56 protein-coding genes, 1 pseudogene and 2 riboswitches (2 of these 59 only partly in view) are annotated in these 55,976 nt (G+C 70.0%); of the genes and pseudogenes, 39 read left to right on the top strand and 18 right to left on the bottom strand.

Translation table 11 applies throughout. The features are described 5' to 3' along the window. Positions 1-796, top strand: partial view of an aminoglycoside phosphotransferase family protein gene (locus tag AB0K18_RS41505; RefSeq protein WP_364926237.1) — the 3' portion only. Its footprint begins 161 nt before the window's first position; only the last 796 of its 957 coding nucleotides appear in the window; the start codon falls outside the window, past its left edge; its stop codon occupies positions 794-796. Here AB0K18_RS41505 and AB0K18_RS41500 read toward each other — a convergent pair. After that, positions 778-1,359 (bottom strand): dihydrofolate reductase family protein, encoded by a 582-nt coding sequence (locus AB0K18_RS41500; protein ID WP_364926235.1) that lies wholly within the window; start codon positions 1,357-1,359, stop codon positions 778-780. The genes AB0K18_RS41505 and AB0K18_RS41500 overlap by 19 nt on opposite strands. A gap of 110 nt (positions 1,360-1,469) precedes the next feature. After that, on the bottom strand, positions 1,470-1,769 hold the full coding sequence (locus AB0K18_RS41495) for a hypothetical protein (protein WP_364926233.1): 300 nt from the start codon (positions 1,767-1,769) through the stop codon (positions 1,470-1,472). Positions 1,770-1,986: 217 nt separating this feature from the next. On the opposite strand from AB0K18_RS41495, the gene AB0K18_RS41490 reads away from it, so the two are divergent. The 11 genes from AB0K18_RS41490 (at position 1,987) to AB0K18_RS41440 (ending at position 14,091) form a co-directional block, all read left to right on the top strand. Beyond that, on the top strand, positions 1,987-2,697 hold the full coding sequence (locus AB0K18_RS41490) for a transglutaminase domain-containing protein (protein ID WP_364926231.1): 711 nt from the start codon (positions 1,987-1,989) through the stop codon (positions 2,695-2,697). A 40-nt stretch (positions 2,698-2,737) separates the two neighbouring features. Beyond that, positions 2,738-3,217, top strand: a complete 480-nt coding sequence (locus AB0K18_RS41485; RefSeq protein WP_364926229.1) for a GNAT family N-acetyltransferase — start codon at positions 2,738-2,740, stop codon at positions 3,215-3,217. After that, on the top strand, positions 3,214-4,206 hold the full coding sequence (locus AB0K18_RS41480; RefSeq protein WP_364926227.1) for a phosphotransferase: 993 nt from the start codon (positions 3,214-3,216) through the stop codon (positions 4,204-4,206). Before AB0K18_RS41485 ends, AB0K18_RS41480 begins: the two co-directional genes overlap by 4 nt. Positions 4,207-4,225: 19 nt before the next feature. Next, positions 4,226-4,750 (top strand): DUF305 domain-containing protein, encoded by a 525-nt coding sequence (locus tag AB0K18_RS41475; RefSeq protein ID WP_364926225.1) that lies wholly within the window; start codon positions 4,226-4,228, stop codon positions 4,748-4,750. A gap of 92 nt (positions 4,751-4,842) precedes the next feature. Continuing rightward, the gene (locus tag AB0K18_RS41470; RefSeq protein WP_364926223.1) at positions 4,843-5,541 is read left to right on the top strand and encodes an FCD domain-containing protein; all 699 of its coding nucleotides are present in this window, start codon (positions 4,843-4,845) and stop codon (positions 5,539-5,541) included. Between the two features lie 19 nt (positions 5,542-5,560). Then, positions 5,561-6,811, top strand: coding sequence for an ABC transporter substrate-binding protein (locus AB0K18_RS41465; RefSeq protein ID WP_364926221.1), 1,251 nt, complete (start codon positions 5,561-5,563; stop codon positions 6,809-6,811). Between the two features lie 5 nt (positions 6,812-6,816). After that, positions 6,817-7,680: a sugar ABC transporter permease gene (locus AB0K18_RS41460; RefSeq protein WP_364926219.1), complete on the top strand. Its 864-nt coding sequence runs from the start codon at positions 6,817-6,819 to the stop codon at positions 7,678-7,680. Then, positions 7,677-8,489 carry a carbohydrate ABC transporter permease gene (locus AB0K18_RS41455; RefSeq protein ID WP_364926217.1) on the top strand — a complete coding sequence of 271 codons (813 nt, stop codon included), beginning with the start codon at positions 7,677-7,679 and terminating at the stop codon, positions 8,487-8,489. Before AB0K18_RS41460 ends, AB0K18_RS41455 begins: the two co-directional genes overlap by 4 nt. After that, positions 8,486-11,422 (top strand): glycoside hydrolase family 38 C-terminal domain-containing protein, encoded by a 2,937-nt coding sequence (locus tag AB0K18_RS41450; RefSeq protein WP_364926215.1) that lies wholly within the window; start codon positions 8,486-8,488, stop codon positions 11,420-11,422. The genes AB0K18_RS41455 and AB0K18_RS41450 overlap by 4 nt, the downstream gene beginning before the upstream one ends. Next, positions 11,419-12,645, top strand: coding sequence for an enolase C-terminal domain-like protein (locus AB0K18_RS41445; protein WP_364926213.1), 1,227 nt, complete (start codon positions 11,419-11,421; stop codon positions 12,643-12,645). Before AB0K18_RS41450 ends, AB0K18_RS41445 begins: the two co-directional genes overlap by 4 nt. 9 nt (positions 12,646-12,654) lie before the next feature. After that, positions 12,655-14,091 (top strand): peptidase S10, encoded by a 1,437-nt coding sequence (locus tag AB0K18_RS41440; protein WP_364926211.1) that lies wholly within the window; start codon positions 12,655-12,657, stop codon positions 14,089-14,091. On the opposite strand, the gene AB0K18_RS41435 is transcribed toward AB0K18_RS41440, so the two are convergent. The 5 genes from AB0K18_RS41435 to AB0K18_RS41415 all read right to left on the bottom strand — a co-directional run bounded on the left by AB0K18_RS41435 (position 14,050) and on the right by AB0K18_RS41415 (position 18,514). After that, positions 14,050-14,889, bottom strand: coding sequence for a hypothetical protein (locus AB0K18_RS41435; protein WP_364926209.1), 840 nt, complete (start codon positions 14,887-14,889; stop codon positions 14,050-14,052). The two genes, AB0K18_RS41440 and AB0K18_RS41435, sit on opposite strands and share 42 nt — an antisense overlap. Positions 14,890-14,963: 74 nt before the next feature. After that, the gene (locus AB0K18_RS41430; RefSeq protein WP_364367689.1) at positions 14,964-15,383 is read right to left on the bottom strand and encodes a peptidase inhibitor family I36 protein; all 420 of its coding nucleotides are present in this window, start codon (positions 15,381-15,383) and stop codon (positions 14,964-14,966) included. Between the two features lie 235 nt (positions 15,384-15,618). Next, positions 15,619-16,389 (bottom strand): SDR family oxidoreductase, encoded by a 771-nt coding sequence (locus tag AB0K18_RS41425; protein ID WP_364926206.1) that lies wholly within the window; start codon positions 16,387-16,389, stop codon positions 15,619-15,621. Then, positions 16,386-17,396, bottom strand: coding sequence for a DUF4432 family protein (locus AB0K18_RS41420; RefSeq protein ID WP_364926204.1), 1,011 nt, complete (start codon positions 17,394-17,396; stop codon positions 16,386-16,388). The genes AB0K18_RS41425 and AB0K18_RS41420 overlap by 4 nt, the downstream gene beginning before the upstream one ends. Further along, positions 17,393-18,514, bottom strand: coding sequence for a DUF4185 domain-containing protein (locus AB0K18_RS41415; RefSeq protein ID WP_364926202.1), 1,122 nt, complete (start codon positions 18,512-18,514; stop codon positions 17,393-17,395). Before AB0K18_RS41415 ends, AB0K18_RS41420 begins: the two co-directional genes overlap by 4 nt. A 125-nt stretch (positions 18,515-18,639) precedes the next feature. Between AB0K18_RS41415 and AB0K18_RS41410 the strand changes: the two genes are divergently transcribed. From AB0K18_RS41410 to AB0K18_RS41395, 4 genes are all read left to right on the top strand, one after another. Beyond that, complete coding sequence (locus AB0K18_RS41410) at positions 18,640-20,250, top strand: ATP-binding cassette domain-containing protein (RefSeq protein ID WP_364926200.1); 1,611 nt, start codon at positions 18,640-18,642, stop codon at positions 20,248-20,250. Between the two features lie 77 nt (positions 20,251-20,327). Continuing rightward, positions 20,328-21,131, top strand: a complete 804-nt coding sequence (locus tag AB0K18_RS41405) for a hypothetical protein (protein WP_364926198.1) — start codon at positions 20,328-20,330, stop codon at positions 21,129-21,131. 135 nt (positions 21,132-21,266) lie between these two features. Further along, a complete protein-coding gene (locus AB0K18_RS41400) occupies positions 21,267-22,784 on the top strand; it encodes a sigma-70 family RNA polymerase sigma factor (RefSeq protein ID WP_364926196.1) in 1,518 nt (505 codons plus the stop codon). Between the two features lie 115 nt (positions 22,785-22,899). After that, the gene (locus tag AB0K18_RS41395; protein ID WP_364926194.1) at positions 22,900-24,003 is read left to right on the top strand and encodes a C40 family peptidase; all 1,104 of its coding nucleotides are present in this window, start codon (positions 22,900-22,902) and stop codon (positions 24,001-24,003) included. A 7-nt stretch (positions 24,004-24,010) separates the two neighbouring features. Here the strand turns inward: AB0K18_RS41395 and AB0K18_RS41390 are convergent, their stop codons facing one another. Then, on the bottom strand, positions 24,011-24,502 hold the full coding sequence (locus tag AB0K18_RS41390) for an inorganic diphosphatase (RefSeq protein WP_355412661.1): 492 nt from the start codon (positions 24,500-24,502) through the stop codon (positions 24,011-24,013). A gap of 84 nt (positions 24,503-24,586) precedes the next feature. Here AB0K18_RS41390 and dacB point away from each other — a divergent pair, with 84 nt between their 5' ends. From dacB to AB0K18_RS41335, 11 genes are all read left to right on the top strand, one after another. After that, on the top strand, positions 24,587-26,011 hold the full coding sequence (gene dacB, locus AB0K18_RS41385) for a D-alanyl-D-alanine carboxypeptidase/D-alanyl-D-alanine-endopeptidase (protein WP_364926192.1): 1,425 nt from the start codon (positions 24,587-24,589) through the stop codon (positions 26,009-26,011). Positions 26,012-26,125: 114 nt separating this feature from the next. Next, positions 26,126-27,202 carry a zinc-dependent metalloprotease gene (locus AB0K18_RS41380; protein WP_364926190.1) on the top strand — a complete coding sequence of 359 codons (1,077 nt, stop codon included), beginning with the start codon at positions 26,126-26,128 and terminating at the stop codon, positions 27,200-27,202. Between the two features lie 181 nt (positions 27,203-27,383). Further along, the gene (tilS, locus tag AB0K18_RS41375; protein ID WP_364926188.1) at positions 27,384-28,376 is read left to right on the top strand and encodes a tRNA lysidine(34) synthetase TilS; all 993 of its coding nucleotides are present in this window, start codon (positions 27,384-27,386) and stop codon (positions 28,374-28,376) included. A 10-nt stretch (positions 28,377-28,386) separates the two neighbouring features. Continuing rightward, complete coding sequence (hpt, locus tag AB0K18_RS41370; protein ID WP_364926185.1) at positions 28,387-28,938, top strand: hypoxanthine phosphoribosyltransferase; 552 nt, start codon at positions 28,387-28,389, stop codon at positions 28,936-28,938. 251 nt (positions 28,939-29,189) lie between these two features. After that, complete coding sequence (gene ftsH / locus AB0K18_RS41365; RefSeq protein WP_364926183.1) at positions 29,190-31,184, top strand: ATP-dependent zinc metalloprotease FtsH; 1,995 nt, start codon at positions 29,190-29,192, stop codon at positions 31,182-31,184. Further along, positions 31,181-31,759 (top strand): GTP cyclohydrolase I FolE, encoded by a 579-nt coding sequence (gene folE / locus AB0K18_RS41360; RefSeq protein ID WP_345392395.1) that lies wholly within the window; start codon positions 31,181-31,183, stop codon positions 31,757-31,759. The genes ftsH and folE overlap by 4 nt, the downstream gene beginning before the upstream one ends. A 120-nt stretch (positions 31,760-31,879) precedes the next feature. Further along, positions 31,880-32,686 (top strand): dihydropteroate synthase, encoded by an 807-nt coding sequence (gene folP, locus AB0K18_RS41355; RefSeq protein ID WP_364926248.1) that lies wholly within the window; start codon positions 31,880-31,882, stop codon positions 32,684-32,686. Beyond that, positions 32,683-33,129, top strand: a complete 447-nt coding sequence (locus AB0K18_RS41350) for a nuclear transport factor 2 family protein (protein ID WP_355412647.1) — start codon at positions 32,683-32,685, stop codon at positions 33,127-33,129. Before folP ends, AB0K18_RS41350 begins: the two co-directional genes overlap by 4 nt. Next, positions 33,119-33,484 carry a dihydroneopterin aldolase gene (gene folB, locus AB0K18_RS41345; RefSeq protein ID WP_345392389.1) on the top strand — a complete coding sequence of 122 codons (366 nt, stop codon included), beginning with the start codon at positions 33,119-33,121 and terminating at the stop codon, positions 33,482-33,484. Before AB0K18_RS41350 ends, folB begins: the two co-directional genes overlap by 11 nt. After that, positions 33,481-33,984, top strand: a complete 504-nt coding sequence (gene folK, locus AB0K18_RS41340) for a 2-amino-4-hydroxy-6-hydroxymethyldihydropteridine diphosphokinase (RefSeq protein ID WP_364926180.1) — start codon at positions 33,481-33,483, stop codon at positions 33,982-33,984. Before folB ends, folK begins: the two co-directional genes overlap by 4 nt. Then, a complete protein-coding gene (locus tag AB0K18_RS41335) occupies positions 33,981-34,439 on the top strand; it encodes a DUF3180 domain-containing protein (protein WP_364926178.1) in 459 nt (152 codons plus the stop codon). The genes folK and AB0K18_RS41335 overlap by 4 nt, the downstream gene beginning before the upstream one ends. Here the strand turns inward: AB0K18_RS41335 and AB0K18_RS41330 are convergent. From AB0K18_RS41330 to AB0K18_RS41320, 3 genes are read right to left on the bottom strand one after another with little or no spacing between them, the layout of a single operon-like run. Beyond that, complete coding sequence (locus AB0K18_RS41330; RefSeq protein WP_345392383.1) at positions 34,436-34,621, bottom strand: hypothetical protein; 186 nt, start codon at positions 34,619-34,621, stop codon at positions 34,436-34,438. The two genes, AB0K18_RS41335 and AB0K18_RS41330, sit on opposite strands and share 4 nt — an antisense overlap. Beyond that, a complete protein-coding gene (locus AB0K18_RS41325; protein WP_364926176.1) occupies positions 34,614-35,741 on the bottom strand; it encodes an acyltransferase in 1,128 nt (375 codons plus the stop codon). The genes AB0K18_RS41330 and AB0K18_RS41325 overlap by 8 nt, the downstream gene beginning before the upstream one ends. Continuing rightward, on the bottom strand, positions 35,738-36,883 hold the full coding sequence (locus tag AB0K18_RS41320; protein WP_364926174.1) for an NADH-quinone oxidoreductase subunit D: 1,146 nt from the start codon (positions 36,881-36,883) through the stop codon (positions 35,738-35,740). Before AB0K18_RS41320 ends, AB0K18_RS41325 begins: the two co-directional genes overlap by 4 nt. Before the next feature lie 122 nt (positions 36,884-37,005). Between AB0K18_RS41320 and AB0K18_RS41315 the strand changes: the two genes are divergently transcribed. After that, entirely contained in the window at positions 37,006-37,725 is a 720-nt protein-coding gene (locus AB0K18_RS41315) for a DoxX family protein (RefSeq protein WP_364926172.1), read from the top strand. A gap of 94 nt (positions 37,726-37,819) precedes the next feature. Here AB0K18_RS41315 and AB0K18_RS41310 read toward each other — a convergent pair whose 3' ends face one another. Next, positions 37,820-39,115 carry an aminotransferase class V-fold PLP-dependent enzyme gene (locus AB0K18_RS41310; RefSeq protein WP_364926170.1) on the bottom strand — a complete coding sequence of 432 codons (1,296 nt, stop codon included), beginning with the start codon at positions 39,113-39,115 and terminating at the stop codon, positions 37,820-37,822. A 44-nt stretch (positions 39,116-39,159) separates the two neighbouring features. Then, positions 39,160-39,275, bottom strand: a riboswitch (SAM riboswitch). Between the two features lie 113 nt (positions 39,276-39,388). Between AB0K18_RS41310 and AB0K18_RS41305 the strand changes: the two genes are divergently transcribed. Both AB0K18_RS41305 and AB0K18_RS41300 read left to right on the top strand, forming a co-directional pair. After that, the gene (locus AB0K18_RS41305) at positions 39,389-40,132 is read left to right on the top strand and encodes a TerC family protein (RefSeq protein WP_364926168.1); all 744 of its coding nucleotides are present in this window, start codon (positions 39,389-39,391) and stop codon (positions 40,130-40,132) included. Positions 40,133-40,161: 29 nt separating this feature from the next. Then, positions 40,162-41,328, top strand: coding sequence for a cytochrome P450 (locus AB0K18_RS41300; RefSeq protein ID WP_364926166.1), 1,167 nt, complete (start codon positions 40,162-40,164; stop codon positions 41,326-41,328). Between the two features lie 73 nt (positions 41,329-41,401). Here AB0K18_RS41300 and AB0K18_RS41295 read toward each other — a convergent pair whose 3' ends face one another. Next, on the bottom strand, positions 41,402-42,364 hold the full coding sequence (locus AB0K18_RS41295) for an SAM-dependent methyltransferase (protein WP_364926164.1): 963 nt from the start codon (positions 42,362-42,364) through the stop codon (positions 41,402-41,404). A gap of 190 nt (positions 42,365-42,554) precedes the next feature. Between AB0K18_RS41295 and AB0K18_RS41290 the strand changes: the two genes are divergently transcribed. Then, the gene (locus AB0K18_RS41290) at positions 42,555-42,782 is read left to right on the top strand and encodes a chaplin family protein (RefSeq protein WP_364926162.1); all 228 of its coding nucleotides are present in this window, start codon (positions 42,555-42,557) and stop codon (positions 42,780-42,782) included. Positions 42,783-43,099: 317 nt separating this feature from the next. Then, the gene (locus tag AB0K18_RS41285; RefSeq protein ID WP_355412625.1) at positions 43,100-43,990 is read left to right on the top strand and encodes a DUF2520 domain-containing protein; all 891 of its coding nucleotides are present in this window, start codon (positions 43,100-43,102) and stop codon (positions 43,988-43,990) included. Here the strand turns inward: AB0K18_RS41285 and AB0K18_RS41280 are convergent. From AB0K18_RS41280 to tnpA, 3 genes and pseudogenes are all read right to left on the bottom strand, one after another. Then, positions 43,932-44,231 carry a zinc ribbon domain-containing protein gene (locus AB0K18_RS41280; RefSeq protein WP_364926247.1) on the bottom strand — a complete coding sequence of 100 codons (300 nt, stop codon included), beginning with the start codon at positions 44,229-44,231 and terminating at the stop codon, positions 43,932-43,934. The genes AB0K18_RS41285 and AB0K18_RS41280 overlap by 59 nt on opposite strands. A gap of 47 nt (positions 44,232-44,278) precedes the next feature. Then, positions 44,279-44,728, bottom strand: coding sequence for a transposase (locus tag AB0K18_RS41275; protein ID WP_364926160.1), 450 nt, complete (start codon positions 44,726-44,728; stop codon positions 44,279-44,281). Positions 44,729-44,768: 40 nt separating this feature from the next. Further along, positions 44,769-45,106, bottom strand: a pseudogene (gene tnpA, locus AB0K18_RS41270) (IS200/IS605 family transposase); the annotation flags it as partial. Between the two features lie 166 nt (positions 45,107-45,272). On the opposite strand from tnpA, the gene panC reads away from it, so the two are divergent. The 3 genes from panC (at position 45,273) to AB0K18_RS41255 (ending at position 49,509) form a co-directional block, all read left to right on the top strand. Next, positions 45,273-46,121 carry a pantoate--beta-alanine ligase gene (panC, locus tag AB0K18_RS41265; RefSeq protein ID WP_364926158.1) on the top strand — a complete coding sequence of 283 codons (849 nt, stop codon included), beginning with the start codon at positions 45,273-45,275 and terminating at the stop codon, positions 46,119-46,121. 76 nt (positions 46,122-46,197) lie between these two features. After that, entirely contained in the window at positions 46,198-48,723 is a 2,526-nt protein-coding gene (locus AB0K18_RS41260; protein ID WP_364926157.1) for an L-aspartate oxidase, read from the top strand. Positions 48,724-48,726: 3 nt separating this feature from the next. Then, entirely contained in the window at positions 48,727-49,509 is a 783-nt protein-coding gene (locus tag AB0K18_RS41255; protein WP_364063997.1) for a type III pantothenate kinase, read from the top strand. A gap of 65 nt (positions 49,510-49,574) precedes the next feature. On the opposite strand, the gene AB0K18_RS41250 is transcribed toward AB0K18_RS41255, so the two are convergent. Then, positions 49,575-50,057, bottom strand: a complete 483-nt coding sequence (locus AB0K18_RS41250; protein ID WP_364926155.1) for a hypothetical protein — start codon at positions 50,055-50,057, stop codon at positions 49,575-49,577. Positions 50,058-50,201: 144 nt separating this feature from the next. Here AB0K18_RS41250 and lysX point away from each other — a divergent pair, with 144 nt between their 5' ends. Both lysX and AB0K18_RS41240 read left to right on the top strand, forming a co-directional pair. Then, entirely contained in the window at positions 50,202-51,683 is a 1,482-nt protein-coding gene (lysX, locus tag AB0K18_RS41245) for a bifunctional lysylphosphatidylglycerol synthetase/lysine--tRNA ligase LysX (RefSeq protein WP_364926153.1), read from the top strand. A gap of 625 nt (positions 51,684-52,308) precedes the next feature. After that, on the top strand, positions 52,309-52,521 hold the full coding sequence (locus AB0K18_RS41240; RefSeq protein WP_345392350.1) for a LuxR C-terminal-related transcriptional regulator: 213 nt from the start codon (positions 52,309-52,311) through the stop codon (positions 52,519-52,521). 198 nt (positions 52,522-52,719) lie between these two features. Here the strand turns inward: AB0K18_RS41240 and AB0K18_RS41235 are convergent, their stop codons facing one another. Continuing rightward, positions 52,720-53,649 carry a C40 family peptidase gene (locus tag AB0K18_RS41235; RefSeq protein WP_364926152.1) on the bottom strand — a complete coding sequence of 310 codons (930 nt, stop codon included), beginning with the start codon at positions 53,647-53,649 and terminating at the stop codon, positions 52,720-52,722. A 122-nt stretch (positions 53,650-53,771) separates the two neighbouring features. Next, a riboswitch (cyclic di-AMP (ydaO/yuaA leader) is annotated at positions 53,772-53,923 on the bottom strand. Positions 53,924-54,200: 277 nt separating this feature from the next. Between AB0K18_RS41235 and AB0K18_RS41230 the strand changes: the two genes are divergently transcribed. Together AB0K18_RS41230 and AB0K18_RS41225 are read left to right on the top strand one after the other, a co-directional pair. Beyond that, entirely contained in the window at positions 54,201-54,776 is a 576-nt protein-coding gene (locus AB0K18_RS41230; protein WP_364926150.1) for an amino-acid N-acetyltransferase, read from the top strand. A gap of 85 nt (positions 54,777-54,861) precedes the next feature. Continuing rightward, positions 54,862-55,976: the 5' portion of an RDD family protein gene (locus tag AB0K18_RS41225; protein ID WP_364926149.1), read on the top strand. The gene runs 271 nt beyond the window's last position; only the first 1,115 of its 1,386 coding nucleotides appear in the window; its start codon is at positions 54,862-54,864; its stop codon lies off the right edge, out of view.

Here is a 55,976-nt window from a genome sequence, read left to right as displayed (position 1 = left end):
GACCGAGGTCAGTCGGCGGGTTTTCGCCGATGTTGCGCAGTGTCCGTTGCCCTTTGCTACTCCGCTTATTCATGACGTGCACGAGCACGATGGCGTCGTGGTGACGTATGAGCGGGAGTTGCCCGGTGTTCCCATGAGGTCGGTGCATGAGCAGTACGGGCGGGAGTTGCCTGCGTCCCATAAGGAGGCGCTGATAATCGTGCTGCGGGGGCTTGCTTCGGTGCCGGGGACTGAGGTGATGCGGCGGTTGAGTGTTCAGGGGGATGATCGGCCCTTGTGGGAGGGGCATCGGCGCTTCAAGGATGCTCTGGCGGGTTTGGTCGACCGGGCGGTGAGCAGGAATGGTGCCGCTCTCGAGGGGCGGGTTCCGGACTTTGAGGCTGGGGTTGGGAGGGTGCTGAGTGGATTGCGGGCCGTGGCTGATGGGCCGGTCTCTGCGATCCATGGGGATCTTGTGCCGCCCAACGTTCATGTTGCCGGCGATGGGCGGCCTGTTGCCGTGCTTGATTTCGGGTTCTTCACGACGGCGGGGGATCCGGCGTTCGAGGCGGCGGTGACGGCGATCATCTGGGACATGTATGGGCCGTATGCCGGAGAGCACAGCGTGGAGCTGACCGAGCTCTTTGCGCGGGAGTTTTCGTATTCGGCTGATGTTCTGCGCGTGTACCAGGCCGTGTACGCGCTCACCACTTACGATCTGTTCGGCATGGGTGCGGAGGACGGGCACTTTCGGTGGTGTGCCGAGCAGTTGCGGCGGAACCCGGTGTTCAGTGGAGGTCAGTGGCGGACTCGGTAGCGGAGGTGGAGGACTCGGGTGCTTTGGATCACCACGTGAGGGTCTTCCAGTAGGTGGATCGCGTTCAGTGCGCCGAAGTAGCGTTTGCCGGTGCCGAGGACTACCGGGGCTACGTCCATGGCCACCTCGTCCACCAGGCCGGCGGCGAGCATTTGGCCGCCGACGTTCCCTGCGGCGACCTCTACCGTGCGGTCGCCGGCCAGCTCCTGGGCCTTGGCCATGGCGGCTTCTATGCCGTTCACGAAGTGGAAGGGTGCCTGCGGGTCCCAGTCGGCGGGCGGTGGGCGGTGGGTGACGACCACCACGTGGTCGATGTCAGCGGGTGGTTTGCCGTCCCAGCCGTTCGTCAGGTCGAAGACGTGGCGGCCGGCGATCGTGACGCCGATCTCGTCCCAGTACGGCCGGACGTAGTCGTACGAGGCCTGCGTCACCTTGATATGGCCGTTCTCCTCGAGCGGGATGTCGCCGCTGGACATCCAGTCGAACAGCGGGCCGACCTCGTCGTCGTCCTTTGCGATGAAACCGTCCACCGACACGGTGGCGTACATGATGACCTTGCCCATGAGGCCCATATTGGCGTGTCCCATGGGGCGGGGGCTTGTAAGAAATCAAACGGCGGGGAGTGGGCCGACGTCCAGGGCGTGGCCGGGGTGTTCGTGCAGGAAGCGGCGCCTTACCTCGACGTACCGGGTGGGTGTGAGTCCGGTGAATGTGCGGAACTCGTGGGTAGGTCGCCGATGGTGACCCTTCCCATGGCCGCCGCCATGACGCCGCTCGTGTGGCGGACCAGGCCGAACTCGACGGCGTGGGTGGGGGTGGTGAGCACGCAGCCGTCGCCGTAGTCGGCGGTCCCGATGCGGAACGGATCTCCGAGGTTGACGATGAGCACGGCGGACGGCATCGGAGGGAGCATCAGCTTGGGGTACGGGGGCGCGCCCGCGAGGTAGTAGAGGTCGTCGATCAGACTGTCCAACGGTGGTTCCGGCACTCTGGACACGTACTCCACGCGCCCCAGCATCGCCGATGCCCGGCGGGGTCGCCATATCCGGGCAAAGATCGGCATGATGGCGGGATCGGGGGTCGGTGCTGGAATGAAGGGGGTGCGTCCGTGTCAGGGGTCTTTTGGGGGTTGGCTTTCTGTTTGCGGCGTCTGATGCTGCTCATGAGGTGAATGGACCCAGGAGGGGATCGTGACTTCGCGGCTGCTCATGCCCCGGCGGCGGTTATCAGGGAACACTCCTCAACCGGCGGTCGTCGCGGGTGGGGTGGAGGCGACGCGGATCCTCGACTGGGGGCATCCTCGGGTGGCGCGCCTGGCGGACGAGGTCAGGGGCGTGGGGGGCCGGGAGTGGGTGCGCGAGGCGCATCGGCTGATCGGTGACCGCATTCGTCCCGTCTACGCGATGAACGACGAGCAGCCGGTGTCCGTGACCGTGCGGCGGGGGCGGGGGTCGTGCAGCCAGCGGATGGCGGTGCTCGAGGCGGTGGCTCGGGCTCGGGGGCTCGCCACGCGGGTCAGGGGGCGGGTGATCGACGGGGGCTTCTGGTACGGGCGGTTTCCCGGCATGCGGGTGCTGGTGCCTGACGAGGTGGTGCTGGCGTGGCCCGAGTTCCGGGTGGAGGGGTGCTGGGTCGCGGTGTCCGAGATCTACGACGGGTTGTGCGTGGACTCCGGGTTCGACAACGCCGGGGCTGAGACGCTGTTCGACGCCGTCGCCAGGACGGCCGTGGACTGGGACGGCGCCGTCGCGCCGGCCTGCGATCTGTCGGCGCGGGTGGTGGCTGATCTCGGACATTTCGGGACGCGGGATGAGTTGTTCCGGGAGTACGGGCAGACGTTGCGGCCCGGGGTGCGGTGGGCGGTCGATCTGGTGATGAGCCGGCGCGGTGTGGGCGGGTAAATCAGTGGCGGTCCTTGGCTGGGGTGGGGACCATTGCGCGGTGACGGAGATCGAAGTGCGGCGGGCCACTGAGGCGGATGCGGTGGTGCTCGCCCGGTTGAATGAGATCGTTCATGCCCTGCATGTCGAGGCGCGGCCGGATGTGTTCGTGCCGGCCGGGGACAAGGAGGAGGTGGCGCGGCTCTTCGTGCGGTTCCTGGGCAGGGAGGGGGCGCTGGCGTTCCTGGCCGAGGAAGCGGGGCGGGCGGTCGGGTACGTGACCGGGGTCGTGCACCGGCGCGAAGGCGATGTGATGATGCGGGCGCGGAGTTTCGTGTCCATCGAGCACATCGCGGTCGATCCCGAGGTGGCGAGGTCGGGGGTAGGGTCGGCTCTCGCCCGGGCGGTACGCGAGGCCGGCAGAGCGGCAGGCTGCACCTCCGTGCTCACCGATGTGTGGGACTTCAACGAGGCCGCGCTGGCCTTCTTCGCCGAGCTGGGGTTCCGGCCGATGCGGCACCACCTTGAGCAGGCCCTGTGAGCACGGAACGGCGGTTCGCTTCTGTGGAGGACCTTGGTCCCCTGGTACGCGAGGCGCTCGGTGAAAAGCTCGAACGGGTGGAGCGGCTGCGGGGTGGCACCAAGAAGGGGGTCTATCGGCTGATGTTCGAGCGCGGGCCGAGCGCTGTCCTCTACGTGTGGGCCGACGCGGAGAACTTCTGGGGAGCGGGCGCCGACAAGGGGCGTTCGGAGATGGGGCTGTTTCTGGCGGCGCATCAGGAGTTCAGCGAGCTGGGCGTCCGGGTGCCGGAGTTGCGGTTCGTGGACGGGAGCGGGCGGCTCTATCCGGCTGAGGTGGCGGTCGTCGAGGACGTTCGTGGCGGCACGCTCGAGCAGCGGCTCGGGAGCGACGACGGCAGCATGGAACGGCTGGCCGAGCATCTCCAGAGGATGGCGGGGCACCGGTCGGCGGGGCTCGGCGAGGTCGGGCCGGTCAAGGCGGGAGAGGGAAGGTCTGAGACGTGTCCTGAGGTGGTGTTGGGGTGGGCACTAAAGGATCTGGGAGAGGCGGCCGGACGGGTCGAGGCCATCAGTCAGAAGCGGACGGCGTTCGAGGAACTGCTGCACGGCATGGCGGGCGGCATCGAGCCGCGTACGGAACACGCTCTGATCCACGGCGAGCTGGGCCCTGACCACCTGCTCATGGACGACGGCGGCGAGCCCGTGCTCATCGACATCGAAGGCGCGCGGTTCTTCGACGTCGAGTGGGAGCACGTCTTCCTGCGCATCAGGTTCGGCGAGCGCTATCCGAAGCTGCGTGTCGAGGGCCTGGACGAGGCCAGGATGCGCTTCTACCGGCTGGCGCAGCACCTGTCGCTGGTGGCGGGCCCGTTGCGGCTGCTCGACGGGGACTTCCCTGATCGGGAGTTCATGATGGGCATCGTCCGGCAGCACATCGGGGAGGCGCTGAGCTTCGTCCAGGGCCCTTGCGTGGGTGGGGATCTTCGAATAGGAAGGTTTCCTGGCTGATAAGCGGGAGTTGAGGCGGTTGCGTACGGTCTTAGCGGTCCTCGGGCTCCTGCTCATCACGGCCTGCGGCGGCGGGCAGGGGGACGAGCCCCCGGTGAACGCCGAGGACGTGATGTTCGTCCAGATGATGGTGCAGCACCATCGGCAGGGCATCGAGATCGCCAAGGTCGGTACGTCCCAGGCCACCGACCCCGAGGTCAAGACCCTGGCCTCGGCCATCGAGACCACGCAGCAGGACGAGGTCGAGATGATGACGCGCTGGCTGCGCGACTGGGACCAGCCGCTCACGCCGCCGAGCAGCGCGCACGACCACCACGGCGGCATGCCGGAGACCGACGCCAAGCGCGTCCAGGAGCTCAAGGCGTCCAAGAACTTCGAGTACGACCTGCTCAACCTGCTCGTCGCGCACCAGGACGACGCCGTGCAGATGGCGTCGTCCGAGGTGGCGAAGGGGGCCAATCCCGAGGTGCAGAAGTGGGCGGCGCAGGTGCAGAGCTCCCGTAAGGGGCAGATCGACATGATGCTCAAGCTGCTCAAGCGCTGACAAAGCAGCGAGAGCCCGTCTCACTACGCGGTCTGTGACGAAACGGCATCCCTCATAGACGCCATCCCGGAAAAGTGATTAGATCACTTGATATGTCCGAGGTAACGCGGCCCTCGCTTTCCGACGCGCTCACCGAGCGCATGCTGGAGCTCATCCGTACGGGCGGGCACCGGCCCGGCGACAGGCTGCCCTCGACCAGGGAGCTCTCCCAGCGCTTCGCCGTCACCACCCCGACGTTGCGCGAGGCGCTGCGCAGGCTCGAGGCCACCGGGGCCATCGAGATGCGGCACGGTTCCGGCATCTATGTCGGGCCCGCGATAGAGCGGCTGGTGCTGCCCAATCCGAACATGCGCGAGATGCACGCCCCCCAGCTCCTGGAGCTGCTCGGCGCGCGGATCGTGATCGAGCCGCCGCTGGCCGCGATGGCCGCGGAGCACGCCGCCGGTGCGGAGCTGACGGCGCTGCGGCGGGTGCTCGACGAGGCGGGCAGGCACCTGCGCGGCGAGGACGCCGAGCTGCACGACGCGAACATGGCCTTCCACCGGGCGACCGCCCGGCTGGCGGGCAACAGCGTCCTGCACGAGGTGGTCGACTCGCTGCTGACCGTGCACGGCCCGGAGCAGCGCGAGATCCTGCAGATCTTCGACGACCGGCGCCGCGACTACGAGGAGCACCTGGCGATCCTGGGGGCCATCGAAGCACGCGACGCGGCGCAGGCCGAGGAGCGCATGCGGGCCCACCTGGTCGATGTGAAGACCGTTATCGAGCACAGGTTGCAATCCCCCCGATGAGATCCAAGGAGGCCGGCTCATGTTCCGGTCACGTGTGGCCACGCTCGGCGTGGCGGCGCTCGTCCTGGCCGCCTGCGGTGGCAACGGCGCCGGCGAGCAGCAGAAGAAGACGGAGCTGACGCTCTACAACGACAAGGGCGCGTGGTCGAAGTTCTTCGACGAGATGGGCGCGCTGTCGAAGCAGCGGATCGGCCTGGGCATGAAGCCGACGGGTTACACGGACTCGGCGCAGTACCAGGCGTTCATCAAGGCGTCGTTCCGCACGAACGTCAAGCCGGACCTGTTCACCTGGCAGACCGGGGGGATGCTGGAGGAGATCGTCAAGCAGAAGCAGGTGGCCGACACCTCGGCCATCTGGCAGGAGGCGATCAAGGCGGGCGACCTGTCGCAGGACCTGCTGCCCTATTACACGGTCGGCGGCAAGCAGTACTGCGTGCCGATGAACGTCGCCTACTGGGGGATGTTCTACAACAAGAAGATCTTCGACAAGTACGACCTGAAGCCGCCGCAGACCTGGGACGAGCTCGTCCAGACGGCGGAGACCCTGAAGAAGAACGGGGTCAAGGCGTTCTACCACACCAGCGTGCTGTTCTCCTTCGTCTGGTTCGAGCAGCTCCTGGCCGGCACCGACCCCGACCTGTACGACCGCCTCGCCACCGGCAAGGCGAAGTACACCGACCCGGGTGTGGTGCAGGTGATGGAGCGGTGGAAGCAGCTCATCGACGCCGGATATTTCATCAATCCCGGCGATAAAACGGACCCGGGCGACGTCCTCAAGAACGGCAAGGCCGCGATGGTGACGTTCGGCACCTGGTTCAACACCAGCATGACCAGCCGCGACATGAAGGCCGGCACCGACTACGACTTCTTCGTCATCCCCAACGTCGACCCGGCCCTGCCCAAGACGTCGATGATCTTCGAGAGCGGCCCGCTGTGCTCGCTCACCAAGGCCGCCGACCCCGACGCCAGCATGAAGTACCTCAAGTGGTGGACCACCTCGGAGGCGCAGGACAAGTGGGCCAAGAGCCGCGGTGACGTCAGCGCCAACCCGAAGGTGACGATCGACGACAAGGTCCTCGGCACGGTCACCAAGGACGCGGGCGGCGGGAAGTACCGCCTGGTCAACCGCTACTTCGAGGCGACGCCGCCGCCGATCCTGACGGCCGCGCTCGACGGGTTCAGCAAGTTCGTCACCGAGCCGGCGTCGTACAAGGAGGTCCTGGAGACCATTCAGAAGGCCGCCGACGAGTACTGGAGCACGCATCAGTGAGTGCGGTGCCCTCCCGGTCCGAAAGGGGCGCCCCGCTGCTCGGCCGGTTCCGGCACGGGTACGTGGCGCCCGCGGCGCTGCTGGTCGCGGTGCTGCTCTACGCGCCGTTCCTGTGGACCGCGTACCTCAGCCTGACCACGTACGACGGGCTTGAGCCGCCGGTCTGGAACGGCCTGGCGAACTTCGGCGAGCTCTTCGACGACGCGGCGCTGCTGACCTCGATCCGCAACACGCTGATCTGGGTGATCGGCACGATGGTGCTGCCGGTCGGGCTCGGGCTGCTGGTCGCGGTGCTGTCGTACGACATCAAGGGCGGCGCCTGGTTCCGGGTGCCGTTCATGCTCCCGTACGCGCTGAGCGGCGCGGGCCTCGCCATGGTGTGGAGCCCGATCCTGTCGCACGGGGGCATCGCGAACGTGCTGCTCGGCGTGGACACCGCGTTCCTCCAGGACGCGCCGGTGAACACGTTCGCCATGCTCGCGGTCTGGACCTGGCAGCAGCTCGGCGTGAACACGCTGCTGTTCGTCGTCGGCCTGCAGTCGATCCCCAAGGAGCCGATCGAGGCGGCGCGGCTGGACGGCGCGTCGGGGTGGCGGTTGTTCCGGCACGTGATCTGGCCGCTCATGCGGCCGCTGACGGCGGTCGTGGTGGGGCTCGCGCTGGTGGCCGGGCTGAAGACGTTCGACATCGTGTGGGTGCTGACGCAGGGCGGCCCTGGACGCAACTCCGAGACGCTCGCGGTGACCATGTACAAGGAGACGTTCGTGGCCAGCGACTACGGTTACGGCTCGGCGGTGGCGGTGCTGCTGACCGTGGTGACCGGGCTGGCCTCCTACCTCTATCTGCGCAGGCAGGTGACGGCCACGTGATCCGCCGTGCCGTGCTCGTCGTGCTCGGGCTGATCTGGCTCGGGCCGACGTACCTGCTGCTCGTCAACGCCTCCCGCCCGGCCGGTTCGTACGACCCGGCCGGCGCGTGGGTGCCCTCGGGCGACTTCGCCCTGTTCGACAACTTCGCCACCGCGCTGGACAGCGCGAACCTGACGCAGAGCCTGGCCAGCACCGCGCTCTACAGCATCGTCTCGCCGCTGCTCGGCGTGCTCGTCGGCGCGCTGGCCGGCTACGTGATCGTGGTGCTCAGACTGCGCCACGGGTTCTGGTGGTTCCTGCTGATCTTCGGCGGGACGATCTTCCCCTCGCAGATGCTGCTGGTGCCGCTCTTCGTCGGCTACAGCGACGCCGGCCTGTACGACAGCCGCCTCGGCATGATCCTCATCTACACGGCGATCAACGTGCCGCTGGCCGCGTTCGTGCTGCGCAACTTCTACAGCGGCGTCGCGTTCTCGGTCTTCGAGGCCGCCAGGATGGACGGCGCCTCGACGTGGCGCATCTTCTGGCGCATCTACCTGCCGATCTCGTTCACGGCGCTGACCGCCGTGTTCATCCTCGAGTTCACCTTCATCTGGAACGACCTCATCTTCGGCCTGACCCTGAGCCAGACCGAGGAGGTACGCCCGGTCATGACCGCCATCGCGGGCCTCATGACCGACGTGTACGCCGGCACCCCCGTCCCGGTCGGCCTGGCCGCCGGGCTCGTGGTCTCGCTGCCGACTGTGGTGTTGTTCCTGGCAACCCAGCGCCTCTTCGCCAGGGGCCTGTCTCTAGGGAGTGTTCAATGACCAGCCGGTTGCTCCAGCGCAGCCTGGGGAGTCCCGACTACGACGGGATCAGGCAGGCGCTGCGAGACGACACCTCGACGCCCGTGCTCAGCGTGCGCGGGCTGGAGGTCAGGGTCGCGGTGCTGCCGCTGTTCACCCACGACGGCCGCCAGGCGGTCCGGGTCTCCAGCACCGAGCCGCTGACCCACGTGCTGGTGGGCGTGGACAGCGCGTCGGGCCGCGACGTGACGCTGCTGGTGCCGGAGGTGGACGCGCCGCGCGAGTTCACGCTGGAGTGCCGCGACGACGCGGGCGTGGTGGGCAGCGCGCAGATCACGGTGACGCCGCAGCGCAAGTGGAGCGTGTTCGTGGTGCACCACTCGCACCTCGACATCGGCTACACCGACCCGCAGGGCACGGTGCTGCGCCACCACCTCGACTACCTCGACGCGGCCGTACGCCTCGGGCAGGAGACCGCGTCCTGGCCGGACGACGCCAGGTTCCGCTGGACGGTCGAGTCGTCGATGCCGGCGCTGCGCTGGCTGGAGCACCGGCCGAAGGAGATGGTGGACGCCTTCGCCGAGCTGGCCAGGGCGGGCCTGATCGAGGTGACGGCGCTGCCGTTCCAGCTGCACACCGAGGCGTGCTCGACCGAGGAGCTGCACCGGCAGCTGCGCTTCACCGCCCAGCTCGAACGCCGCTACGGCTTCGCCACGACGTCGGCCATGCACACCGACGTGCCGGGCGCGGTCGTGGGGCTGGTGGACGCGCTCAGCCAGCACGGCGTGCGCTATCTCGCGGCGGCGCACAACTGGGCCGGGCGGTCGGTGCCGTACCTGCACGGCGGTGACAAGCTGAGCAGGCCGTTCCGCTGGCGGGCGCCGAGCGGCAACGAGATCCTCGTGTGGTTCACCGACACGCCGCACGGGATGGCGTACATGGAGGGCAACACGGTCGGGCTGACCGACTCCTACGAGCTGGCCGATGACCTGCTGCCGCGTTACCTGTCGGCGCTGGCGACGCGCGGTTACCCGTACGGGCCGGGGACGTTCGGCTGGCAGGGGCCCGACGCGCCGAAGGAGCCGTACGAGCTGGACGTGCTGCACCTGCGGGTGCAGGGCGCGCACGCCGACAACGCGGGCCCGTCGATCGTGCCGGCCACGATCGCGCGGCGGTGGAACGAGCAGTGGGCCTACCCCCGGCTGCGCAGCGCGGTCAACAGCGACTTCTTCGAGCACGTCGAGGAGCGCTACCACGACAGTCTCGCGGTGCACGAGGGCGACTGGACCGACTGGTGGGCCGACGGGCTCGGCTCTGGCGCGCGCCCGCTGGGCTACGTGCGCCGGGCGCAGTCGGCGCTGCGGGTGGCCGAGACGCTGCACACGCTGGCCGGGGTGGACGCGACCGAGCGGATCGACGCGGCGTACGACAAGGTCGCGCTGTTCAACGAGCACACGTGGGGCGCGGCGAACCCGTGGGAGGACGCCGAGGAGGGCGGTGACTCGGGCGGCCTGCAGTGGACGCGCAAGTCGTCCGGCGCGTACGACGCCCAGGACGACGCCTCCGACCTGCTGCACGCGGCGGCCAGGAGATTCGGGGCCGCGCTGTCGGAGTCGGACGCCGCCGAGGGCGGCGCGCTGTCGTCGTTCGCCGTCTTCAACCCGGCGACGTGGACGCGTACCGACGTGGTGCGCGCCTTCCTGCCCCGGGACGTCGTCGATGTGGAGGTGCCGATCACGCTCGTGGACGCGCGGACCGGCGAGCGGCTGCCGCACCACGAGGAGCTGGTGGACCCGGCGGACTGGCCGACCAGGCCGATCGGGCGGCACGTGCACGCGGTCGTGCCCGACGTGCCCGGCTTCGGCTACGTCAGGCTCGACGTCGTGCCCGGCGAGACGCAGGCTCCCGAGCCGGTCGAGCTGGACGAGAGCGGGGTGATCGAGAACGAGTTCTACCGCGTGGCGTACGACGTGCGCGAGGGCTACATCGGCTCGATCTTCGACAAGCGGGCAGGACGTGAGCTGGTCAACGGCGACGCGGCGGCCGGTTTCGGCCAGTACGTCTACGACCGCTACGCCACCGCCCCGCACTTCAACCACCTGTCGGGCCACGTCGGCGCGCACGACCGCACGCTGCTCGGCGACAGGGCGATCGGCGAGCACGCGAGGATCACCGAGGCCAGGCGCACGGCCGTGGGCGAGAAGCTGGTCGTGGAGCTGCGCGGCAAGGGCGTGGACTGGATCCGCACCACGATCGAGCTGCACCACGGCGTGCCGAGGCTCGACCTGACCTACCAGCTCGCCAAGCAGGGCACTCCGGCGAAGGAGGCGGTCTTCCTGGCCTTCCCGTTCGCCGCGGGCCAGGCCACGGCCTGGGAGCTGACCGGCGGCGTCGGCGGGCCCGACGTGCCGAGGGTGCCGGGCTCGGCCGAGTACATGCTGCCGATCAGGCACTGGATCGCCTTCGAGGACCCCGAGCTGACCATCGCCTGGGCCACGCTGGAGGCGCCGCTGGTGCAGCTCGGCACCATCCACATGCCGTACGCGCCGTTCCCGCCGACCCTCGACCAGGAGGACGGCACGGTGTACTCGTGGGCGCTCAACAACATCTGGGACACCAACTTCCCGGCCCAGCAGCAGGGCGAGACGACGTTCCGGTACGCGGTGACGTCCGAGACGGGCGCGGGCGGGCGGCGGCTCGGCGCGGCGGCGGCCTCGGGGCTCTGCGAGCCGTTCGTGGGCGCGCTGATCACCGACAGTCCGGGGACGTCGGAGACGTACGTGTCGGTGGACCATCCCGACGTGCTGGTCACTTCGATCGGCTGGGACGGCGTGCGGCTGCAGTCGCTGGCCGCCGAGCCGGTGGAGACCACGGTGACGCTGCCGGGGCGGGAGCCGGTCGAGGTGCGGTTGCCCGCGTGCGGGGTGGCCGTGGTCAGGGGGACGCGCCAGTGAAGATCGTCGACATCCGCGCCACGACGGTGGCCGTGCCCCTGGAGGCGCCGCTGCGGCACAGCAACGGCGCGCACTGGGGGCGCTTCGTCCGGACGATCGTCGAGGTCGAGGCCGACAACGGGCTCATCGGGCTGGGCGAGATGGGCGGCGGCGGCGAGAGCGCGGAAGCGGCCTTCCGGGCGCTCATGCCGTACCTGAAGGGGCACGACCCGTTCCAGCTCGAAGCGCTGCGCTTCAAGATCGCGAACCCGACGGCCTCGCTCTACAACAACCGCACGCAGCTGCTGGCGGCGATCGAGTTCGCCTGCCTCGACCTGGTCGGGCAGCATCTCGGGGTGCCGGTCAGCGACCTGCTCGGCGGGCGCGTCAGGGACGCGGTGCCGTTCGCGTCGTACCTGTTCTTCCGGTACGCGTCCGACGCCCACGCCGAGATCCGCACTCCCGAGCAGCTCGTCGAGCACACGGCGCGGCTGAAGGAGGAGCACGGGTTCACCGTCCACAAGCTCAAGGGCGGCGTCTTCCCACCGGACCACGAGCTGGAGTGCTACCGCGCGCTGGCCGAGGCATTCCCCGGCGACCGGCTCAGGTACGACCCCAACGCGGTGCTGTCGGTGGCCGAGGGGCTGCGCTTCGGCAAGGCGATCGAGCACCTGAACAACGACTACCTGGAGGACCCGGTCTGGGGCCTCGAAGGGCTGCGGGCCGTGCGCGCGCAGGTCGGCGTGCCGCTGGCGACGAACACGGTCGTGGTGAACTTCGAGCAGCTCGCCTCCAACGTGCTGCGCAGGAGCGCCGACGTGATCCTGCTGGACACCACGTTCTGGGGCGGCATCAGGCCGTGCGTCAAGGCGGCGGGGGTGTGCGAGACGTTCCAGCTCGGGGTGGCCGTGCACTCGTCGGGGGAGCTGGGCATCCAGCTCGCGACGATGCTGCACCTCGGTGCGGTGCTGCCGAACCTCACCTACGCCGCCGACGCCCACTACCACCAGCTCAGGGACGACGTGATCGAGGGCGGGAAGATGGCGTACTCGGAGGGCGCCATCGCCGTCCCGACCGGTCCTGGGCTGGGCGTGCGGCTCGACCGGGAGCAGGTGGCCCGCTACGCCGAGCTCTACAAGGAGCTGGGCGGCTACGCGTACGACCGCGATCCGGGGCGTCCCGGCTGGTACGCGACGGTCCCTAACGAGAGGTTCGCGGATCCCACGGTGGAAATCGCACCATAATGGGACGATATGTCTGAAGAGTCAAAGCCTGCCGCCCCTGCCGACAACCTCGTCACCTCCTCCCACACCCTGCCGTCCGGCCAGGCGTACACCGCCACCGCCGGCACGATGGTGCTGCGCGAGGAGGTGACCACCGACGGCACGTTCGAGGGCCTGCGCCCCAAGGCCGAGGTGTTCATCACCGCCTACACCCTTGACGGCGCCGACCCCGGCAGCAGGCCGGTGACGTTCGCCTTCAACGGCGGCCCCGGCTCGTCCAGCGTGTGGCTGCACCTCGGCGTGCTCGGGCCCCGCCGGGTCGTCATGGGCGACGCCGGAGCGCTGCTGCCGCCCCCGTACGGGCTGGCGGACAACGAGGAGAGCCTGCTGCGGGTGAGCGACCTGGTCTTCATCGACCCGGTCTCCACCGGCTTCTCGCGGGCCGCCCAGGGGGAGAAGGCGGAGCCGTACCACGGCTTCACCGGCGATCTGGAGTCGGTCGGCGAGGTGATCAGGCTGTGGACCACCAGGAACGGCCGGTGGATGTCGCCGAAGTTCCTCGCCGGCGAGTCGTACGGCACCGTGCGCGCCGCCGGGCTGGCCGAGCACCTGCAGTCGCGCTACGGCATGTACCTCAACGGCGTCATGCTCATCTCCTCGGTGCTCGACTTCATCACCGGCGAGTTCAACGAGGGCAACGACCTGGCCTACGCGCTCTACCTGCCGACGTACGCGGCCATCGCCCACTACCACGGCCTGCACGGCGACCGGCCGCTGGCCGACGTGCTGCGCGAGGCCGAGGAGTACGCCGACCGCGACTACCTGTGGGCGCTGGCCAGGGGCAACCGGCTCACCGCCGAGGAGCGCGCGGCGGCCGTCGCCAAGGTCGCCGGGCTGACCGGGCTGAGCACCGACTACGTGGACCGGGTGGACCTGCGCATCGAGCACATCAGGTTCTTCACCGAGGTGCTGCGCCACCGGCGGCAGGTCGTCGGCAGGCTCGACGGCCGCTTCACCGGCTGGGACCCCGACGCCGGCCGCGAGCACTTCGCCGCCGACCCCAGCATGGACGCGATCATGGGGCCGTACAGCGCGGCGCTCAACCACTACCTGCGCACCGACCTGGGCTACGCCAACGACCTGCCGTACGAGGTGCTCACCTCGCGGGTGCGGCCGTGGTCGTACAAGGAGTTCGAGAACGCGCACGTGCAGGTCGCCTCCCGCCTGGGGGCGGCGATGCGGGCCAATCCGCACCTGCGCGTGCACGTCGCCTGCGGCTACCACGACGGCGCCACGCCGTACTTCGCCGCCGAGCACACCTTCGCCCACCTGCCCGTGCCGCCCGAGCTGACCGGCAACATCGAGTTCAAGTACTACGAGGCCGGCCACATGATGTACGTGCACGAGCCCAGCAGGCTCGCCCAGTCAGCTCACCTGGCGGCGTTCGTCCTCGGAGAGCAGGCGTGAGGCTCTGGCCAGGCGCTGCCTGAGGTTCTGGCGCAGCGCGGCGAAGCGGTCGGGGTTGTCGCGGATGAGGGCGTTCTGCAGGTCGGCGTCGGCCGCGTACCAGGCCGCGACCAGGCCCGACGCCCACTTGCACGTGGTGTCGGCCGTCGCGGTCTGCCGCTCCTCCTCCGTCACCGCCGTGGGCTCGTCGAGGTTCCAGCGGCTGTCGGCGATGGCGGCCTCGGGCGAGGGGTAGGAGTGGCCGGCCTGGCTCATGCACGACTGCCAGCGCTTGACCGCCGCCGTCACCGTCGGGTGCTTGGCGGCCTGTTCCAGCGTCAGCGAGTCCTGCAGGGCCAGCCACGGCCAGTCCGCCTTGCGCGCCCCCTCGTCCAGGGCGAGCGTGGCGCGGTCGAGGCAGCCGCGGTCGGCCGCGGTGCCGTACAGGCGGTGGCGGGTGCGCTTGGGCAGCTTGCCGGCCCAGGCGCCGGTCGTGTCGGGAGAGGGCGGCCTGGCCAGGTGATAGCCGTGCCGCTTGGCCGCGTCCGGGTCGGTGACGCCGTAGCGGCGGGAGTTGCCGGGATCCACGGCGGCGATCGCGGCCGCGCTCTCGGCGGGCGGGTCGATGGTGATGCCCTGCTTGCGCATGCACCTGACGACGAGACGGTTGTGGGCGTTGCCCAGTACGGCCCGCTGCTCGGGAGTGGTCTTGTAGGCGTCGAACGGGAGCACGAGGTGCGACACCGTGGTGACGCCCTTGGTGGGCGCGGGCGGTGCCACCGGCTCTTCGACGCCGCAGGCCGCGGCCGCCGCCAGCACCAGAGTGCTCGCGATGAGCCAGCGGCAGCCGGTTTCCGAGGGCCAAGCCCGGAAACCGGCACTCCCTTTATCGCTCAGCGGCACCAGATGTCGAGCGCGCTGGCGCGGTTGTTGCCGATGGCGTTGTTCGCCAGGAAACCGTCGTTCGAGTTGTGCGTGAACGTGCTGTGCGCACCCGTGTAACCGGGGTGCTGCCAGAGCGTCGCACTGCAGCCGACGCGGTTGCGCACCGAGCTGGTCTCGTTGTCCATGCTGTGCCAGGAGTTGCTGAAGTCCCAGTTCAGCCAGTTGTTGTCGGCGAAGTTGGAGTCGTCCGAGATGAAGTCCCGCCAGTGGTCGACCTGGCCGCGGTTGTAGTCGTAACCGGCGTACAGGCAGACCCGGCCGCCGTAGCAGGTCGAGCGGGGGCTGGCCACCGCGGCGGCAGCGGGGGCGACCACGGTGAACAGCGTGGCCGCGGCGATGAGACCGGCGGCCTTCTTGGTGAGCCTCACAGGTTTCTCTCCGATCAGTGAGTCGTTTCTGCCGGGAACCCGGCGCGCCGGAATCGCACGCGAGCGGCCATGACCCGCGTCGATTTCCCAAGGGCGCCGCGCCCCTGGAACGGGTCGCGGGCCCGGCCCGCCGCACTCACTGCTATCAGGGCCCTGCCCTGCGGTTTCGCCGCGTTGGCAGAAGTGTTGGCCCTCGTGGAGGAACCCGTGGTCTGCGCTCGACCTATTCGGGAAGCTACTCGGGAAGCGCCGCGGGGTTCTGCGCGAGCAGCCCGCCGTCCACCCGGTGCTCGGCTCCGGTGACGAACGACGAGCGCGGCCCCGCCAGGAACGCCACCACCTCGGCCACCTCCTCAGGGCGGCCCACGCGGCCCAGCGGATGGGTCCGGCCCCACTGCGCGACCTGCTCCTCCTGCGACAGCTCGCCCCGCCACAGGTCGGCCGCCCAGCGCAGCATAGGCGTGTCCACCGAGCCTGGGCAGACCGCGTTCACCCGGACGCCGTCCTTGGCGTGGTCCAGCGCCATGGCCTTGACCAGCCCGTTCAGCGCGGCCTTGCTCGCCGTGTACGCCGCCACCTGCGCCTGCGAGGCGAACGCCTGCACCGACGACACCACCACGATCGAGCCGCCGCCACGGGCACGCAGTTGCGGCATCGCGGCCTTGCAGGTCAGGTAGACGCCCTTGAGGTTGATGTCGAGCACCTCGTCCCAGACCTCCTCGGGGGTGTCCTCGACCGTGCCGTAGCGCTGCACGCCCGCGCTGGTCACCACGATGTCCAGGCCGCCGTACCGGGAGACCGCGAGGTCAACCAGGCCGCGCAGGTCGTCGGCGCGGCGCACGTCGGCGACCCGGCCGGTGACGCGCTCGCCGTCCTGCTCGGCGTCCTTGTCGACGCCGCAGAACACCACCGACGCGCCGCCGGCCGCGAGCCGTTCGACCACCGCCCGCCCGATGCCCATCGAACCGCCCGTGACCAGCGCCACCTTGCCGTCGAACTCCGTCATGCCATCACCTCGGCGCGCATCTTCAACACCTTCGTCTCGTACGGGCCCAGCTCCATGGCCGTCCCGTTGTCCACGGCCGCGGCCAGGCCGTCGGTCGGCATGCCGGCGAACGGCTCAAGACCGACCGTGTACGCCTGACCCCACCAGGGGTACCCCGTGGTGGCGCCCAGCTCCTGCCACATCCACAGGTAGGGCAGGAGCGTGGCGTCCCACTCCACCCGGAAGCCGACCGCGCCGGTGATCTCGTACCAGCCTTCGTCGAAGCCGGTCAGGTAGACGATGTCGCTCGGCTCGCCGCGCTCGGGCACCACGCTCAGGTCCACCGCGCCGCTGCCGTCGGCGGGCACCACCGGCCAGCGCCACGGGCCGCCGGCCTTGACCCGGCGCCCGCCGGGCGCGATCGGGGTCTCGTGCGGGATCACGGTGACGCCGTCGGGCAGCCTGATCCGGCCGCCGGGCCGCAGGAACGGCGGGCCGTACACGAGGTGCTGGCCCCACATGGCGTGCAGCGGCAGCCCCGACTCGTTGGTGGCGCGCGCCTCGATCTCCAGCGCGGCCGTGCCGGAGCGCAGCCGCAGCACCTTCTCCATCCGGTACGGCAGCCGCCGCGTCCGCACACTGAGCCGTACCGCGACCTCCTCGGGGGAGTCGGCCACGACCGCGCACTCCCATGGCAGCCCCGCCACCTCGCCGTGCTGCGCCAGTCGCGCGCCGCGGTACTCGCTGGGCGCGCCGCCGTTGGGGAAGACGTCCTGCCAGCCGCCCTCGTAGTGGTCGATGAAGGGGGCGACGTCGTCGGGCGCGCCCTGGAGGTGCTCGCGCGGGTCGCGCAGGCCGCGCGGCGTGAGCCAGACGAGGTCGGTGTCGGTCGGCTTGTGCAGGAACTCGACGACGTCACCGCCCTTGCCGGGCAGCACGGTCACGCGCAGCCGCTCGTTCTCCAGGGTGACCGCGGCCAGCCCCTCGATCGTGCCCTGCCGCAGGCGGGCCGCCCAGTTGCGTCTCACTGGAACGTCACGTCCAGGAAGCGCGGGCGGTAGATGGAGACGTCGTCGTAGTGGTCGGTGTTGACGAAGCTGTTCACGTTGTACGACACCACCAGCCCCGGCCCGTCGATCTCCGGGTGCGCGTGGGCGTTGTAGGTGAAGATGTTCCCGCTGGTCTCGGGGGTCGTGTAGACGTGTTGCTTGGCGGTGAAGGGGCCGGCGGGTGAGCAGGCGGAGTAGGCGACGATGTTCGGGTTGAGCGCCACGGTCGTGTCATGTGTGATCAGGACATATCCGGATCCGACCTTGCTGACGCTGTACTCGTTCGCCACCCCGTCCATCACCCGCGCGGAGTCGGCCGGGTTCGCCGACCAGCCGCCGCTGGCCGTGCGGTACTCCCAGCGGCCCAGCAGGCTGTCGCCCCTGACCCTGGCGATGTGCATGTACTTCGGCGAGCCGAGGTCCTCGACCCCGTAGACGTAGGTGTAACCGCCGTCCCTGAGGATGCCCGACGCCCAGGCCACGCCGTGGCCGCTCGGCAGGTCGTGCACGCTGATCGGGCGCTCAAGGCGGCCCGGCGCGAACCTGGCGACCACGTTGCGGTGCCAGCGCCAGTCCCACGCGCCTTCGCCGAAGCGCTCGTACTCCTGGTAGGTGACCTCCACGAGGCCGCCGGCCAGCGTGGCGTCGCCGGCCCAGTACCAGTGGTTCTCGTCGCGCGGGGGCATCACGGCCTTGGGCTTCGCCTCGGTGCCGCCATGGATCGTGGACAGCCGGCCGTCGCGCTCGACGGCGAAGGTGTTGTTGAGGAAGACCGTCGAGCCGCCCTCCTCGACCACCGGGGGCCTGGAGCCGTCCTCGTCGACCCGGCCGAGGAACGTGTCGGAGAAGACCCACAGCTCCTTGCCGCCGGGCAGCTTGAGCGAGTACGTGCCGTCGGCGCCCGTCCAGTCGTCCAGGCGGTTGTTGTCGTTGCCGTAGTTGGTGAACAAGCTGGTCAGCCGGGCGTCTGGGGTGGCGCTCCGGACCGTGGGGGCGCAGGTGGACGTTTCCTGTACCGCCGCGGCGGGTTGAGGGACGGCGGTGAAGCCGAGCAACGCGATGGCGAGGGGGGCGAGGGCTTTGCGGAATCGCGTCATGAGAGTTCCTAGGGGGAGGGGAGTTCCCTACAGTTCTAGTCATTAGATCACTTGGTGTCCAGGCCCCTCGTGAGGGCGACGAAATCCGGATGACCGGGTGGCGGGGCGCCCGTTACCCTGCCGGGATGGGCCACGTGGAAGTAGGACATCTGACGTACGTGCTGCCTGACGGGCGGCCGCTGCTCAACGACGTCTCCTTCCGCGTCGGCGAGGGCGTCAAGGCGGCGCTCGTCGGGCCCAACGGCGCGGGCAAGACCACGCTCATGCGCCTCATCGCCGGCGATATCCAGCCCGTCGAGGGCAGTGTGGCGAGCTCCGGCGGGCTCGGCGTGATGCGGCAGTTCATCGGCAGCGTGCGCGACGGCAGCACCGTACGCGACCTGCTGCTCGGCGTCGCGCCCCCGGCCGTGCGGCAGGCGGCGCAGCGGCTCGACGAGGCCGAGCTGGCCATGATGGAGCGCGACGACGAGAAGACCCAGCTCCGCTACGCGCAGGCCATCAGCGACTACACCGACGCCGGCGGCTACGAGATCGAGGTGCTCTGGGACACCTGCACGGTCGCCGCGCTCGGCGTCCCGTTCGACCGGGTGCAGTACCGCGACGTCGCCACGCTGTCCGGCGGCGAGCAGAAGCGCCTGGTCCTGGAGGCGCTGCTGCGCGGCCCCGACCAGACCCTGCTGCTCGACGAGCCCGACAACTACCTCGACGTGCCGGGTAAGGAGTGGCTGGAGCGGCAGCTCAAGGAGACGCCCAAGACGGTCCTGCTGGTCAGCCACGACCGCCAGCTCCTCGCGAACGCGGCCGACCGCATCGTCACCGTCGAGTCGGGCAACATCTGGATCCACGGCGGCGGCTTCGCCACATACGCGGAGGCGCGCAGGGCCCGCAACGAGCGCCTCGACGAGCTGCGCAGGCGCTGGGACGAAGAGCACGCCAAGATCAAGGCCCTGGTCAACATGCTGAAGAACAAGGCGCGCTACAACGACGGCATGGCGGCCGCCTACCACGCCGCCCAGACGAGGCTGCGCAAGTTCGAGGAGGCGGGGCCGCCTGAGGTGGCGCCGAGCGAGCAGCACATCTCCATGCGGCTGCGCGGCGGCCGCACCGGCAAGCGGGCGGTGATCTGCGAGCAGCTCGAGCTCACCGGCCTCATGCGCCCGTTCGATCTGGAGGTCTGGTACGCCGAGCGGATCGCCGTGCTCGGCTCCAACGGCTCGGGCAAGTCCCACTTCCTGCGCCTGCTGGCCGGCGAGCAGGTCGCCCACGAGGGCGTGGCGAGGCTGGGGGCCCGCGTGCTGCCTGGCCACTTCGCGCAGACCCACGCGCGTCCCGACCTGCGCGGCCGCACCCCGGTCGAGATCGTCATGACCGAGCACGCCAGGCTCAAGAACGAGGCGATGAAGGCGCTGGCCCGCTACGAGCTGGCCGGCCGTGTCGCCGAGCAGCGCTTCGAGACGCTCTCCGGCGGCCAGCAGGCCCGGCTGCAGATCCTGCTGCTCGAGCTGTCGGGCGCCACGCTGCTGCTGCTCGACGAGCCGACCGACAACCTCGACCTGGCCAGCGCGGAGGCGCTGCAGGCGGGCCTGGAGGCGTTCGACGGCACGGTGCTGGCGGTCACGCACGACCGGTGGTTCGCCGCCGACTTCGACCGCTACCTCGTCTTCGGCGCCGACGGCACGGTCTACGAGTCGCCCGAGCCGGTCTGGGACGAGTCGCGCGTGGTGCGTCCCCGGTGAGAGCCCCGCGTTAAAGAGTTGGTACGGCTGGCGCGTGTCCGCTGCCGGTCGTGCCATGTTCGGGTTATCACGGCAAAGTGATCCCGCGTAGCCGAACCGTCAGCCTCCTCGCACTCGGGGCGATCTGCCTCGCCGGGTGCGCGAGCGAGGAACGTCCCGTCCAGCCCCAGCTCAAGCCGCTCGCGATGAAGGAGCAGGTCTCCAACATCGTCAAGTCCGCCGACGGGTACGCCGTCAACTGGGCGGGCGTGCTGACCAACGCCAACCCGTGGCACTTCGGTGAGCACGTGGTCGCCACCATCGTCGGCCACGACGCCAAGGGCGCCGAGGTGCTGAAGCTGGACCAGCCGCTCGACGCGGTGCCGCCGGGCGGCTCGCTGGCCTTCACCGGGCAGGCTCCGGCCGCGGTGAAGCCGGCGAAGGTGACGATCCAGTACCGGCCAGCGCGGTGGCGGCAGGCGGCGCGGATCGTGTCGTCGTTCCAGCCGTTCCCGATCAGTCGGGTGCAGACCCTGCCCCAGAAAGACGGCTCTTACCTCATTACCGGATATGTCGACAATCCCTATCAAATGCCGGTGAGCAGCCTGGTCGTGACGGCGATGTTGCGTGATAAATCCGGAAAGCTCCTCGGGGGTGGCGACACGTTCGTGGACGACGTGAAGGCCGGCAGCGCGCCCAGGTTCGTGCTGTCGGTGCTCGGCCTGCCGAAGAACGCCAAGGTCGCCAAGACCGAGATCACCGCCAGGACCTGGGGGTCCACCGGGAAACCCTACGAGGAGCTGGCGCTGGCCGGCGCGGTGCCGATGCACACGGTCAAACCGACGAGCGAGCCGTTCGCGGTGGACAGGAGCACTGCCGTCCTCTCCGAACACAAGCAGTAATTTCCGCAAATTTCGGGCGGTAATGCTGTGCGGTGCGATATTTCCGTACGGGAATCCGCCCGCTCCCCGACAAGAACCGGCCATAAGCCCGGAAGTGGTGGAACTATTAGTTACCGATCCATTACCTTCGGTCACATGACTGACCGCGTCCTGGTGGAAGCACTCCGCGCCCGCGATCCAGGGGCACTCGCCACGCTCTACGACGCGTACGCGGAGAGCGTCTACCGCTACTGCTGGTCCCTTCTCCTCAGCGCCGAGAGCGCCCAGGTGGCGCTGCGCGACACGCTGATCGCCGCCGAGGCGCACGCCGGCGCCCTGGCCGACCCCGACAGGCTCGGCACCTGGCTCTACGCGCTGGCCAGAGCCGAGTGCCTGCGCCGCAGGGCCGCCGAGCCGGCGGGCGCCGACGAGGGCCTGGCCGAGGCGCCCGCCCTCGACGACCCCGCCGACGCCGACCTGCGAGTCATGGCCTGGAACGCCGTCCAGAGCCTGCCCACGGCCGAGCGCGAGGTGCTCGAGCTCGTCCACCGCCACCGGCTGCCCGCCGCAGAGCTGGCGCAGGTGGTCGCGCAGCCCGTACGCCAGGTCGAGCTGCTGCACGAGCAGGCCCGCGAGAGCCTGCGCGACGCCATCACCGCCGAGGTGCTGGCCAGGAAGGGCCCCTACGACTGCCCGCGCAGGGCCCGCATATTGTCCGGCTTCTCCGGCGCGCTGACCATGGAGATGCGCGAGCACCTGGTCAGGCACCTGCCGCGGTGCGAGGTCTGCGCGCCCCACCGCAGCCGCGAGGTCTCCGTCGCCAAGGTCTACGAGCTGCTGCCCGAGCCCGCGCTGCCCGCGACGCTGCGGGTGCGCGTGATGAGCTGCTTCGCCGACCCCGAGCTGCTGCCCTACCGCCGCTACGTCGCCCGCCGCACGGCCGCGCTCGGCGCCGCCGGGTTTCCCGTTCCCGACGCGCACCACGGCAGGAGGTGGCCTCAGGCGGTGGCGGGCGCGCTGGCGGCGGTCGCGACCGTGGTGGCGATAGCGGTCATCTTCCAGCACATCGGAAGGGAGAACGGTGGAGTGACAGGTGTCGCGACGGCCGCGTTCCCGGCCACGGGCGAACCGCCCGGCATCCGCCTGCCCTGGCAGGCCGACCCCGAGGACGTCCCGTTGACCGTGCTGCCCATCCTCGACGGCACGACCGCGCAGCCACTCGGCGTCACGGGGACGCCGGGGCAGCCGCCTCCGGTGGTCCCCGTGGTGGCCACGCCGACCGGCGGCTCTCCGCCGTCGTCACAGCCGGGCGAGCCGGACACGCCGCCCTCCCGGCCCGCCTCGCCACCACCCTCCCCGCCCGCGCCACCGGAGGAGCCGCCGACGCGGCTCACGCCACCCGCGGAAGAGCCGCCCGAGCAGCCCCCGACGCAGGCCCCGCCGGCGCAGACCCCGCCGACCCGTACTCCACCCCCGAAGCACCCGCGCCCGCCGAAACACCCGCACCCCCACCCGCCGAAGCCCCGGCCCTGCGGCCCCCGCACCCCGTGCCCGACCCCGTCCCCCTCGCCGAGCCCCACCCAGACGCCCACGCCCACCACCACGCCGTCGGAACCGGCCACCCCCACCCCCTCGGATGAGCCGTCCGCCACCCCAACGGAGAACCGCAGCTGAACCGCGTTCTGCCAGCGCTTCGGAAAGGGGCGATTGAGGCTCGGTGTGGTCACGTTACGTGCGTTAACTCGGGGGAATCGTGCGCATAGAGTAACCAACGGTTTCAGGGGGACCTATGCGCGCATTCCGGGCCGGGCTCCTCGCCGCCTGCCTGCTGGTGGCCACGTGCCCGCCCGCGCTCGCCGAGCCGGGTCCGTCCCGCCACGACGTCAAGCGGGCCCGCCAGACCGTACACGAGCGCTCACACCAGCTCAGCCGCACCACCGCCGCCCTGGTGACCGCCCAGTCGCGGCTCGACCGGCTGGCGGCCGAGGTGGAGCGGCTGGTGGAGGCGTACAACGGGGAGGTCGTCCGGCTGCGCAGGGCCGAGCAGGCGCAGCAGCAGGCCACCGTCCGGCTCGCCGCCGCCGACGCCGAGGTCGAGCGGGCCAGGCAGGACGTCGCGCTGCTCGCCGCCGAGAACTACGGCGGTCTGGGGACGGTCAAGCCGTACGTGGGGATGCTGGCCGACCGCGGCGGCACGGACGGGTTCCTGCACCGGGCCATGGTGCTGGGCTATCTGGAGGAGGAGCAGGGCGCGGTCATGCGGCGCCTGCGCGATGCCCAGGAAGTGGCCGCGATCCTGCGGACGTACGCGGGGCGGGCGCACGCCGAGCGGCTCGCGGCGGCCGAGAGCGCCCGCCGGGCCAAGCTCGCCGCCCAGACCGCGGTCGCCCGCCAGCGGCGCGAGACCCGGCAGCTGATGGCCAGGAAGACGACCCTGCAGCGCAGGGTGAACGCCGCCCGCACCCGCGCCCAGCTCCTCGCCAGGCGGCGCGCGGCGGCCCTGTCAGGGCTCGTCGCGGGTGGCTCGCGGATGGGGGACGTGGCCGCCAACTGGGCGCTCACCCAGCTCGGCAAGCCGTACGTGTGGGCCGCCGCCGGCCCAGAGACCTATGACTGCTCGGGGCTGACCATGCGGGCCTGGGAGAAGGTGGGCGTGCGGCTCGACCACTGGACGGGCACCCAGTGGACCTCGGGCCCGCACGTGCCGCTCGACCAGCTGCGCCGCGGCGACCTGCTGTTCTTCGCGCACGTCAGCGGCGACCCCTCGACCATCCACCACGTCGGCATCTACGTCGGACGCGGCCAGATGGTGCACGCGCCGCAGACCGGCGACGTCGTACGGGTGGCCTCGATCTGGCGCGGGGACCTGGTGGGCGCCACCAGGCCCCGCTGACGGCAGGTCAGTGGTGACCGTGCTCCTTGGCCCGGCGGAACGAGCGCTCGATCTCGGCCTCGGCCTCGATGCGGCCCACCCAGTTGGCGCCCTCGACCGACTTGCCCGGCTCCAGGTCCTTGTAGACCTCGAAGAAGTGCTGGATCTCCAGGCGGTCGAACTCCGAGACATGGTGGATGTCCTGGATGTGATGCATGCGGGGGTCGGTGGACGGCACGCACAGCACCTTGTCGTCACCGCCCTTCTCATCCGTCATCCGGAACATCCCCACCGCACGGCACGTGATGTAGCACCCGGGGAACGTCGGCTCCTGCAGCAGCACCAGCGCGTCGAGCGGGTCGCCGTCCTCACCGAGGGTGTTCTCGATGAAGCCGTAGTCGGCGGGGTACTGCGTGGAGGTGAACAGCAGCCGGTCAAGCCTGATCTTGCCGGTCTCGTGATCGACTTCGTACTTGTTCCGTTGTCCCTTGGGAATCTCAACGACAACGTCGAACTCCACCGCGGTTCCTCCGCTCAGGCCCCCGGGCACCCCCGGGCGGGCGTTAATGTCTCGTAGGCGAACACAGGAGAGAGGGCAGGCGACGTGGCGCGGCGCGACCGGTTGGTGATGCTGACCACCCTCGCCGTGCTCCAGATCCTGACGATCGTCATCGGCGTTTACGCGATGACCACCGACTTCAACCTGAGCGCGCTGACGAGCGGGTCTGCGCCGACCGATCCGACGGCGTCCCCGGCGGAAGGCTCTCCCCCCGTCCCCGTGGTCACCGCGGGGCCTGTGCTGGCCCAGCTTTCGGCGAAGTCAGGAGACGGACCTCTCCCGACTAAGGGTACTTTGACGAAGCAGTTGGCCAGCGCGCTGGGTGACGATGCGCTCGGCGGACGGGTGGGCGCGGTCGTCCTCGACACCGTCACAGGCGAGCAGCTCTTCGCGGCCAACCCTGACACCGCCATCACCCCCGCCTCCACCACGAAGATCATCACGTGCACCGCGGCCCTGGCCGCGCTCGGCCCCGACGCCCGGCTGTCCACCCGCGTCGTCCAGGGGACGAAGCCCGGCACGATCGTCCTCGTCGGAGGCGGCGACCCCATGCTCGCCGGCCCCCAGGCCACGTCGTCCGACTACCCGAAGCAGGCGAGCCTGAACACCCTGGCCGCGCGTACCGCCGCCACGCTCAAGGCGCAGGGTGTGCGCAAGGTCACCCTCTCCTACGACGACAGCCTGTTCACCGGAAACCCCAAGGCGCCCGGCTGGAAGCCCAACTACATCCCCGACGGCGAGGTGGCTCCCGTCCACGCGCTGATGATCGACGAGGGCCGCCAGGACCCCCGCTTCCGCGCCCCCCGGGTCCAGAACCCGCCCCAATACGCCGCCGACGCCTTCGCCAAGCTCCTCGCCAAGCAGGGCGTCTCCGTCGCCAGGTCCGTACGTCCCGCCGAGGCGCCCGCCGGCGCCGCCGAGCTCGGCCGCGTCGACTCCGCCCCGCTCTACGCGCTCGTCGAGCACACACTCACCCGCAGCGACAACGACCTCGCAGAAGCCCTCATGCGGCACGTCGCCATCAAGGAGGGCCAGCAGCCGTCGTTCGGCGGCGGTGGCAAGGCCGTGAACGCCGTGCTGCAGCGGCTCGGACTGGCCCAGAACGTCTCGCTGTCCGACGGCAGCGGCCTGTCCATCCGCAACCGCATCAGCCCTCACGCCCTCGCCAAGGCCATCGCCCTGGCCGGCGCGCCGCAGCATCCCGAGCTGCGCGCGATCGCCACCGGCATGCCGATCGCCGGCTTCTCCGGGACGCTCGGCAACGGACGGCGCTTCACCGGCGGCGACAGCAAGGACCAGGTCGGGCTCGTCCGCGCCAAGACCGGCACGCTCAACCACATCAACACGCTCGCCGGGCTCGCCACCACCAAGGACGGGCGGCTGGTCACGTACGCGTTCATGGCCGACCAGGTGCCGGTCAACGCCGAACCCGTGCTCGACCGGCTCGCGGCCATCGTCGCACGTTCCTGAGCACGTACTGATCACGTCCTGACTACGCTCCTCAGCACGTTCCTCCGCCCTTCCTGCGCCCTTCCTCCGCACGGTCCTTCGCGGCCCGGACCAGAAGCACGTACCGTGGACGGTATGCAGGTGATCGACTGGGATCTGGCCGTCACGACCGGCACGCGCCTCGTGCGCCCCGGCCCACAGGTGAGCCGGGAGGAGGCCAGGCAGGCCGTCGCCGAGCTCCGCACCCTGTCGCGCGAGGCCGAAGGGCACGTGCGGCAGTTCACCAAGATCCACACGGAGACCGCGCCGCAGCCGGCGACCATCGTCGACCGGCCCGGCTGGATCAAGGCCAACGTCGAGGGCTTCCGCGTGGTGCTCGAGCCGCTCACGCAGCGCATGGGCAACTCCGACAACCCGCCGCCGGCCATCGTCACCGCCGTCGGCTCCCGCATCACGGGCGTCGAGGTCGGGGCCGTGCTGGCCTTCCTCGCCTCCCGCGTGCTGGGGCAGTACGAGCTGTTCCTGCCGCCCGACCCCACCGGTCAGGAGCCCGCGGGGCGGCTCACGCTCGTCGCGCCCAACATCGTCCACGCCGAGCGCGAGATGGGCGTCAACCCCCACGACTTCCGCCTGTGGGTGTGCCTCCACGAGGAGACCCACCGTGTGCAGTTCACCGGCGTGCCCTGGCTGCGCGAATACGTGCGCTCCCAGATGACCGAGTTCCTGCTCGCGTCCGACCTCGACCTGCCCACCCTGCTCGAGCGCCTCCGCAACGCCGCCGACACCGTCGCCGACGTGGTGCGCGGCGGCGAGGGCAACCTCATCGACGCCATCCAGTCGCCCGGCCAGAAGGAGATCCTCGACCGCCTCACGGCCGTCATGACGCTCGTGGAGGGCCACGGCGACTACGTCATGGACGCGGTAGGGCCGTCCGTGGTGCCCTCTGTGGCCGACATCCGCGCCAAGTTCGCGCAACGCCGCGAGGGCGGCTCCCGCCTCGACCGCACGGTCCGCCGCCTGCTGGGCATCGAAGTCAAGATGAAGCAGTACGCGGAGGGCTCCGCCTTCGTCCGCACGGTAGTGGACCGAGTGGGCATGGACGGCTTCAACAAGATCTGGACATCCCCAGAAACCCTTCCCACAACCCCGGAGATAGCCGACCCGACGTCCTGGATCAGCCGCGTGATAGGCACCCCCGCCCTCCCCGCGTAGCAGGGAAGCCGGGACAACAAGACTCCGGCGCGGGGCCAAGACCGCTCACACCCACACCACCGCACCGCCGCTGAGGGCCTCGCCCCCTCGGGGGCCTCACGAGTGCCGCGTCGGCGGGGCGCGGTACGGCGATGGCCGGTGCCTGGCGGAGGTGGGGTGCAGGAGGCGGGAGAATGCGGGCGTGGGTCCACATCCGGCTGTTGCTGATGTACGTAGGGCCGTGCGGGAGGCGTTGGCCGATCTGCCGCAGGGGGCGCTCGTTCTCGTCGCCTGTAGTGGTGGGGGTGATTCGCTGGCGCTGGCGGCGGCGACCGCGTTCGTGGCGCCTCGGGCCGGGCTCAGGGCCGGGCTGGTGACGGTCGATCATCAACTGCAGGAGCGGTCGGGGGAGCGGGCCGTCTCGGTGGCGCGGATCGGGGGAGAGCTGGGCCTCGATCCGTCCGAGGTGCTCACCGTCACCGTCGGTACCGAAGGAGGGCCTGAGGCGGCGGCCAGGGAGGCGCGGTACGCGGCGCTGAGCGGGGCGGCGGAGAGGCTGCGGGCGGCGGCGGTGTTGCTGGGGCACACCAGGGACGATCAGGCTGAGACGGTTCTGCTGGGGTTGGCCCGGGGGAGTGGGACTCGGAGTCTGTCGGGGATGGCATCCGTCGCGGGGATCTACCGTCGGCCGCTGCTGGGCATCCCTCGGGCGACCACGGTGGCGGCTTGCGGAGCGCTCGGCCTGCGGCCCTGGGATGATCCGCACAACGAGGATCCGCGCTTCACCCGGGTGCGGGTCCGCCGGCGCGTGCTGCCGGTGCTTGAGGCGGAGCTCGGGCCGGGGATGGCGGAGGCGCTCGCGCGTACGGCGGCCATGGCGCGGGAGGACGCGGACGCGCTCGACGATTGGGCCCATTCCGCGTACGAAAATTGCGCTCTAAGCGATATCGGCGGGTCGGTGCGGCTGCCGGTGGCGGAGTTGGAGAAGCTGCCCGACGCCGTGAGGCGGCGGATGGTGCGGAGGGCGGCGATCGTGGCGGGAGCGCCGTCCGGAGCCCTGTCGGCGACCCACGTGCTGGCTGTGGACCGGCTGGTCACGCACTGGCACGGGCAGAAAGCGGTGGATCTGCCCGGGGGTCTGTCCGCCGTCCGGCGGTATGGCACCCTGATATTCGCCATCAGTCCCATCCCGTAAGGAACCACAGGTGGACGCTGCCGACATGGGCATTGACCTGGAAAAGGTGCTCATTCCCGAGGACGAGCTCCAGGCGAAGATCAAAGAACTCGCGGCCCGGATAGACGAGGATTACGCGGGCAAGGAAGTGCTGCTCGTCGGCGTGCTGAAGGGCGCGGTCATGGTGATGGCCGACCTGGCCAGAGCGTTGCACGTGCCGGTGCAGATGGACTGGATGGCGGTGTCGTCGTACGGCGCGGGCACCAAGTCGTCCGGCGTCGTACGCGTGCTGAAAGACCTCGACACCGACATCTTGAACCGCCATGTGCTGATCGTCGAGGACATCATCGACTCGGGCCTGACGCTGCACTGGCTGCTGGAAAACCTGAAGTCGCGCAATCCCGCGTCGCTGGAGATCTGCGCCGCGCTGCGGAAACCCGACGCGGTGAAGGTGCCGATCGACGTCAAATACGTGGGCTTCGACATTCCCAGCGAGTTCGTCATCGGTTATGGGCTCGACTACGCGGAGCGCTACCGCAACCTGCCGTTCATCGGCACCCTGGCGCCGCACGTATATCGATAGCGCTTCGGGCCCTCCGTTCCGGCAATGGCCGGGAACATGGCGCAACGTGACGTACGTTGATAGGGCAAGACCGGTGTAGCGGGCGGGTCCCTCCGTGCGCTCTGCCGGTGTACCTTCAGACTCCGGGAGGGTGACCACGTGTCCCCTTCGGGTAGTCAGAAGTCGCGGTGCCGGATGCCGCGGCCCCGGGCGTGCCCGGGGTTCCAGGCCATGGTCAGGAAGGGACGGGCCCGCAAGGGGTTCCGCATCGGATGGATCTCAAGCGATTTACACGTGGGCCACTGCTGTGGATCCTGGGCATCGTCGTGCTGCTCCTCCTCGTCACTCAGCTCTGGAGTGGCGGTGGAAATTACAAGTCGGCCGACACGTCCTTGGTTCTCCAGCAGATTCGCGCCGGAAACGTCAGCAACGCCAAGATTGTCGACAAGGACAACCGGATCGAGGTGAAGCTCGTCAACCCGGTCGCGGTCGAGCCGGGCGGCACTCCGACCAACCTCATCCAGTCCGACTGGGTCACCGGCTACGGCAGCAAGCTGACCGACGAGCTGCAGGCCCAGGTCGACGCCGGCAAGACCAAGAGCTTCACCACCGAGGTGCCGCAGGAGAACATCCTGCTGAGCCTGCTGGTGAGCTTCCTGCCGATCGTCATCATCGTGCTGATCTTCCTGTTCATCATGAACCAGATGCAGGGCGGCGGCTCGCGGGTGATGAACTTCGGCAAGTCGAAGGCGAAGCTCATCACGAAGGACACCCCCAAGACCACGTTCGCCGACGTCGCGGGTGCCGACGAGGCCATCGAGGAGCTCCAGGAGATCAAGGAGTTCCTGCAGGCCCCGGCCAAGTTCCAGGCGATCGGCGCCAAGATCCCCAAGGGCGTGCTGCTCTACGGCCCGCCCGGCACCGGTAAGACGCTGCTGGCCCGCGCGGTCGCCGGCGAGGCCGGGGTGCCGTTCTACTCGATCTCGGGCTCCGACTTCGTCGAGATGTTCGTCGGTGTCGGCGCCTCCCGTGTGCGCGACCTGTTCGAGCAGGCCAAGGCCAACGCCCCCGCGATCATCTTCATCGACGAGATCGACGCCGTCGGCCGCCACCGCGGCGCCGGCCTGGGCGGCGGTCACGACGAGCGCGAGCAGACCCTCAACCAGCTGCTCGTCGAGATGGACGGCTTCGACGTCAAGGGCGGCGTGATCCTCATCGCCGCGACCAACCGGCCCGACATCCTCGACCCGGCGCTGCTGCGTCCCGGCCGCTTCGACCGGCAGGTCACGGTCGACCGCCCCGACCTCGAGGGCCGCAAGGGCATCCTCAAGGTCCACGGCCGCGGCAAGCCGTTCGCTCCCGACGTCGACCTCGACGTCATCGCGCGCCGCACCCCCGGGTTCACCGGCGCCGACCTGGCCAACGTGATCAACGAGGCGGCCCTGCTCACCGCGCGGGCCGACCAGAAGCTGATCACGATGGACGTCCTCGAGGAGTCGATCGACCGCGTCATGGCGGGGCCCGAGCGCAAGACGCGGGTCATGTCCGACAAGGAAAAGAAGATGATCGCCTACCACGAGGGCGGTCACGCACTGGTGGCGCACGCGCTGCCCAACTCCGACCCGGTCCACAAGATCACGATTCTGTCCCGCGGCCGCGCGCTCGGTTACACGATGACGCTGCCGATGGAGGACAAGTTCCTGGCCACCAGGTCCGAGATGATGGACCAGCTCGCGATGCTGCTGGGCGGCCGCGCGGCGGAGGAGCTCGTCTTCCACGAGCCCACCACCGGCGCCTCCAACGACATCGAGAAGGCCACGGCCGTCGCCCGCCGCATGGTGACCGAATACGGCATGAGCGAGCAGCTCGGCGCCCGTAAGTTCGGCACCGGCCAGGCGGAGGTGTTCCTGGGCCGCGAGATGGGCCACGAGCGCGACTACTCCGAGAAGATCGCCTCCTCCATCGACGAGGAGGTCCGCCGGATGATCGAGACGGCGCACGACCAGGCGTGGGACATCCTGGTCCAATACCGCGACGTGCTCGACAACCTGGTGCTGGAGCTCATGGAGAAGGAGACGCTCTCCCGCGAGCAGGTGCTGCAGATCTTCGCCCCTGTGGTGGTGAAGGAGCACCGCCCGTCCTACGCGGGCTACGGCAAGCGGCTGCCGTCCGACCGGCCGCCGATCCTGACCCCGAAGGAGCAGTCGGCCAACGGCTCGCTCACCTCGGGCCACCAGGATGCCCTGCCCTCCGGGGAAAGTACGTGACGCAGCACGACGTCGACCTCGGGCGGATCGAGAAGGCCGTACGCGAGATCCTCTACGCCATCGGCGAGGATCCCGACCGCGACGGCCTGGTCGAGACGCCCGCCAGGGTCGCCCGCGCGATGGCCGAGCAGTATTCCGGGCTCGGCCAGACGCCGGAAGAGGTGCTCAACAAGGTCTTCGACGTCGATCACGACGAGATGGTGCTCGTGCGTGACATCGAGGTCTACTCGACCTGCGAGCACCACCTGGTCCCGTTCCACGGCCTGGCCCACGTGGGCTACATCCCCAACGCGAAGGGCCAGGTCACGGGGCTGTCGAAGCTGGCCAGGCTGGTCGACGTGTTCGCCCGCCGGCCGCAGGTGCAGGAGCGGATGACCTCGCAGATCGCCGACGCGCTCATGCGGGTGCTGGAGCCGCGCGGGGTGATCGTGGTGGTGGAGTGCGAGCACCTGTGCATGACGATGCGCGGCGTACGCAAGCCGGGCGCCAAGACCGTCACGTCGGCCGTGCGGGGCGACTTCCGTACGAGCGACAAGACCCGGTCCGAGGCCATGGCGCTCATCCTGGGGCGCTGATCAGGTCGCGCACGGCGAACGGGGTACCCACGATGTCAGCAGGTGTGGGGAAGCGCCTAGGCTTGGCCCATGACTAGCGTGCCCATCAACGTGCCGGGAGGTGCGGATCGGTGCCTCGTCATGGGTGTGGTCAACGTGACGCCCGACTCGTTCTCTGACGGCGGCAAGTGGTTCGGCGCCGACGCCGCCGTCCAGCACGGCTTCGACCTGGTGAGTCAGGGGGCCGACATCGTCGACGTGGGCGGCGAGTCCACCCGCCCTGGCGCGGCCCGGGTGCCGCTGGACGAAGAGCTGGCCAGGGTCGTGCCAGTGATCAGGGCGCTGGCCGCCGACGGCGTGGTGGTCAGCGTCGACACGATGCGGGCCGAGGTGGCAAGGGCGGCCGTCGAGGCGGGCGCACGGCTCGTCAACGACGTCAGCGGCGGCCTGGCCGACCCGGAGATGCCGCGCGTGGTGGCCGACACCGGCGTCTCCTACGTGGTGATGCACTGGCGCGGGCACAGCCACGACATGGAGTCCCGCGCCGTCTACACCGACGTGGTGACGGAGGTGCGCGAAGAGCTGAGCAAGCGGGTCGATCTGGTGATGGCGGAGGGCGTCACGGAGGGGCAGATCGTGCTCGACCCGGGCCTGGGCTTCGCCAAGAACGCCGAACACAACTGGGCGGTGCTGGCCGGCGTCCCGCAACTCGCGGAGCTCGGCTTCCCGCTGCTCATCGGGGCTTCACGTAAACGGTTCCTGGGGCGCCTGCTGGCCGAACCCGACGGCACGCCCCGGCCGTTCAGTCGCAGCGACGACGCCACGCTGGCCGTGACCGCACTGGCCGCGCACGCCGGAGCCTGGTGCGTACGCGTGCACGAAGTAGGTCCCAATGCCGATGCCGTGCGCGTGGCCGCCGCATGGAAGAGAGCCGGAGCAGGCACATGAGCGTCGACACCGCCGCCATCGAGACGGTCAACCAGGAGTTCTACACCGCCATCGAAAGCGGTGACCTGGACAAGATGACCGAGATCTGGGCCGAGGACACCACCGATGACCAGGTGAGTTGCGTACACCCGGGCTGGACCCTGCTGTCGGGCCGCTCCGAGGTGCTGCGGTCGTGGGCCCTGATCATGGCCAACACCACCTACATCCAGTTCGTACTGACCGACGTCAACACGACGGTGCTGGGTGACGTGGCCGTGCTGACCTGTGTGGAGAACATCCTGACCGCGGGGGAGGAGGGTGAGGCCAGTTTCGCCGCGGGCAAGGTGGTGGCCAGCAACGTCTACATCCGCACCTCCCAGGGCTGGCGGTTGTGGATGCACCACGGGTCGCCGGTGCTGCAGGCCGACGACGACGAGGAGGAGGAAGGCGAGCTTGAGCGCTGACCGCATCACCCTCAAGGGCCTGCGCGCCCGGGGCCGGCACGGCGTGCTCGCCGCCGAGCGTGAGCTCGGGCAGGAGTTCGTGGTGGACGCGACGCTGTTCCTCGACACCGCGCCGGCGGCGGCCGGCGACGACCTCACCAAGACGGTCCACTACGGGGAGCTGGCGCAGGCGCTGGCCGCGGTGGTGGAGGGCGAGCCGGTCGAGCTGATCGAGACGCTCGCGCAGCGGCTCGCCGACGTGTGCCTGGCCAACGAGCTGGTGCACAAGGCCGAGGTGAGCGTGCACAAACCGGCGGCGCCGATCCCGGTGCCGTTCGACGACGTGATCGTGACCATCGAGCGGAGCCGCGGATGAAGGTGGTCCTCTCTCTCGGCAGCAACCTGGGACGCAGGTTCACGACCCTGCAGGACGCGCTGGACGCCCTGTTCGACGCGCCTGGCCTGGAGTTCGTCAAGGCGTCCCCGGTCTATGAGACCGACCCGGTGGGCGGTCCAGGCGGGCAGCGGCCCTACCTCAACGCGATCGTCATCGCGGAGACCACGCTGGAGCCGCGCACGCTGCTGGAGCGGGCACTGAGCGTGGAGAACGCGTTCGGCCGCGAGCGCGTCGAGCGCTGGGGCCCGCGCACGCTCGACATCGACCTGATCGTGGTGGGCGACGTCGTCTCCGACGATCCCGAGCTGACGCTGCCGCATCCCAGGGCGCACGAGCGGGCGTTCGTGCTGGTGCCGTGGGCCGACTGCGACCCCGAGGGGGTGCTGCCCGGCAAGGGCGCGGTGGCGGGGCTGCTCGAAGGGCTCGACCGGCGGGGCGTACGCCTGCGCGAGGATCTCAAGCTGCAGAGGCCCGATTGAAGCCCACGTCACCCGGCCCCCTCGTCGGCATCCTGGTCGTCGTCGCCCTCGCCACCTGGGCGGCGATCATGATGAGCGACTACGGCAGGCTGCCGCTGCTGCCGTGGACCGCCATCCCCACCCTGCTCCTGCTGGCGCTCGGCGAGGGCTACAGCGGCTGGGCCACCAAGGCCAGGCTCGCCAGGAAGCCGGACACCAAGCCGGTCGAGCCGCTCGCGGTGGCCAGGCTGGCGGCGCTGGGCAAGGCGTCGGCGTACGCGGGCGCGGTGTTCGGCGGCGTCTTCGCCGGATTCGCGCTCCACACGGCGCAGCTCCTCGACCGGGAGACGCCGCGCGGCGAGTTCTTCATCGCGACCGGCTCGTTCGTCTCCTGCGTGCTGCTGGTCTGCGCGGCCCTCTACCTGGAGCACTGCTGCCGGGTGCCGAAGAAGCCGGAGGACGAGGAGCGCCGCTAGCGCTCGTCGGGCAGGCCCTCCACGGCCCGCTGCTCGGCGGCGGCGAGGCGGTCGTGCCAGATCTCCCGCTGCAGCAGGCGCAGCGCGCGACGCAGCACGTCGCTGGGCCGTTCACCTTCCCGCAACGCGGTACGGATGATCCGTTCGTCTTCGGCGTTGGCCCGGAAGGCGATCTCAGCCATGCGTCGAGCTTATGGACCCGCCGACACCCTTGTCCTGCGTTTGCCGGACGGGGGCCCGGCGCCGGCCGAAGAGGTAGATGACCGGAGTGGTGCAGATCAGCGGCCCGATGATGGCGATCGGGCGTTCGAGCCACCATTTCAGGTCGGGCGGGATCTGGTCGCCGAGCGTGCCGAAAAGCCACCACGACAGGCCCAGCGAGATGGCCATGCCGGTGGTGTGGAAGAGGAACAGCGGCAGCGAGTACCGGTTGATGAAGTCGTTGAGCCGTCCCCAGCGCGGCCGCTCCAGCACCTGTTCCATGGCCGGGCGCAGCACCTCGACGAGCCCGATCTGGAACAGCAGCAGCGCGACGATGACGAACGTGGGCGGCGCCATGTTGGACCACTTGTCGCCCGGCACGCCGACCATCGAGCCCGGATAGATGCCCGAGTACACCAGCCCGAACAGGGCGAACAGCCCGGTCCACAGCAAGGCGGCGTCGTAGCGGCGGGGCAGCTCCACGACCCGGTCGTAGAAGAAGCCGGCCTGGTGGGCGAGGCCCCAGACGACGATCATGTTGAGCCAGCCGGCCCACTCGACGCCGTAGCGGAAGCGCAGTACGTCCACGACGAGCGCCGTGCCGCCGAGCCAGATCAACGCGAGCACGTCGTAGCGGCGGTGCAGCCACAGCGCGACCGGCAGCAGCGCGATGAGCACGAGGTAGACGCCGAGGAACCACAGCGGGCTGAGCACCAGCAGCACCACCCGCCACATCCAGTCCACCTGGAACGTGTACGTCACCACCGCCCCGATGACGACCCAGACCCCGGACAGGAACAGCGCGGGTAAGGCGAGCGCGCGGATGCGCCGCAGCACGAACGCCCCGATGCCGACGCCGCGCCCCTTGGCCCGCCGCCACGACAGCAGGTGCACGTGCCCGCCGACGTAGAAGAACAGCGGCAGGACCTGCAGCAGCCAGGTGAGGATCCACAGCCCTGAGGTGAAGCCGAGCGGGCTGGTCGGCTCGGGGCCGTGCGGCTTCCATTCGAGGATGGTGAACGCCCAGTGCCAGACCACCACGACGATCAGGCTGAGCGCCCGCAGCCAGTCGACGTATTTGTCCCGTTGTTGACCGCTCACTTGTCGATGTCACCCACGACGAAGAACATCGAGCCGAGGATGGCCACCATGTCGGCCACCAGGTGCCCAGGCAGCATCTCCCGCAGCACCTGGATGTTGCTGTAGGACGCAGAGCGCAGCTTGAGCCGCCACGGCGTCTTGTCGCCCTTGGAGACCAGGTAGTAGCCGTTGATGCCGAGCGGGTTCTCGGTCCACGCGTACGTGTGACCCTCCGGCACCTTCAGCACCTTCGGCAGCCGCTGGTTGATCGGCCCAGGCGGCAGCGAGCGCAGCCGTTCGACGCAGATCTCGGCCAGGTCGAGCGAGACCTTGAGCTGGTCGAGCAGCACCTCGAAGCGCGCGTGGCAGTCGCCCGCGCCCCGCGTGACGACCTTCACCGGCAACTCCCCATAGGCCAGGTACGGATCGTCGCGCCGCAGGTCGATGTCCACCCCGGAGGCACGGGCGATGGGGCCGCTGACGCCGTACTGCAGGATCTGCTCCCGCGTCAGCACCCCCACCCCTTTGGTGCGGGCGATGAAGATCTCGTTGTGCAGGATGAGGTTCTCGATGTCGGGCACCCGGCGGCGGGTCTCCGCGACGGCCGCCGACACCCGGTCGAGCCAGCCCAGCGGCAGGTCCTCCTTGAGCCCGCCGACCCGGTTGAACATGTAGTGCATGCGCCCGCCGGAGATCTCCTCCATGACGGCCTGGATGCGCTCGCGCTCGTTGAAGGAGTAGAACAGCGGCGTCATCGCGCCCAGCTCAAGTGGGTAGGAGCCGAGGAACATCAGGTGGTTGAGCACCCGGTTGAGCTCGGCCAGCAGCGTGCGGGCCCAGACCGCGCGCACCGGCGGCTCCATGCCCAGCATGCGCTCGGCCGCGATGACCACGCCCAGCTCGTTCGCGAACCCCGACAGCCAGTCGTGCCGGTTGGCGAGCATGATGATCTGACGGTAGTCGCGCACCTCGAACAGCTTCTCCGCGCCCCGGTGCATGTAGCCGATGATCGGCTCGGCGGTGGCGATGCGCTCGCCGTCGAGCGTCAGCCGCAGCCGCAGCACGCCGTGGGTGGACGGGTGTTGGGGCCCGATGTTGAGGATCATGTCCTCGGTGGCCAGCTCTTTCGCGCCCGCGCCGATTCCGACCACACGTTCCGTCATACGGCCATGCTGCCACCGTCGTCGCTGGTGATCCAGCTAGGGGGTTGGTCAAGAGATGGCATGCGATGACATCCCATAGCCGGACAGGGGGAGGAATAGCTGGAACGGGGGGAGATAGGACCATGAAGAGAGTTCTCTTCGACATCGCGGCCCTGATCGCGCGCATCATCACCGGCGTGATCTTCGTCGCGCACGGCTGGCAGAAGTGGCAGGGCGGGCACTCCGCGACCGCGAGCGGATTCGGCGAGATGGGCATCCCGATGCCCGAGCTGGCCGCCGGGTACGCCATGGTCGTCGAGCTCATCGGCGGGGTGCTGCTGATCATCGGGCTGGCGGTCCGCCCTGTGGCGCTGCTGCTGCTGGCCAACATGCTGGGCGCGATCATCTTCGCGCACTGGGGCAGGGGCGTTTTCGTGGGCGAAGGCGGCTGGGAGTTCGCGGCGGCGCTCGCGGCGCTCTGCCTGCTGTTCCTGGCGCTGGGCGGCGGGCGCATCGGGATCGACGGCATCCTGTCGTCGATGTTCCGGCGGAGGCACGACCGCCGGGCCGCCGAGGAGGACCTGGTGTCGTACCGGCCGAACAGGACCGACACCACCACCGGCACGACCGGCTCCTACGGCGGCACGGACACCGGCTCCTACGGCGGCACGGACACCGGCTCCTACGGCGGGCCCACCACGCCCTCGCGGTCCGCCACCGAGGAGCCGCCCGACGTCCCCAGGCAGCCGGGCGCGCCCCAGCAGGAGCCGCGGCAGAGCCGGCTCAACGACGAGGACATGCGGGAGATCGACTCCCTGGTCGCCGACGAGCCGCCCCAGCACCGCAAGCCACCGAACCGCTGAAGCCGGGCGAACAGGCCGCTCAAAAGGGCCGCCCGGAAAGGACGCCCGGAAAGGCCGCCCAGTACAGCCGCTCGGTAAGGCCGCTGAGCGTCGGTCAGCAGGCGACCAGGTCGCTCAGGGCCGACACCAGCCGGTCCACGTGCTCCTGCGTCGTGCCGATGCCGATCGAGGCCCGGACGGCGGACGCGGTGCCGTCCTCGCAGCCGCCGTCGGAGGCGCCCAGCAGATGACGGACGAACGGGTGCGCGCAGAACTTCCCGTCGCGCACCCCGATGCCGTACTCGCCGGACAGCACCTCGGCCACCTCCCGTGCCGAGTACCCGGCCACGGTGAACGACACGATGCCGACCCGGGGATGGTCGGGGCCCCACAGGGACAGCTCGCGTACCCCGTCGATGGCGGCCAGCCCGGACCGGAGCCGCGCGATCAGCCGCTCCTCCTCGCGCACCAGCTCGGTCCAGCCGGTCGCGGTCAGCGCGTCGCAGGCCGCGGCGAGCGCGATGGCGCCCAGCACGTTGGGGGTGCCCGCCTCGTGGCGCGGCTCGGGGTCGTCGTGCCACTGGACGTTCGCGGCGCTCTCGCCGACCGAGCGCACCGCGCCGCCGCCCTTGAGGTACGGCTCGCCGTCGGCCAGCCAGTCCCGCCGCCCGACCAGCGCCCCCGCGCCGAACGGCGCGTACAGCTTGTGCCCCGAGAAGGCCACGTAGTCGAGGTCGAGCGCGGTCAGGTTGAGCCGCCGATGCGGTACGAGCTGCGCCGCGTCCACCAGGATCCGCGCGCCGTGCCGGTGCGCGATGTGGGCCAGGGCGGCGATGGGCCACAGCTCGCCGGTGACGTTGGAGGCGGCGGTGACGACGAGCAGCTTGGGCCCTTCGATGGCGGCGAGCGTCTCGTCGGCGGCGCGCACGGCCTCCCCGGGGAAGGCGGGCGGGGCCAGCCGGACCGCGTTCGGCCAGGGCAGCAGAGAGGCGTGGTGCTCGGTGTCGAAGACGACCGTGGTGGTGCCCTCGGGCAGGCAGCCGGCCAGCAGGTTCGTGGCGTCGGTGGTGTTGCGGGTGAAGATCACCGCGTCGTCGGGGCGGGCGCCGACGAAGGCGCGTACGGTGTGGCGGGCCTGCTCGTACCGGGCGGTGGTGAGCTGGGAGGCGTAGCCGGCGCCGCGGTGGACGCTGGAGTAGGCCGGGAGCGCGGCGGTGACGGCGGCGCTGACCGGCTCGAGACAGGGGGCGCTGGCGGCGTAGTCGAGGTTGGCGTAGCCGACCAGGCGGCCGCCCTTGACCGGCACTTCGAGGTCGGCGCCCAGGACGGCGGGGATCGGCCGGGCCTGTGTGGCGGGCGCCGGCGTCTCCTCGGCGGCACGGGCGTTGCTGAAGATCGTCAGAGTGGACACGGCGAACCTCCTCGGGGTCATCGGACCCCTGGAAGCAGCCGAGGAGCCCGCGCTTGCCCGCCACACCTCGTGACGGACCAGGTCTTCACCCGGGGCACCCCGCCGCGGACGCGAGGGTTGCCGGCCAGCTAGCCGGGGCTTGACGCTGGCACTCATGACCTACGAGGGGAACTATAACCGACACCCGGGCGGAAATCGCAAGCCGCGAACTTCTGCGGCCCTCGGCTCGTTGCTACCGGAAACCCGCCTGCCCTCAAGTCATGGAGGTACTCGATGCTCGACTGGGTGGCCGATCCGCAGATCTGGATCGGCTTCTTAACCCTGGTCGCCCTGGAGATCGTGCTGGGGATCGACAACATCATCTTCATCTCCATCCTCGCCGGGAAGCTGCCACCCGAGCAGCGCGACCGGGCCCGCGTGCTCGGCCTGGGCGCGGCACTCGTCAGCCGGCTGCTCCTGCTGCTGGGGCTGTCGTGGGTGGTGCAGCTCACCGCGCCGTTGTTCGAGGTCTTCGGTCATGAGATTTCGGGACGTGACCTGATCCTGCTGCTCGGCGGCCTGTTCCTGCTGGGCAAGAGCGTCACCGAGATCCACCACAACATGGAGGCGCCCCACGACAAGGACGGCAAGAAGGCCGCGGCCGTCTCCTTCACCTCGGTGATCCTGCAGATCATGGTGCTGGACATCGTGTTCTCGCTCGACTCGGTGATCACCGCGGTCGGCATGGTGGACGAGCTGGGCGTCATGATTGCGGCGGTCGTCGTGGCCGTGGTCGTGATGTTGTTCGCCTCGGGGCCGATCAGCCGGTTCGTGGACAGCCACCCCACGATCAAGATGCTGGCGCTGGCGTTCCTGGTGCTCATCGGCGTGATGCTCGTCGCCGAGGGCCTCGACCAGCACATCCCCAAGGGCTACATCTACTTCGCGATGGCGTTCTCCGTCGTGGTCGAGCTGCTCAACATCCGGGTGCGGAGCAGGAATGCGAAGAGGGAGGCGTCCGCTTCTAAGATGAAATAGTGGGCTTTGATCCTTGGAATCCGGAATTTGTGGCGTACCCGTACCGCGTCTACGACGAGCTGCGGCGCGAGGCGCCCGTCAGCTACTTCGAGCCGACGGGCCAGTGGCTGATCTCCCGGCACGCCGACGTCAACGCGCTGCTCAGGGATCGCCGCCTGGGCCGCTCGTACCTGCACGTGGCCGGGCACGAGGAGTTCGGCAGGTCGCCTGAGCCGGAGTTCCAGGAGCCGTTCTGGCGCGTGATCAGGGCGGGCATGCTCGACGTGGAGCCGCCGGTGCACACGCGGTTGCGCCGGCTGGTCTCCAAGGCGTTCACGCCGCGCATGGTCGAGTCGCTGCGGCCGCGCGTCAGGGCGATGGCGGGCGAGCTCGTGGATGCGTACGTGGAGAAGGGCGGCGGCGACCTCATCGCCGAGGTCGCCGAGCCGCTGCCGGTCACCGTCATCGCGGAGATGCTCGGCATCCCCGACGGCGACCGCCACCTGCTGCGCCCCTGGTCGGCCGACATCTGCGGCATGTACGAGCTCAACCCCACCCTGGAGGCCCAGCACACCGCCGTACGCGCGGCCACGGAGTTCTCCGGCTACCTCAAGGCGCTGGCCGCCGACCGGCGCGCGAACCCCGGTGACGACCTCGTCAGCGCGCTCACCCAGATCGGCGAGCTGACCGAGGACGAGCTGGTCGGCACCTGCGTGCTGCTGCTCAACGCCGGTCACGAGGCCACCGTGAACGTGACGGGCAACGGCTGGTGGTCGCTGTTCCGCAACCCGGCCGAGCTGGCCAGGCTGCGCGCCGACCGCTCGCTGCTGCCCACCGCGGTCGAGGAGCTGATGCGGTGGGACACGCCGCTGCAGATGTTCGAGCGGTGGGTGCTGGAGGACATCGAGGTGCACGGCGTACGCATCCCGCGCGGCTCGGAGGTGGCCCTGCTGTTCGGCTCGGCCAACAGGGACCCCGAGGTGTTCGCCGACCCTGACCGGCTCGACGTGGGCCGCGCCGACAACCCGCACATCTCCTTCGGCGCCGGCATCCACTTCTGCCTGGGCGCGCCGCTGGCCAGGATCGAGCTGGCGGAGTCGTTCGGCGCCCTGCTCGACCGCACGTCGAAGCTGGAGCTGCGCGAGGAGCCCGAATGGAAGCCCGGCTACGTCATCCGCGGCCTCCACGCGCTGAACCTGACGGCCACCGCCGCCTGAACCTGACGGCCACTCCCGCCTGAAGCGGCGGACGCCCGCAGCCGGGCTTCGCCGGGTGCGGCGGCGAGGGTCGTCACTTGGTCTGGCTGAGCCAGCCGAAGCCGCCGAGCCCGGTCGCCTCCAGCAGCTCGCCCTCCTCCGAGGCCCGCGCGAGCGCGCGAAGGTAGCGGCGCGGATCGGTGCGGGCCAGGTCGAGGGGCGGCCGCGCGCCGGTCAGCCCCAGCTCGCGCAGCGCCTCGCGCTGTGTGGACAAGGCTGTGGATATCGCGCCGGCCCGCCGCCCGGCCTCGGCGCACGCGTCGAGTGCGACGTGTGCGGTGATGTCGCAGCTCCCGTCGGGTACGGGGGTCACGACCGACCCGTCCCGGTATCCGGTCAGCGTTCCACAGGGCGGACGGTTATCCACAGGATGTGCATAATCGATGGCGATCGCCCGGCCCCTGGTGAGACGGACGAGAACGGACGCCCACGCCTCGTCACGCGGCCTGCCGATCTCGGCCCGCGCCCCCACCCGCGTCAGCGGCCACCACCGGTCGAGCCACTCGCGGTCGGCCGGCCGCAGCGGCCCGCCCAGGCGCTCCTCGCCGGTGTGCACCTCCACCATCACCACCCGGGGCCCGTCGGCGGTCTGCTCGACCACGTCGAGCGGCACGTTGTCGAGCCACTCGTTGGCGACGGCCAGCCCGGTGAAACAGCACGGCAGCTCTCTCGACCAGGCGATCTCCTCGGGAAGGCCGGCGGGCCTGGGCGACAGGTCGACCGCCGTGACGCGCAGCCGGTCGCGCAGCGCGGGCTCGGCGCGTTCGAGGATCTCGGCGACCAGCACGCCCTCGCCCGCCCCGATGTCGACCAGGTCGAGCGTGTCGGGTTTACCCAGTTCGGCGTCCACTTCCGCGAGCAGCGCCAGCACCGCCTCGGCGAACGCCGGGGACGCGCTGACAGAGGTGCGGAAGTGGCCTGAGGGACGTTCGCGGAGGTAGAAGCCCTCCTCGCCGTACAGCGCGCGCTCCGTCGCCGCGCGCCATGTGAGCCACATGCCTGGACTATCTCATGACTTCCCATCGCGACGCACTGTCATTGAATGACTACTCAATGTCGCAATCTTGCGTTAGCGTTTACCTGTTGTCATCGAGTGACCGCACTGCGTCAACTTCCAGGGGGCGCGGCTTTCACTCGCCGAAGTAAGCACCCCGCGGTCGTTCAGGCCGCGAAAGAGAGGAGCCCTCGTGCTGAAGAAGGTCATGGTCGTCACCGGAGCCGTCGCCATGCTCTCGCTGGCCGCCCCGGCGCACGCCGACATCACCAACGGCACCGGCGGCGTTGTCTCCGGCAACCAGCTCCACGTCCCGATCGTCGCTCCGATCAACGTCTGCGGCAACGCGATCGCCGTCATCGGCCTCGCGGTCGCGGGCTGCAAGGGCGGCGCCAACGCCTACGCGCCCAGCCACCACTGAGCTCGCCCATAGAGCCCGGGCCGGCGCAGGCCGGCCCGGGTTCATGTCCCGGCTGGTCAGTCGGCGGATGACCAGCCGGCGCACTCCCAAGGGGCCGGCACGATCGCGGGCGTCGGGTCCACAGAGGACTCGGCGCCCGCTGCCTTTCTGCGATGGCCCCTCTCCTCATCTCTTCCGACAGGGGGTGCATCAATTCGCATGCCCTTGTCCCTTTTGTCGTTAACTCAACGCGCGGCAAATCTCCGGTCACACTCGCCACTCCGCGAGGCCGTTACCCTGGTCGGCAGTGCCATCGCGTTGGTCAGGGGTGAGACGTCATGGACGCAGGGGACCGCCCGGCACGGCTGACCGTCGGCGTGCTGGGAGCCGGCAAGGTGGGCTCCGCACTCGGCGCGGCGCTCGCGCAGGCGGGCCACCGGGTGGTGGCCGCCAGCGGCGTTTCCGACAACTCCCAGCGATGGGCGGCCGAGCGCCTCGGCGTCTCGCCGTCCAGGCCCGACGAGGTGGTGGCGGCGGCGCAGCTGATCCTGCTCACCGTGCCCGACGACGCGCTGCCCGATCTGGTGGGCGGCCTGGCCAGCACGGGCGCCGACCTGCGGGGCAAGATGCTCGTCCACACCAGCGGCGCCTACGGCCTGTCGGTGCTCGACCCGGCGGCCGAGGCGGGCGCGTTGCCGCTGGCGCTGCACCCGGTGATGACGTTCACCGGCCGCGACGACGACCTCAACAAGCTCACCGGCATCTCCTACGGCGTGACCGCCCCCGACGTGCTGCGGCCGGTCGCTGAGGCGCTGGTGATCGAGATGGGCGGCGAGCCGGTCTGGATAGCCGACTCCGACCGCCCGCTCTACCACGCGGCCCTGGCCGGCGCCGCCAACCACATGGTCACGCTCATCGCCGAGTCGGGCGACCTGCTGCGCGGCATCGGCGTCGAGCATCCGGGCCGGATGCTGGGGCCGCTGCTCGGCGCCGCGCTCGACAACGTGCTGCGGCTCGGCATCGCGGGCCTGACCGGTCCCGTCGTCAGGGGAGACGCCGGCACCGTACGCAAACACGTCGACGCGCTCATCCTGGCCGCGCCCGAGGCGGCCGACGCCTACATCGCGCTGGCCAGGCTCACCGCCGACCGCGCGCTGGCGGCCGGGCTGCTCAAGCCGGAGGAGGCCGAGCGGCTGCTCGACGCACTGGGGGGCAATATATGGACCTGACCGTCGCGTTCGAAGGGCTGTTGTGACTCCTCCGCTCTCTGGAGGGAGCGGCTTCTCGCTGAGCCGCTTGCGCAGCCTGGCGAAGGGCAAGCCCTGCCCTGTGAATGTTGACGGCCGCGTTCACGTCGGCGTGCGCGGCATGACCGCACGCCGTACAGACGAACGATGCCTGGGTGAGACGATTGTCCTTCGCGCAGTGCCCGCAACGGGCACACGTGCGGGAGGTGCCGGCGGGGTTCACCGCGATCAGCTCTCGACCGGCGTTTTCAGCCTTGTGCGCGAGGACCGTCAGGAACACCCCCAGCCCGCGTCCAGGATGCTCTTGTTCAGTCCGGCCTTGGCCGCCGCGCGGTTGGGCAGGAACCCGCCCTCGCCATCCGGCTTCGGGGCCGGACTCTTGGTCATGTTCGTGATCCGCAGGTCCTCGTGCACGATCATGTCGTAGTCGCGGATCAGGGCGTTCGCAGCCTTGTGCGCGCCGTCGAGTCGTTGACGCCGGACCTTGCCGTGCAGGGCCGCGACGCGGGCGACCGCCTTACGGCGGCGCGTGGACCCGCGCTTTTTACGGGCCAGGTCCCGCTGAGCGGTTGCCGGCTTCCCGGCGGACGCCGCGAGGTGTCGCGGGTTGCCGACCTGCTCGCCATCCGAGGTGGTCAAGAACGACGCCACGCCCATGTCCACGCCGACGACCGCACCCGTGGCGGGCAGGATCTCGGCGGGCACGTCGTCGCACGACAAGACGACGAACCAGCGGGAGCCTTCCCGCCGTCTCGGCCGACACAGCGCCGGCCATGGCCACCAAGCAGGACCGCGACCACAGCGTGGGCAACCGGAAACGCAGGCGCGGAAACTCGGCGCGCGGGTGGTGGGAGGTGAACCCCTTGAACCGGCCGGCCACGTACGACGGCGAGTTCTTCGGGCAGGGCTTGACGAACAGGCGCACCTGGCCGGGCATCACCTCAAGCGCCACGATCTCCCAGCCATGCTCGCCGGCCCTGGCGCGGACCAGCTCCTCCAGGCGGTCCTCACCCGTCCGCCGAGGACCGGGCGGCGGTATTTTGGGCACCACACCACGTGGTATCCGAGGTCGTACGCCGCGCCTGGGGAAGTGCGCACCTGACGAGTCACACGGTCATCGAAACAGTGTCATCCATCCAATGCGCGATGAACGGAGATCTCTGATGCGCGAACCTGACAGATCACTGCACGCCCGAGCCTTGACGGCCCTCCCGCTCCCCATTCCCCCGTCGCCTAAAGGCGACGGTCCCCTCGGGAGACTCTGATGGAGCTGATCGTCGCCAGGAACCGGGAAGACCTGGTCAAGGCGCGCCGTGGTGGCACGGTGGCGCTGGTGCCCACCATGGGCGCGCTCCACGAGGGGCACCGGTCACTGATCAGGCAGGCCCGGGTGCGCGCCGATCAGGTCGTGGTCAGCATTTTCGTCAATCCTCTGCAGTTCGGCCCTAATGAGGATTTTTCGCGCTATCCCCGTACTTTTGATGCCGATCTGGACGTGTGCCGGGCCGAAGGCGTCGAGGTGGTCTTCCATCCCTCCGCCGAGGACATGTATCCGCCCGACCGCCAGGTCGCCGTCTCCTCCGGCGAGATGGGCCGCGTCGTCGAGGGGGCCGCGCGCCCGGGGCACTTCGACGGCGTGCTGACGGTCGTGCTCAAGCTGTTCAACCTGGTGCAGCCCGACCTCGCGGTCTTCGGGCAGAAGGACGCCCAGCAGCTCGCGCTCATCCGCCGCATGGTCGCCGACCTCGACCTGCCCATCGAGATCCTCGGCGCTCCCACCGTACGCGAGCCCGACGGCCTGGCCCTGTCCAGCCGCAACCGCTACCTGTCGGACGACGACCGGCAGGTGGCCCTGGCGCTGTCGCGGGCGCTGCGGGCCGGCGCCTCACAGCTCACGCCCGACGAGATCAGGGCGGAGGCGCGCAAGGTGCTCGACGCGGCGGGGCCCGCGTTCGACCTCGACTACCTGGCGCTGGTCGATCCTGCCACGTTCGCCGAGGTCGATGACGACTTCGAGGGCCTGGCCGTGCTCGCGGTGGCGGCCAGGGTGGGGAGCACCCGGCTGATCGACAACGTCACCCTCACGCTGGGCCCGGCCGACCGTCCGTCCTGAGCACCCCCGGGGCATGCTCACCCGCGCCCAGGCGTTATCGTCATAGTGACGAAATCGCCTCAGTGAGGAGACCCCCATGAGTGCACCGGCGATTCCCCTGCGTCTGACCGCTCCCGACCCGGGCTGGACCGTGGACGCGGACGTGGTCGTCGTGGGCTCCGGCGTCGCGGGCCTGACCGTGGCCCTGCGCTATGCCGAGCTGGAGCCGGCGGCCAAGGTTCTGGTCGTCACCAAGGACGGCCTGTCGTCCGGCTCGACCCGCTGGGCGCAGGGCGGCATCGCCGCCGTGCTCGACCCGCATGACACCCCCGAGGAACACCTGAAGGACACGCTGGTCGCAGGCGTGGGGCTGTGCGACGTACGGGCGGTGCGCACGCTCGTCACCGACGGCCCGGGAGCGCTGCGGCGGTTGATGGACAGGGGCGCGCGCTTCGACCGCACCGGCGACGGGGAGCTGCAGCTCGGCAGGGAGGGCGGGCACCGGCGGCGCAGGATCGTGCACGCCGGCGGCGACGCCACGGGCGCCGAGGTGCAGCGGGCCCTGGTCGAGGCGGTGCGCGCCGGCTCGATCGAGGTCATCGAGCACGCCCTGGTGCTCGACCTGATCAAGGACGCCCAGGGCCGGGCCAGGGGCGTGACCCTGCACGTCATGGGCGAGGGCGCGCGCGACGGGGTGGGCGCGGTGCACGCCAGGGCGGTGGTGCTGGCCACCGGCGGCATGGGCCAGGTCTACGCGGTCACCACCAACCCGGTCGTCTCCACCGCCGACGGCGTCGCGCTCGCGCTGCGGGCCGGCGCGGTGGTGCGCGACATCGAGTTCGTCCAGTTCCACCCCACCGTGCTCTGGCTGGGCGCGGGCTCGACCGGGCAGCAGCCGCTGATCTCCGAGGCGGTCAGGGGCGAGGGTGCCTTCCTCATCGACCACGAGGGCGAGCGGTTCATGACCGGCGTCCACGAGCTGGCCGACCTCGCGCCGCGCGACGTCGTGACCAAGGCCATCACCCGCAGGATGCGCGAGACCGGGCGCGAGCACGTCTACCTCGACGGCCGCCACTTCGGCCGCGAGATGTGGGAGACGCGCTTCCCGACGATCTACGCGGCCTGCCGCGAGCACGGCATCGACCCGGTCACGGAGCCCATCCCGGTCGCGCCCGCGGCCCACTACGCCAGCGGCGGCGTCCGTACGGACCTGCGGGGCCGTACCAGCATCGACGGCCTGTACGCCTGCGGCGAGGTCGCCTGCACCGGCGTGCACGGCGCGAACCGGCTGGCCTCCAACTCGCTGCTCGAAGGGCTCGTCTTCGCCGAGCGCATCGCGGAGGACATCCACGCCGTACGCCCGTCGCCCGGCGACCCGGTGCCCGCCACCGCCCAGGAGGGGCTGGTGGACCCCCGGGTCAGGTCGAGGATCCAGGCCCACATGAGCGCCGGCGCGAGCGTGCTGCGCAGCCGCGCGTCGCTCATGGAGACCGCCAGGGCGCTGCGCGACGCCCGGTGGACGCCGGTGGCGGTGCCGCCGCGTACCGAGTCGTGGGAGGCCACGAACCTGCTCACGGTGGCCACCGCGCTCACCGGTGCGGCGGCGGCCCGGCTGGAGACGCGCGGCTCGCACTGGCGTGAGGACCACGACGTACGCGACGACAACGAGTGGCTCGGCCACCTGGACGTGACGCTGACCGAGGAGGGGCTGCGCATGACGTACACGCCGCATGAGGACACGATGCCCGCGCGCCTGGCGCAGGAGCTGACGGCGGCCGGGCTCGACCCGGCCGAGGTGGACGCGCTGATCACCCGCGCGCTGGAGGAGGACCTCCAGGAGGCGGGCGACGTGACGAGCCTGGCCACGATCCCGGCGGAGCAGCGGGCGGTCGCCGACGTGGTGGCGCGCAAGGACGGCGTGGTGGCGGGGCTGGCGGTGGCCGAGGCGGTGTTCGTCCGGCTGGGCGCGGCGCGGGCCGAGCGGGCGGCCAAGGACGGCGAGCGGGTCAGGGCGGGCGACGTGCTGATGACGCTGGAGGGCCCGGTGCGCGGGCTGCTGACGGCCGAGCGCACCGCGCTCAACCTGCTCACGCACCTGTCCGGAGTGGCCACGCTGACCGGCCGCTGGGTGGAGGAGATCAGCGGCACGGGCGCGCGGGTGCGCGACAGCCGCAAGACGCTGCCGGGGCTGCGGGCACTGGAGAAGTACGCGGTGCGCTGCGGCGGCGGCGTGAACCACCGGATGTCACTGTCGGACGCGGCGCTGATCAAGGACAACCACGTGGTGGCGGCGGGAGGCGTGGCCGAGGCGTTCAGGGCGGTCAGGGAGCGGTACCCAGACCTGCCGATCGAGGTGGAGATCGACCGGCTGGACCAGCTGGACCCGGTGCTCGACGAGGGCGCGGAGCTGATCCTGCTGGACAACTTCACGGTCGAGGACACCGCGCGTGCCGTACAAGTCGTGAAAAATCGGGCGAAAAACAGGGTTGCTCTTGAGGCGAGTGGGGGATTGACCTTGGAATCGGCCCGTGATGTGGCGGACACTGGCGTCGACTACCTTGCGGTGGGAGCGCTGACGCACTCAGCGCCGGCCCTTGACATCGCACTGGATCTGCGGGGGTAATTGATGCTGCTCACGATCGACGTCGGCAACACGCACACGGTGCTGGGACTGTTCGAGGGCGAGGACGTCATCGAGCATTGGCGGCTCGCCACCGACGCCCGCCGCACCGCCGACGAGATCGCGGTCGTCCTCCAGGGGTTGCTGGCCCAGTCGCCACTGCTCAAGGGGGCCGACGTCGACGGCATCGCCATCTGTTCCACCGTGCCGAGCGTGCTCAACGAGATGCGCGAGATGTGCCGCCGCTACTACGGCGACGTGACCGCGGTGATCGTGGAGCCGGGCATCCGCACCGGCGTTCCCGTACGCATGGACAACCCCAAAGAGGTCGGCAGCGACCGCATCGTCAACGCGCTGGCCGCCATCGACCAGTACGGCGGCCCCTGCATCATCGTCGACTTCGGCACCGCCACCTCGTTCGACGCGGTCTCCGCCAAGGGCGAGTACGTCGGGGCGGTCACCGCGCCCGGCATCGAGATCTCCGTGGACGCCCTGGCCGCGGCAGGAGCCCAGCTGCACAAGGTCGAGCTGGTCAGGCCGCGCTCGGTGATCGCCAAGAACACCGTGGAGGCGCTGCAGGCCGGCATCATCTACGGCTTCGCGGGCCAGGTGGACGGCATCGTCGAGCGCATGGCCGCCGAGCTCGCCGACGACCCCGACGACGTCACCGTGGTGGCCACCGGCGGCCACGCGGCGCTCGTGGTGGGCGAGTCGCGCTCGATCGACGTGCACGAGCCGTGGCTGACCCTCATCGGGCTGCGGCTGATCTACCACAGGAACGCCGGCTGATCCCCCGTACACAGCAAAGAGCGGCCCCCCGCCGATGTGGGGGGCCGCTCGTGTGCCTGCCACGGTCAGTGGCGGGCGGAGTAGATGTAGTCCCAGCGGCCGCAGTTCGTCGGCCACGCGTTGTGCTGCGGGCCGGCCTGGCAGACCTTCACCCGCACGGCCGAGACGTCCTCGACCTCGAAGCGGAAGCGCTCGAAGCCGGGGTAGCCGCAGTACTTGTCGGTGTAGACCGTGTCCCAGCCGCTGCGGAACTCGCGGGCCTGGAAGGTGACGAACGCGCACTTGCCGCCGCGGCGGTAGGTGCGGTTGTCGCGGTCGTAGAGGCGGCCGGCGACGCTGACCTCGTTGTGGGTGCCGCGCCGGTTCCAGTCGACGCCGATCCAGCCCTCGGCCTTGGCCAGGCCGAACTTGGCGTGGACGGGGCCCCAGCTGTCGGAGGAGTCCCGGTGGTGGTCGAAGCTGGAGGCCTGAGCGGCGGTGGGAAGTGACAGGGCGAGAGCGGTCGTCGCGGCGGCGGCCAGGAGCCCTGTGGCGATCTTCTTGAACATCTTCTCTCCTTGAGCTCCCTGGGCCGGCTCCCTACCGGCTCCCCCCTGAGCTCGTGAGATATTGGTAAGCCAGGGCTCTTGCAGAGGATCTACAGCAGGCCGACGAGCCCTTGCAGTTCGCCATATCCCCTACCCTTTGATGTTGTGAGCGACGAACTTCCCGAGCAGATGCGCATCCGGAGGGAGAAGCTCGACCGCCTTCGCAGCGAGGGCGTCGACCCTTACCCGGTGAATTTCCCACGCACGGCCACCAACGCCGAGGTCAGGGAGAAATACCAGGGCCTGGAGCCCGACACCTCGACCGGCGACAGGGTCGCGGTCGCGGGGCGCGTCATGCTCAACCGCGTGGGCGGCAAGCTCTGCTTCGCCACCCTCCGCGACGGAGACGGCGATCTGCAGGTGATGATCTCCCTCGACAAGGTGGGCGAGGAGTCGCTGGCGAGCTGGAAGCGCGACGTCGACCTGGGCGACCACGTCGGCGTGAGCGGCGAGGTCATCACCTCGCGGCGCGGCGAGCTGTCCATCCTGGCCGACAGCTGGCAGATCACCGCCAAGTGCCTGCGCCCGCTGCCGGAGAAGCACATCGGCCTCACCGACCCCGAGGCGCGGGTGCGCCAGCGCTACGTCGACCTCATCGTCAACGACGAGGCCAGGAAGATGGCCCGGGTCCGCAGCGCCACCGTGCGCGCGGTGCGCGACTTCTGGCACGAAGAGGGCTACCTCGAGGTCGAGACGCCGATGCTGCAGCCGATCCACGGCGGCGCGGCGGCCAGGCCGTTCAAGACCCACATCAACGCCTACGACATGGAGCTCTACCTTCGCATCGCGATCGAGCTCTATCTCAAGCGGCTCGTGGTGGGCGGCATCGAGAAGGTCTTCGAGATCAACCGGAACTTCCGCAACGAAGGCGCCGACTCGACCCACAACCCCGAGTTCACGATGCTCGAGGCCTACGGCACCTACCTCGACTACAACGACATGGCCGACCTGACCCAGCGCATGTACCAGAAGGCCGTGGTGGCCGCGCTCGACACCACGGTGGTCGTGCACGACGGGCAGGAGATCGACCTCGGCATCGCCGAGTGGCCGCGCATCACGCTCTACGGCGCGGTCTCGCAGGCCGTGGGCGAGGAGATCACCACATCCACCACTCTTGAGGAGCTGCGCAAGCTGGCCGACCGCCGCGAGGTCCACTGGGACCCGAAGTGGGGCTCGGGCAAGCTCGTGCAGGAGCTGTTCGAGGCGCTGGTCGAGCACACGCTGGTGCAGCCGACGTTCGTCATGGACTACCCGCTGGAGACCTCGCCGCTGACCCGCCAGCACCGCGACAACCCGCTGCTGACCGAGAAGTGGGACCTCATCGGGTTCGGCACCGAGCTCGGCACCGCCTACTCCGAGCTGATCGACCCGATCGAGCAGCGGCGCAGGCTGGTCGAGCAGTCGCTGCTGGCCGCCGGCGGCGACCTCGAGGCCATGCAGCTCGACGAGGACTTCCTGCAGGCGCTCGAGTACGCCATGCCGCCGACCGGGGGCATGGGCGCCGGCATCGACCGGATGATCATGGCGTTCACCGGCAAGAACATCCGCGAGACCATCCTGTTCCCGCTGGTCAAGCCCAGCCACTGAGCCCAGCCACTGAGCCCAGCCACTGAGCACATGTGCGGCGGCGCTGCCCTGAGGGCGGCGCCGCCGTTTCGCGTGCGTGGTCACGGCGCTTCTGGACGCCTGCGCCGAAGCCGTTTCGCGTGCGCGGCCAGGACCTTCTGGACGCCTGCGCCGAACCGCATTCTGGTCGGCCCGCTTTCCGACATCTGATCGTCTGTAAGCATCTGGTCAAGTTCGCGGGCCCGCAGGCAGGTCGGGCGCGCAGGCGCGGGCGGCTCTGCCGCGTGGCCAGGGGCTGCCGTCGCGAGCCGGCCCGCGACGAGGCCGCGCCGCCCTGGAACACCTCGCCGACCGGCCGTTCCGTCGTGCTGCCCGTACGTCGGCCGGGCGGTTTCTCATGGGTGCGAAGAGAAAGATCGAAAGGCGTTCAGCGCCGATTTTCGCGTTGTGCGGGCCTGTTATTTGGCGGCGTTCTGTAGTGCTTTATCGCCAGGGCGTCACATATTTCGGATCATGTCAATAGCGCTGGTCAAGCCACACGGTTGTCATGCTTGACGACCTTTCCAGGATGCGTTTACGGTCTGCGAGGAGCAACCTGGGTCCGGTCGAGAGGCCCACGTTCTGCTGTTGGGGGGGAGGGCTCCCGATGGAAGTGCTCACTGAAGGTGTTGAACTCAGCCATGCGGACCTCGCATTGCTGTCGGAGCTGGCGAAAGGGGTCACGGTCGATCGGGTGGGCAGACGGCTTGACATCAGCGGCCGTACCGTTCGCCGGAGACTGCGGGGCATCTGCGACCGCATCGGCGTCGCCACGGCGATCGAGGCCGTGGCCTGGGCGGCCCGCCGCCAGCTGATCTGATCACCGGCGACGGGCTCGTGTGGGGCGGGCCCTGCGGGCCTCTGTAGGGCCTTCTGCGGACCTCGCGGGGCGGCCCCTGCCAGAGCGGGCTCCTGCGTGCTCGGTCGGGGCGGCTCGGTCGGGGCGGCTCGGTCGGGGCGGCTCGGTCGGGGCGGCTCGGTCGGGGCGGCTCGGTCGGGGCGGCTCGGTCGGGGCGGCTCAGTCGGCGATGCGCACCGCGCCGGCGAAGGGCCGCCGCTCGATCGAGGCGATGCGGACGACGTCGCCGGTCCGCGGGGCGTGCACCATCATGCCGCCGCCGAGGTAGATGCCCACGTGGTGCAGGTCGCTGTAGAAGAAGACCAGGTCGCCCGGGCGCAGCTCGGAGCGGTCGATGTGGCGGCCCGCCGTCCACTGGCTGCCGGTGTAGTGCGGCAGCGAGATGCCGACCTGCTGGTACGCGGCCATGACCAGGCCGCTGCAGTCGTAGGAGCTGGGGCCTTCCGCGCCCCACACGTACGGCTTGAGCTGCTGCGTGAGCGCCCACCTGGCGGCCTGGGCGGCCTTGCCGCTGCCCACGATGGGCAGGTTGACGCGCTGGGCCCGGGTGCCGGGCCGGCCCGCCTCGCCGAGCGCCCGCCTGAAGAGGTTGCTCTCGACCTTGGTGACCAGCGTGGTGATCTTGTCGCGCTTGCTGTCGAGGTCGGAGATGAGCTTCTCGACCTCCTTGATGCGGCTGGCGGCGCCCGCCTTGGCCCGCTCGGCGGCCTCCCTGGCCTTGGTGACCTGGTTGACGGCCTCGCCCTGCTGCTGCTCCAGCACGTACGTGGTGGCGGCGCGGTCGAGGAACTCGTCGGGGTCGTCGGAGGTGGCGAAGGCGAGGGCGCGGCTGAGGCCGCCCGTGATGTAGGCGTTCTCGGCCAGTGCGGCGGCCTTGGCGCGCTTGGCGGCGAGGTCGGCCTCGCTGGTGGCCAGGGTCTTCTTCGCGGCGTCAGCGGCCCTCTTGGCGCTCTTGAGCTTCTCCCGCTGGCTGTTGTACTCCTCGGCCAGCGTCTCGATCTCGGTGTGCATCTTCTCGACCTGCTTGGCCAGGTCTTGGAGCGAGGGCTTGGGGTCGGCGGAGGCGGAGCCGACGGGGGCGGCGACCAAAAAGGTGGCCAGTGTGACACTTATTACACCGAGCAGACGCGACCGCCGGGAGGCACGTTGCGGACGGCGGGCGTGCTCGCCCGCGGTCGTCCTCTCACGCCTGCGCGTGCGCTTCACCAACCAGCTCCTCTCGTCGACGCCTGCCGGGTTAGCTGACGGGTTCGGGCCGGAGCAGCCCTACCGGACGTTGCGGATTCACCCCGGTGGTGGCGCTGGGGGGCGTCACCGGCGGTTCCCCGGCTCCTCCTCGCGGAGGATTAGGCGTGTCGCCCGCGCGCGACACGCGGGGAACATCGTCGCTGGACACTAATGCACTCCGGGTTCGTGCTCAACCAGAACTGCCGACTCTGTAGAGGTTTCACAACCGAAGAGTCACAAGGTGATCTCGTGCCTGGCCGTACGAAACGCAACTTATGACGGATTTGCCGCCCGATCTGGTGACTCGCGGGCCTGCTCAGAGCGCGTGCTCGGATGAGCACGAGTTGTAACAGCATGGGCCGAGACGTGGGAGTTAGGGCCGAGCCGTAATGACATCTGTACCCTGGAGGGCCATGGAGCAGGTGGCCGAACTGACAGCAGCCGAGACCGCGGTGGTGGTCCGGCGCGCCCGCACGCCCGATGTGCGGGACATCAGGAGGCTTGTGGACACCTACGCGGGGGCGGGCACGGGCTCGCGGCTCCTGAAGAAGGCCACCGTCACCCTGTACGAGGACGTACAGGAGTTCTGGGTGGCCGAACGGGGCGGGCAGGTCGTCGGTTGCGGTGCGCTCCACGTGCTCTGGGAGGACCTCGCGGAGGTCCGTACCGTGGCCGTGGACCCGCAGTGCCGTGGCATGGGCGTCGGCCATCGGATCGTCTCGGCGCTGATACAGCAGGCGAATGATCTAGGTCTGCGGCGTGTGTTCTGTCTGACTTTTGAGGTCGACTTCTTCGCAAGACTGGGCTTTCGCCAGATTCAGGGCACGCCGGTCTCACCCGAGGTGTACGCCGAACTGCTGGCCTCGTACGACGAAGGTGTCGCGGAGTTCCTCGACCTGGAACACGTCAAACCGAACACCCTGGGCAACACCCGCATGCTGCTGCATCTGACATCGGGTGACGCGGACCTTGACCAGATGGAAAGGTGATTGTTGATACCTATGTCGATACGTTGGGCGGCACAGGCATGTGTCCTGACACGTGCCACATGCGCACTCGAAGCGAGGTGACACGGTGAGCACCGGACAGCCGCCGTATCCACAGGACGAATCCGGCGAGAATTCTGCACCCGGCACCCCTTACGGGCAGCAGAACGCGGGCCGCCACCCCGGCGAGCCCGACCCGGACGTCACTGTGGTCGGCTACCGGGCGGACGACGCCTACGGGCAGCAGCCCCAGTACGGACAGCAACAGCAACAGCAGTACGGCTATGGCCAGCAGCAACCCCAGTACGGCCAGCAGCCGCCCTCATACGGCCAGCAACCCCAGTACGGCCAGCAGGGCCAGCAGGGCTACGGTCAGCAGCAGCAGTCGCAGCCCGGTTACGGGCAGCAGGGCTACCCCCAGCAGGGCTACGACCCCCAGCAGCAGCAGGGCTACGGTCAGCAGCAGCAGTCCCAGCCGGGCTATGGCCAGCAGCCCCAGTACGGACAGCAGCCCCCGTCGCAGCCCGGCTACGGTCAGCAGCAGGGTTATGACCCCCAGCAGGGCTATGGCCAGCAGGGCTACGACGCCCAGCAGGGCTACGGCCAGCAGCAGGGCTACGGCCAGCAGCAGCCGTCCCAGCCCGACTACGGCCAGCAGCACGGCTACGGCCAGCAGCCCCCGTCCGGCCAGCAGGGCTATGGCCAGCAGCAGCAGTCGCAGCCTGGCTACGGCCAGCAGGGCTACGACGCCCAGCAGGGCTACGGCCAGCAGCAGGGTTACGGCCAGCAGCAGCAGTCGCAGCCCGGCTACGGGCAGCAGGCCTACGGCCAGCAGGGCTACGACCCCCAGCAGCAGTACGGCCAGCAGCCCGGCTACGGGCAGCCCCAGCCGTACGGCCAGGGCGGTTACGGCCAGCAGCCCGGCTACGGGCAGCCCTACGGCCAGCCGGTCGGCGTCCAGCCGCCCGGTGCGCCCGCGCCGCTCGCCGAGTGGTGGCAGCGCCTGCTCGCCAGGTTCCTCGACGGCGTCATCTTCGGCATCGTGCTGTACGTGGTGCAGCTCCTGCTGGCGCCGCTGTACCCCTCCTACAGCTCGATCACGGGCCTCACGAGCGGGCTGACCTTCGGGATCCTGTACTACGTGGTCGTCTCGATCGTCGTCACCATCGTCTATCTGCTCTACGACTTCCTGCTGACGAAGAT

The organism is Nonomuraea sp. NPDC049421, assembly GCF_040677005.1.
Lineage (GTDB): Bacteria > Actinomycetota > Actinomycetes > Streptosporangiales > Streptosporangiaceae > Nonomuraea > Nonomuraea salmonea.
Note: the sequence above shows the minus strand (reverse complement) of the source record. Positions and strands in the feature narration are given on the sequence as shown.

What these genes read in the sequence shown, in the direction of transcription:
- AB0K18_RS41500 (WP_364926235.1), bottom strand. Translation starts at nt 1,359, where the DNA reads ATGGGCAAGGTCATCATGTACGCCACCGTGTCGGTGGACGGTTTCATC.
- AB0K18_RS41470 (WP_364926223.1), top strand. Translation starts at nt 4,843, where the DNA reads ATGTCCGAGGTAACGCGGCCCTCGCTTTCCGACGCGCTCACCGAGCGC.
- AB0K18_RS41465 (WP_364926221.1), top strand. Translation starts at nt 5,561, where the DNA reads ATGTTCCGGTCACGTGTGGCCACGCTCGGCGTGGCGGCGCTCGTCCTG.
- AB0K18_RS41450 (WP_364926215.1), top strand. Translation starts at nt 8,486, where the DNA reads ATGACCAGCCGGTTGCTCCAGCGCAGCCTGGGGAGTCCCGACTACGAC.
- AB0K18_RS41440 (WP_364926211.1), top strand. Translation starts at nt 12,655, where the DNA reads ATGTCTGAAGAGTCAAAGCCTGCCGCCCCTGCCGACAACCTCGTCACC.
- AB0K18_RS41425 (WP_364926206.1), bottom strand. Translation starts at nt 16,389, where the DNA reads ATGACGGAGTTCGACGGCAAGGTGGCGCTGGTCACGGGCGGTTCGATG.
- AB0K18_RS41415 (WP_364926202.1), bottom strand. Translation starts at nt 18,514, where the DNA reads ATGACGCGATTCCGCAAAGCCCTCGCCCCCCTCGCCATCGCGTTGCTC.
- AB0K18_RS41410 (WP_364926200.1), top strand. Translation starts at nt 18,640, where the DNA reads ATGGGCCACGTGGAAGTAGGACATCTGACGTACGTGCTGCCTGACGGG.
- AB0K18_RS41400 (WP_364926196.1), top strand. Translation starts at nt 21,267, where the DNA reads ATGACTGACCGCGTCCTGGTGGAAGCACTCCGCGCCCGCGATCCAGGG.
- AB0K18_RS41395 (WP_364926194.1), top strand. Translation starts at nt 22,900, where the DNA reads ATGCGCGCATTCCGGGCCGGGCTCCTCGCCGCCTGCCTGCTGGTGGCC.
- AB0K18_RS41380 (WP_364926190.1), top strand. Translation starts at nt 26,126, where the DNA reads ATGCAGGTGATCGACTGGGATCTGGCCGTCACGACCGGCACGCGCCTC.
- ftsH (WP_364926183.1), top strand. Translation starts at nt 29,190, where the DNA reads ATGGATCTCAAGCGATTTACACGTGGGCCACTGCTGTGGATCCTGGGC.
- folP (WP_364926248.1), top strand. Translation starts at nt 31,880, where the DNA reads ATGGGTGTGGTCAACGTGACGCCCGACTCGTTCTCTGACGGCGGCAAG.
- AB0K18_RS41350 (WP_355412647.1), top strand. Translation starts at nt 32,683, where the DNA reads ATGAGCGTCGACACCGCCGCCATCGAGACGGTCAACCAGGAGTTCTAC.
- folK (WP_364926180.1), top strand. Translation starts at nt 33,481, where the DNA reads ATGAAGGTGGTCCTCTCTCTCGGCAGCAACCTGGGACGCAGGTTCACG.
- AB0K18_RS41330 (WP_345392383.1), bottom strand. Translation starts at nt 34,621, where the DNA reads ATGGCTGAGATCGCCTTCCGGGCCAACGCCGAAGACGAACGGATCATC.
- AB0K18_RS41320 (WP_364926174.1), bottom strand. Translation starts at nt 36,883, where the DNA reads ATGACGGAACGTGTGGTCGGAATCGGCGCGGGCGCGAAAGAGCTGGCC.
- AB0K18_RS41315 (WP_364926172.1), top strand. Translation starts at nt 37,006, where the DNA reads ATGAAGAGAGTTCTCTTCGACATCGCGGCCCTGATCGCGCGCATCATC.
- AB0K18_RS41305 (WP_364926168.1), top strand. Translation starts at nt 39,389, where the DNA reads ATGCTCGACTGGGTGGCCGATCCGCAGATCTGGATCGGCTTCTTAACC.
- AB0K18_RS41295 (WP_364926164.1), bottom strand. Translation starts at nt 42,364, where the DNA reads ATGTGGCTCACATGGCGCGCGGCGACGGAGCGCGCGCTGTACGGCGAG.
- AB0K18_RS41285 (WP_355412625.1), top strand. Translation starts at nt 43,100, where the DNA reads ATGGACGCAGGGGACCGCCCGGCACGGCTGACCGTCGGCGTGCTGGGA.
- panC (WP_364926158.1), top strand. Translation starts at nt 45,273, where the DNA reads ATGGAGCTGATCGTCGCCAGGAACCGGGAAGACCTGGTCAAGGCGCGC.
- AB0K18_RS41260 (WP_364926157.1), top strand. Translation starts at nt 46,198, where the DNA reads ATGAGTGCACCGGCGATTCCCCTGCGTCTGACCGCTCCCGACCCGGGC.
- AB0K18_RS41255 (WP_364063997.1), top strand. Translation starts at nt 48,727, where the DNA reads ATGCTGCTCACGATCGACGTCGGCAACACGCACACGGTGCTGGGACTG.
- AB0K18_RS41250 (WP_364926155.1), bottom strand. Translation starts at nt 50,057, where the DNA reads ATGTTCAAGAAGATCGCCACAGGGCTCCTGGCCGCCGCCGCGACGACC.
- AB0K18_RS41240 (WP_345392350.1), top strand. Translation starts at nt 52,309, where the DNA reads ATGGAAGTGCTCACTGAAGGTGTTGAACTCAGCCATGCGGACCTCGCA.
- AB0K18_RS41230 (WP_364926150.1), top strand. Translation starts at nt 54,201, where the DNA reads ATGGAGCAGGTGGCCGAACTGACAGCAGCCGAGACCGCGGTGGTGGTC.